The 57,671-nt window shown below is 44.7% G+C and carries 40 protein-coding genes (1 of these 40 running past the window's edge); 9 read left to right on the forward strand and 31 right to left on the reverse strand.

Annotation, left to right across the window (positions count from 1 at the left end):
* Positions 1-1,163: 1,163 nt before the first annotated feature.
* From CHB62_RS04800 to CHB62_RS04825, 6 genes are all read right to left on the reverse strand, one after another.
* A complete protein-coding gene (locus CHB62_RS04800; RefSeq protein WP_089365912.1) occupies positions 1,164-2,777 on the reverse strand; it encodes a RagB/SusD family nutrient uptake outer membrane protein in 1,614 nt (537 codons plus the stop codon).
* A gap of 22 nt (positions 2,778-2,799) precedes the next feature.
* Positions 2,800-5,928 carry a SusC/RagA family TonB-linked outer membrane protein gene (locus CHB62_RS04805; protein ID WP_089365975.1) on the reverse strand — a complete coding sequence of 1,043 codons (3,129 nt, stop codon included), beginning with the start codon at positions 5,926-5,928 and terminating at the stop codon, positions 2,800-2,802.
* A gap of 958 nt (positions 5,929-6,886) precedes the next feature.
* Complete coding sequence (locus tag CHB62_RS14820; protein WP_158296857.1) at positions 6,887-7,057, reverse strand: hypothetical protein; 171 nt, start codon at positions 7,055-7,057, stop codon at positions 6,887-6,889.
* 94 nt (positions 7,058-7,151) lie between these two features.
* A complete protein-coding gene (locus tag CHB62_RS14825) occupies positions 7,152-7,322 on the reverse strand; it encodes a hypothetical protein (RefSeq protein ID WP_158296856.1) in 171 nt (56 codons plus the stop codon).
* Between the two features lie 1,200 nt (positions 7,323-8,522).
* Positions 8,523-10,829, reverse strand: a complete 2,307-nt coding sequence (locus tag CHB62_RS04820) for a GEVED domain-containing protein (protein WP_240616279.1) — start codon at positions 10,827-10,829, stop codon at positions 8,523-8,525.
* A 21-nt stretch (positions 10,830-10,850) separates the two neighbouring features.
* A complete protein-coding gene (locus CHB62_RS04825; protein WP_089365914.1) occupies positions 10,851-12,380 on the reverse strand; it encodes an alpha-L-fucosidase in 1,530 nt (509 codons plus the stop codon).
* A gap of 1,010 nt (positions 12,381-13,390) precedes the next feature.
* Between CHB62_RS04825 and CHB62_RS14830 the strand changes: the two genes are divergently transcribed.
* A complete protein-coding gene (locus CHB62_RS14830; RefSeq protein WP_176414840.1) occupies positions 13,391-13,531 on the forward strand; it encodes a hypothetical protein in 141 nt (46 codons plus the stop codon).
* A 488-nt stretch (positions 13,532-14,019) separates the two neighbouring features.
* On the opposite strand, the gene CHB62_RS04830 is transcribed toward CHB62_RS14830, so the two are convergent.
* The 6 genes from CHB62_RS04830 to proS all read right to left on the reverse strand — a co-directional run bounded on the left by CHB62_RS04830 (position 14,020) and on the right by proS (position 24,525).
* Positions 14,020-15,099 carry a DUF4876 domain-containing protein gene (locus tag CHB62_RS04830; RefSeq protein WP_089365915.1) on the reverse strand — a complete coding sequence of 360 codons (1,080 nt, stop codon included), beginning with the start codon at positions 15,097-15,099 and terminating at the stop codon, positions 14,020-14,022.
* Between the two features lie 132 nt (positions 15,100-15,231).
* A complete protein-coding gene (locus CHB62_RS04835; protein ID WP_009010396.1) occupies positions 15,232-16,638 on the reverse strand; it encodes a hypothetical protein in 1,407 nt (468 codons plus the stop codon).
* A gap of 15 nt (positions 16,639-16,653) precedes the next feature.
* Complete coding sequence (locus CHB62_RS04840; protein ID WP_089365916.1) at positions 16,654-18,111, reverse strand: hypothetical protein; 1,458 nt, start codon at positions 18,109-18,111, stop codon at positions 16,654-16,656.
* 16 nt (positions 18,112-18,127) lie between these two features.
* Entirely contained in the window at positions 18,128-20,551 is a 2,424-nt protein-coding gene (locus tag CHB62_RS04845) for a TonB-dependent receptor (protein WP_176414841.1), read from the reverse strand.
* Between the two features lie 1,420 nt (positions 20,552-21,971).
* On the reverse strand, positions 21,972-22,907 hold the full coding sequence (locus tag CHB62_RS04850) for a hypothetical protein (protein WP_089365917.1): 936 nt from the start codon (positions 22,905-22,907) through the stop codon (positions 21,972-21,974).
* Between the two features lie 136 nt (positions 22,908-23,043).
* Positions 23,044-24,525, reverse strand: coding sequence for a proline--tRNA ligase (proS, locus tag CHB62_RS04855; protein ID WP_009010400.1), 1,482 nt, complete (start codon positions 24,523-24,525; stop codon positions 23,044-23,046).
* Between the two features lie 377 nt (positions 24,526-24,902).
* On the opposite strand from proS, the gene CHB62_RS04860 reads away from it, so the two are divergent.
* Positions 24,903-25,580, forward strand: a complete 678-nt coding sequence (locus CHB62_RS04860) for an OmpA family protein (RefSeq protein ID WP_089365918.1) — start codon at positions 24,903-24,905, stop codon at positions 25,578-25,580.
* Positions 25,581-26,853: 1,273 nt separating this feature from the next.
* On the opposite strand, the gene ettA is transcribed toward CHB62_RS04860, so the two are convergent.
* The 5 genes from ettA to CHB62_RS04905 form a co-directional block, all read right to left on the reverse strand.
* Complete coding sequence (gene ettA, locus CHB62_RS04870) at positions 26,854-28,551, reverse strand: energy-dependent translational throttle protein EttA (RefSeq protein ID WP_089365920.1); 1,698 nt, start codon at positions 28,549-28,551, stop codon at positions 26,854-26,856.
* 385 nt (positions 28,552-28,936) lie between these two features.
* Positions 28,937-29,191 (reverse strand): protein NO VEIN domain-containing protein, encoded by a 255-nt coding sequence (locus CHB62_RS04875; RefSeq protein ID WP_089365921.1) that lies wholly within the window; start codon positions 29,189-29,191, stop codon positions 28,937-28,939.
* Positions 29,192-29,429: 238 nt separating this feature from the next.
* On the reverse strand, positions 29,430-29,711 hold the full coding sequence (locus CHB62_RS04885) for a KilA-N domain-containing protein (RefSeq protein ID WP_089365923.1): 282 nt from the start codon (positions 29,709-29,711) through the stop codon (positions 29,430-29,432).
* A 1,737-nt stretch (positions 29,712-31,448) separates the two neighbouring features.
* Entirely contained in the window at positions 31,449-34,310 is a 2,862-nt protein-coding gene (locus CHB62_RS04900) for a hypothetical protein (protein WP_089365925.1), read from the reverse strand.
* Positions 34,311-34,334: 24 nt separating this feature from the next.
* Entirely contained in the window at positions 34,335-34,526 is a 192-nt protein-coding gene (locus CHB62_RS04905) for a hypothetical protein (RefSeq protein ID WP_089365926.1), read from the reverse strand.
* Between the two features lie 256 nt (positions 34,527-34,782).
* Here CHB62_RS04905 and CHB62_RS04910 point away from each other — a divergent pair, with 256 nt between their 5' ends.
* Positions 34,783-35,022, forward strand: coding sequence for a hypothetical protein (locus CHB62_RS04910; RefSeq protein ID WP_089365927.1), 240 nt, complete (start codon positions 34,783-34,785; stop codon positions 35,020-35,022).
* A gap of 58 nt (positions 35,023-35,080) precedes the next feature.
* On the opposite strand, the gene CHB62_RS04915 is transcribed toward CHB62_RS04910, so the two are convergent.
* The gene (locus tag CHB62_RS04915; RefSeq protein ID WP_089365928.1) at positions 35,081-35,563 is read right to left on the reverse strand and encodes a methylated-DNA--[protein]-cysteine S-methyltransferase; all 483 of its coding nucleotides are present in this window, start codon (positions 35,561-35,563) and stop codon (positions 35,081-35,083) included.
* A 3-nt stretch (positions 35,564-35,566) separates the two neighbouring features.
* The gene (locus CHB62_RS04920) at positions 35,567-36,235 is read right to left on the reverse strand and encodes a DUF308 domain-containing protein (protein WP_089365929.1); all 669 of its coding nucleotides are present in this window, start codon (positions 36,233-36,235) and stop codon (positions 35,567-35,569) included.
* An 84-nt stretch (positions 36,236-36,319) separates the two neighbouring features.
* Here CHB62_RS04920 and CHB62_RS04925 point away from each other — a divergent pair, with 84 nt between their 5' ends.
* A complete protein-coding gene (locus tag CHB62_RS04925; RefSeq protein WP_089365930.1) occupies positions 36,320-36,838 on the forward strand; it encodes a histidine phosphatase family protein in 519 nt (172 codons plus the stop codon).
* A gap of 287 nt (positions 36,839-37,125) precedes the next feature.
* On the opposite strand, the gene CHB62_RS04930 is transcribed toward CHB62_RS04925, so the two are convergent.
* Both CHB62_RS04930 and CHB62_RS04940 read right to left on the reverse strand, forming a co-directional pair.
* Positions 37,126-37,989 carry a hypothetical protein gene (locus CHB62_RS04930; RefSeq protein ID WP_089365931.1) on the reverse strand — a complete coding sequence of 288 codons (864 nt, stop codon included), beginning with the start codon at positions 37,987-37,989 and terminating at the stop codon, positions 37,126-37,128.
* A 410-nt stretch (positions 37,990-38,399) separates the two neighbouring features.
* A complete protein-coding gene (locus CHB62_RS04940; RefSeq protein ID WP_042855817.1) occupies positions 38,400-38,603 on the reverse strand; it encodes a helix-turn-helix transcriptional regulator in 204 nt (67 codons plus the stop codon).
* Between the two features lie 620 nt (positions 38,604-39,223).
* On the opposite strand from CHB62_RS04940, the gene CHB62_RS04945 reads away from it, so the two are divergent.
* Together CHB62_RS04945 and CHB62_RS04950 are read left to right on the forward strand one after the other, a co-directional pair.
* Positions 39,224-40,819 carry a capsule assembly Wzi family protein gene (locus CHB62_RS04945; RefSeq protein WP_089365977.1) on the forward strand — a complete coding sequence of 532 codons (1,596 nt, stop codon included), beginning with the start codon at positions 39,224-39,226 and terminating at the stop codon, positions 40,817-40,819.
* Positions 40,820-40,853: 34 nt separating this feature from the next.
* The gene (locus CHB62_RS04950; protein WP_089365932.1) at positions 40,854-41,303 is read left to right on the forward strand and encodes a lipocalin-like domain-containing protein; all 450 of its coding nucleotides are present in this window, start codon (positions 40,854-40,856) and stop codon (positions 41,301-41,303) included.
* A 401-nt stretch (positions 41,304-41,704) separates the two neighbouring features.
* On the opposite strand, the gene CHB62_RS04955 is transcribed toward CHB62_RS04950, so the two are convergent.
* On the reverse strand, positions 41,705-42,811 hold the full coding sequence (locus tag CHB62_RS04955) for an MraY family glycosyltransferase (RefSeq protein ID WP_089365933.1): 1,107 nt from the start codon (positions 42,809-42,811) through the stop codon (positions 41,705-41,707).
* 311 nt (positions 42,812-43,122) lie between these two features.
* Here CHB62_RS04955 and CHB62_RS04960 point away from each other — a divergent pair, with 311 nt between their 5' ends.
* A complete protein-coding gene (locus CHB62_RS04960; RefSeq protein WP_089365934.1) occupies positions 43,123-43,881 on the forward strand; it encodes a glycosyltransferase family 2 protein in 759 nt (252 codons plus the stop codon).
* Positions 43,882-43,959: 78 nt separating this feature from the next.
* Here CHB62_RS04960 and CHB62_RS04965 read toward each other — a convergent pair whose 3' ends face one another.
* The 9 genes from CHB62_RS04965 to CHB62_RS05005 all read right to left on the reverse strand — a co-directional run bounded on the left by CHB62_RS04965 (position 43,960) and on the right by CHB62_RS05005 (position 55,365).
* Positions 43,960-45,186: a glycosyltransferase gene (locus CHB62_RS04965; RefSeq protein ID WP_089365935.1), complete on the reverse strand. Its 1,227-nt coding sequence runs from the start codon at positions 45,184-45,186 to the stop codon at positions 43,960-43,962.
* A gap of 286 nt (positions 45,187-45,472) precedes the next feature.
* Positions 45,473-46,264 (reverse strand): polysaccharide deacetylase family protein, encoded by a 792-nt coding sequence (locus tag CHB62_RS04970; protein WP_089365936.1) that lies wholly within the window; start codon positions 46,262-46,264, stop codon positions 45,473-45,475.
* A gap of 51 nt (positions 46,265-46,315) precedes the next feature.
* Positions 46,316-47,449, reverse strand: coding sequence for a glycosyltransferase (locus CHB62_RS04975; protein ID WP_089365937.1), 1,134 nt, complete (start codon positions 47,447-47,449; stop codon positions 46,316-46,318).
* Positions 47,439-48,788 carry a hypothetical protein gene (locus CHB62_RS04980; protein ID WP_089365938.1) on the reverse strand — a complete coding sequence of 450 codons (1,350 nt, stop codon included), beginning with the start codon at positions 48,786-48,788 and terminating at the stop codon, positions 47,439-47,441. The genes CHB62_RS04975 and CHB62_RS04980 overlap by 11 nt, the downstream gene beginning before the upstream one ends.
* Positions 48,785-50,131 carry an oligosaccharide flippase family protein gene (locus tag CHB62_RS04985; protein WP_254919366.1) on the reverse strand — a complete coding sequence of 449 codons (1,347 nt, stop codon included), beginning with the start codon at positions 50,129-50,131 and terminating at the stop codon, positions 48,785-48,787. The genes CHB62_RS04980 and CHB62_RS04985 overlap by 4 nt, the downstream gene beginning before the upstream one ends.
* On the reverse strand, positions 50,115-51,029 hold the full coding sequence (locus tag CHB62_RS04990) for an AAC(3) family N-acetyltransferase (RefSeq protein ID WP_089365939.1): 915 nt from the start codon (positions 51,027-51,029) through the stop codon (positions 50,115-50,117). Before CHB62_RS04990 ends, CHB62_RS04985 begins: the two co-directional genes overlap by 17 nt.
* 4 nt (positions 51,030-51,033) lie before the next feature.
* Positions 51,034-52,056, reverse strand: coding sequence for a Wzz/FepE/Etk N-terminal domain-containing protein (locus CHB62_RS04995; RefSeq protein WP_089365940.1), 1,023 nt, complete (start codon positions 52,054-52,056; stop codon positions 51,034-51,036).
* A 58-nt stretch (positions 52,057-52,114) separates the two neighbouring features.
* The gene (locus CHB62_RS05000; protein WP_089365941.1) at positions 52,115-54,736 is read right to left on the reverse strand and encodes an SLBB domain-containing protein; all 2,622 of its coding nucleotides are present in this window, start codon (positions 54,734-54,736) and stop codon (positions 52,115-52,117) included.
* Positions 54,737-54,744: 8 nt separating this feature from the next.
* Entirely contained in the window at positions 54,745-55,365 is a 621-nt protein-coding gene (locus CHB62_RS05005) for a sugar transferase (RefSeq protein WP_089365942.1), read from the reverse strand.
* A 149-nt stretch (positions 55,366-55,514) separates the two neighbouring features.
* On the opposite strand from CHB62_RS05005, the gene dinB reads away from it, so the two are divergent.
* A complete protein-coding gene (gene dinB / locus CHB62_RS05010; RefSeq protein ID WP_089365943.1) occupies positions 55,515-56,615 on the forward strand; it encodes a DNA polymerase IV in 1,101 nt (366 codons plus the stop codon).
* Positions 56,616-56,952: 337 nt separating this feature from the next.
* A protein-coding gene (locus tag CHB62_RS05015) for a hypothetical protein (RefSeq protein ID WP_089365944.1) crosses the window boundary here: on the forward strand, positions 56,953-57,671 show its 5' portion. 25 nt of this gene lie beyond the right edge of the window; only the first 719 of its 744 coding nucleotides appear in the window; its start codon is at positions 56,953-56,955; the stop codon falls past the right edge of the window.

Below are 57,671 nucleotides of genomic sequence, written 5' to 3' on the forward strand. Positions count from 1 at the left end.
CCGAGAGATGCAGACAACCTCTCGCTACGCGTCGAGAACGTCTGCATCTCTCGGAGAGGGACACTCTTTTATTGCACTTCGTTTTGGAACTTGCACCGTCAGTCTGCTTGTTAATAAGAGGTACGGAGCGTGAGGGGGTATTGTTAAGCAAAAGAAATGGCGATATAAACGTCTTATAATCAGCTGGTAACGCATTCAGAAGACGTGAGAAAGTCGGGATGTAGGGCTTGATGAACAACATCGTTCAGCCTGTTTATGTGCTCATTCTCACCATCGGTATCAGATAGACAATCGTCTTTTTGAGCCCATAAGATAGTGGCCCCTCCCCCTTCCCCTCCCCCGCAGGGAGGGGCGTAATATGTGAGGTTACCCCTATAGGCCTGCTTGCATACTTTGTAGAGGGTTTTCTCTCACAGAACTCACAGATGTAACAGAACCTTTTGGCGCACAGTTTCGATCTCACAGAAGGCCTCCGGCATACAGAATTCACAGAGCGTTACAGCCATTGTAAATATGAATAAGGAACAACAAAAAGCCTATATCCACTCTATAGGGGTATCTCGGTGATCACTCCCCTTCCCTTCGGGGGAGGGGACGGGGGAGGGGCCTCTAACTTATAGGGGTATCTCGGTGATCACGCCCCGCCCTTTGGAGGAGGAGACGGGGGAGGGACCAGTTGGGGACGGAGGAGGGGCCTATACCTTTCCTCTGTGTTCCTCCGTGAGAAGCAGACGTTTTTCTGTTTCATACTAAGAGTTTTATAATTTGTGTAAATACTATAGTTTCATATACATAGAGTACTAAAAAAAGTAGAGTAACATGCTCATCTGTTACTCTACTCTTTCTTAGTTCATCTGTTACTCTGTCTTTCTAACATCCTTCCAGAGCACATAACTTGTCGACTTGTTACCTCGTCTACTCATCAACGGGGTACTTGTCCTCCTGTTACTCTGTCTTTCTAATACCCTGTCAGAGCACAAAACAGACTCGTCATCCACCCCCTCCTCATTCCTTCCCTTCGGTCGGCGACCATCGGAATGGAGAGGAGTTGGATGAGAAACTGCGGTAGAGAGATAGGAAACTCTCGGTGTTCACGTCCCTTCCCGTAGGAGAGGAGTTGAGGGAGAGACCCTTCGGAGGTCTATATTACATGCTCCGTTCTGTTACTTTGCATACCCAGGATTCTGCTCCAACTTAGGGTTGTCAGAGATATTCCATTGTGGTATAGGGAGGTAACGGTTGTAAGTTTGAAACGAGCGGTCCTCAACCTTGCTTGTACCACTTACTACGGCACGCATGGTTGGGTCGGTAGCTGTGTTGTCGATAGTACCTGTGACGCGGGTTAGTGGACCGTTCAATACTGTCTCAGCAACCATCTTACCGTTGCTTGTCCAGCGCAAGATGTCAGCACGACGAAGGCCTTCACCAGCGAACTCTGAGCCACGCTCGCGGCGAATTAGCTCACGAAGCTTGTCCTTAGTGTTATACTTAGACTGGTCGACAGCTGGCATTCCCACACGTGTGCGCACCTTATCGAGCATTGCATAGACGTTTGCAGAAGGACCGTTCAGCTCGTTCTCGGCCTCAGCCCACGTCAAGAGCACCTCAGCATAACGGAAGACAATAGGCGAAGCCTCCGTGTCCCATACGTCAGCATACTGTGTCTTAGGGTCTAAGTACTTACGCCATGTGAGCGCAGTCTTGGATGAGTTGGCCGCATTGGTTGGGTAGTTAGGGTTCTTCTTACCGTTGACATTCTCGTCGAGGGTATTGAAGACGGTGCCATCCCAGTCGCAACCAGGATAGAGAATAGTCATTGCCATACGTGGATCACGGCCATGGAAAGGATGCGTAGCATCGTATCCAGACCCCGCCTCGTCGATGGTCATACCATTACTCATCTCATAGTTATCGACACACTTCTGCGTAGGAACGACAGAAGACCAGCCTCCGTCACCATTGTTATAAAGCTGTCCGATAGTACTCAGAGGGCGTGTACCGCTCTTATACTGTACTGCAAGGATGATTTCCTTAGAGTCTTTACCAGCCAACTTAAACAAGTTCGTGTAGTCAGGGTCGAGTTCATAGAGACCTAAATCGATGATAGCTTGTGCGGCATCCTTGGCCTTCTGATAGTCACCCCAGTAGAGTGCAGCACGCATCTTCATAGCCAGTGCGGCGCCCTTAGCGATACGTCCGCGTGCAGCAGGGCTCGTGTTGATGTCGGCAATAGCCTCGTCAAGGTCTTTGAAAACCAAGTCCTTCACCTCTTGCTCCGTATTTCTTGGTACGCGAGCCTCCTGTGCACTGGTGAAGGGCTTGACGATTGGCACACCACCATATAGGAATCCCATACGGAAATAGTTGTAGGCACGGATGGCCTTCACCTGTGCGATGAGGTCTTTCTTAGCCGCCTCGCTACTGAAAGCACACTTATCAACATTCTCAAGGAAGGTGTTGCATCGTCCAATGATGGTATAGTCGTAGAACGACCAACCCGGAGAAGAAGGCGAGAGCGAGCCATTACCTATATTAGTAAAGCCCTCCCAAGGGAAGTTATTATACGCAAAGTCAGAGCCAGCGTCCCAATACAACAATGCTCCACCGTCTTCCCAACCATCGTAACAACCCACGAGGAACTTCTCAGCATCGTCACTTGTCTTCCAAGTAGTTGATGGTGACATAGCGTCCTTAGGTACGGTAGTGAGGTAGTCATTACAAGATGTGAGTGCAAAAGCAGCCACACCAGCCAATATATATGTTCTTACTGTTTTCATAATGTATATCGGGTATTTACGGTTAGAATGTGATATTGATACCGATAGAGTGTGAACGGAGCAGCGGATAAGATGATCCACGCTCGCTGGTTACCTCTGGGTCAATATTAAATGGCAATGCATCGAAGGTAAGGAGGTTCTCTCCAGCATAGTAGATACGCACCTTCTCGAGTCCAATCGCTTTGAGTGTGCTCTTAGGAAGGGTGTAACCTATCTGCAAGGTCTTCAATCTCAAGTATGCTGTATTCCACAACCAGAAGGTCGACATAGCACGTGTCATGTCGCTTGGACTGTTTCCTGTCTCGAAGACACGAGGGAGTTTAGCATTGTGATTGTCGTCTGTCCATGAGTCTTTCCACAGTGTTGATGGGTGGCTGGCATCGCCAGAGAACTCGCCAAGAACCTCACGGTTGTAGATATGAGATACTGCTCCAACACCCTGCCAAATCATAGATAAGTCTATATTCTTCCATGTTGCGCCAAGGTTGAAACCGTAGGTAATAGCAGGGATGTCCGTATGCTTGGTATAAATACGGTCGTTTGAGTCGAGCTTACCATCGCCGTTAGCATCCTCATAGATAAGGTCGCCCGCCATGAACTTACGTCCGAATGGGTTGCCATACTTGGCTGTGTAGTCGTCAGCCTCCTGTTGAGAGTTGAAGAACTTACCCGTTGCCTTGTACATATAATAACTCTTGTACTGCTGACCAATAGCTGTACGGCGGTTGCGGTTATCCTTATCTACAACATATTCGGTTCCCTCACCCAAGTAGAGAATCTTATTCTTGTTGTAAGAGAAGTTCGCACCAACATTGATTGTCCAATCCTTGTTCAACTGCTTTGCATAAGCCAATGAGAGCTCAACACCCTGATTGCGCAATGCACCGATATTATCCTTGTAAGCACCGAGGGCAAACTCTGCTGGAGCAGATACGTCCATGATGATACCAGTAGTCTTGCGGTTGTAGTAATCCAACGAACCTGTCAAACCACCGAAGAGGGTAAAGTCAAGACCAACGCCCCATGTGGTTGAACGCTCCCAAGAGATTGTCTCAAGGTGATAGCTACCCTGATAGTAACCCGGAGTGAGCTGACCACCAAATGGATACTTCGCATTGAGGTTGTAAGTGTTCATCCAAGGATAGTAATCGTTCAGAGCGTCCTGATTACCAAGCTGACCCCATGATGCACGCAGCTTCAAGTTGTTCAACCATGACTTTGAACCCTCCATGAATGGTTCCTCAGAGACCCTCCATGCAGCCGAGAAGGATGGGAAGAAGCCCCAACGATGACCATCGGCAAAGCGTGAAGAAGCGTCAGAACGGAAGTTAGCCTCAAAGAGGTAACGACCCGCATAGTCGTAGTTCAATCTTCCAAAATATGACACCATCGCCAGCTCACGAGTGTTACCAGCATTCTGTTGGGTCGATGCGTCACCAGCGTTCATATCGGTCAAGTCGTTGTTAGGGAAGCTCTTTCGATACATCCAGTCAGGTAGATACTTATAGCGTTCAGTATGCCATCCAAGCATAGCCTTGATGTTGTGCTTCGCAAAAGACTTGTCATAGTTAAGGAAAGCATCAAAGGTTGTACGATGCCAGTCGTAGTGAGCGATCTCTAACTTATTAGGGTCAGAAGCCTTGTTAGGGTTATACTGAATGAATTTCTGGAAATAAGAGTAACGCTGTGAAGCGTCAACGTAAGCACCTTGGAGCGTCAGCTTCAAGTCTTTTAGTATCTGATAGTCAAGCCCAATCATACCTGTAAAGTTGCGATTGTTGCGGTTCACGGTCATACCCGACTCCAACCACGCCATTGGGTTACCATCAGAAACAGTGCCGTAAGTGCCATCCTCATACTTATAAACTATCCATGGAGCAATGATATTAAGCTGTCTAATAATCTGATCACTACTTCCTCCGGCGTAAGCACTACTTGCGTCGCGGTAGTTGTTTTGGATATAAGCGAGGTTGAGATGGGCAGTGATGCGCTTAGATAACACCATGTCGATATTTGCACGACCATTAAACTGCTCACGACCAGCATTAGGAAGGATACTGCTCTGCTTTAGATAGCCTGCAGAAGCAAGGTATTTTACAAACTCATTACCGCCAGTGATGTTCACACTATGGCGGTTTTGCCATGCTGTCTTGAATGCAAGACCATACCAGTCGGTGTTTGGATAGTTGTAAGGATCCGACCCATCACGGAACTTCTGAATAGCTTCTTCAGAGAAGCGGGGCGCCTTACCGCTGCGTTCCAATGCCTTATTATAATAGTAAGCGGCATCGGCTGAGTTCATTCTATCCATCAGAGCAGTTGCATTCTGAATACCGAAATAACCTGAATAACTAACCTTTGGCGCACCGTTCTGCCCTCGTTTTGTAGTTACCAGTATCACACCATTAGATGCTTTAGAACCATAGATGGCTGCTGAAGAAGCATCTTTCAGAACAGAAATACTTGCGATATCCTCCGGATCAAGCGAGTTTAACGTTCCAGCCTCAACACCATCAATCAAGATATAAGGTGATGCAGAGTTCAAAGTTCCCACACCACGCACAAGAATAGAGCCATTGTCAAGACCTGGCGCACCGTCGGCTCCAGTCACCGTGATACCTGGCAATAAGCCCTGCAAGCCTGAAGACACATTAGAGATAGGGCGGTTTTCGAGCGTCTTACCGTCGAGTTGTGCTACAGAACCAGACAGATTGGCCTTCTTCTGAGTACCATAACCGACAACAACAACCTCGCTCAGCGCGCTGTTCTCGTCCTTCAGTGTAATGTTATAGCTTGTCACGCCACTTCTCACCGTCAGACTCTGAGTAGCGAAACCAACATAACTAATCTTCAACTCCGTTCCGGGAGCGACAGAGATTGAGAAGCGACCATCCACATCGGTCACTCCTACGGGAGTACCATTGGCAAGTACGGATGCACCAATGACTGGTTCGCCATTCACATCTTTAACTACACCATTAATACTCTGCTTTTGCTGCTGAACACTCATACTCGTGTTCGCATCCACATTGGCTAATACTGGGGACGGAGCAACGGCCATCAACCCAAGAGCAAAGGAGAAAGCGACGCTACCCGTTACAAAGGGAGGGTGCTTCCTACGGTTCTTACTAACTTTCATAAAATTAGACATATATTCTTCTGATTTAGGTTTTGTGCTACAAATATAGTTGTTTATACAATAATAAACAAGCATTTAGTTCTTTTTTTTTGGTTAGAAGTGTTGTTCTCGCACACAAGTAAGAATCTTCCTCCGCCTCCTCTCCGAAAGTATCGTTCATTGGCTTGCTTAGTTCTCTCGCTCTTCTCCTTTCTCATCTTACCCTTTCTCGTCGCCAACCTCTCCTTTCCTTGTCGCCAACCTCTCCCTTTCTTGTCGCTTTCCTCTCCCCATTAATCGAAGAATATCTCCTCTTCATTGTGCTATCTTAGTAATCTCTCCGCCCTTCAAAAGTATTAGTAATTCTGCGAAAAAACCTTACATCTTATCAACCTAAACGTCCTCATAATTAGGAATAGGATACCTTCTATAACCGATACTATAACCCTCACAGTGTCAATACGTTATATATAGCGTTTGAGAACATGCCTTTCTTGCATGCAGAACATGCCCTTCTTGCCCCAAGAAAGGCCTCTTCTCGAATGAAGAAGAGCGTGTTCTTGGAGCTTGAAGGGCGTCTCGCCGAATGGAGAGTGGATTGGTCACTGAAAACTCTTGACATTTTCTATGAGTAAGTTCAGTGTTCTATCTCGCAAACGCACATTCTATCTCTCACGCTGGTGAGGTTTTTCTCTCACAGAGCGCACAGAGTTCACGGAGCTTTTTGGCGCACAGTTTCGAGCCCACAGAACGCCTCCGGCATACAGAGTTCACAGAGCGTTACTGCTAAAGGTGGCTGTAAGGTTCTGTGTTATTGGTTGACTTAATGTCTCTGTGAAGCTTTATGTGTTCTGTTCATCTGTGTTATTCTGTGAGAAAAAGAACATTGTATGTGTGTGTGGATAGGTTTTTCTCTCACAGAGCGCACAGAGTTCACGGAGCTTTTTGGCGCACAGTTTCGAGCCCACAGAACGCCTCCGGCATACAGAGTTCACAGAGCGTTACTGCTAAAGGTGGCTGTAAGGTTCTGTGTTATCGGTTGACTTAATGTCTCTGTGGAATGCTGTGTGTTCTGTTCATCTGTGTTCTTCTGTGAGAAATAGAACGCACCCTCTGGATGAGATAATAACCACGAAAGTAGCTGGAGAGTTCCTTCTCTCACAAAGGGTATTTCTTTCTCTCACAGAACTCACAGATTTAACAGAACATTTTTGCGCACAGTTTCGAACTCACAGAACGCCTCCGGCATACAGAGTTCACAGAGCGTTACTGCTAAAGGTGGCTGTAAGGTTCTGTGTTATCGGTTGACTTAATGTCTCTGTGGAATGCTGTGTGTTCTGTTCATCTGTGTTCTTCTGTGAGAAATAGAACGCACCCTCTGGATGAGATAATAACCACGAAAGTCGCTGGAGAGTTCCTTCTCTCACAAAGGGTATTTCTTTCTCTCACAGAACTCACAGATTTAACAGAACATTTTTGCGCACAGTTTCGAACTCACAGAACGCCTTCGGCATACAGAACTCACAGAACGTTTCAGCTAACGTTGGCTGTAACGTTCTGTGAAATCGGTTGACTTAATGTCTCTGTGAAATGCTGTGTGTTCTGTTATTCTGTGTTATTCTGTGAGAAATAGAACGCACCCACTCTATGAGATAATGCCTATGAGATTTGCTGGGGAGTTTTTTCTCTCACAGAGCACACAGATCTAACAGAATATTTTGCGCACAGTTTCGAGCCCATAAGATAGTGGCCCCTCCCCCAACCCCTCCCCCGCAGGGAGGGGTGTAATATGTGAGGTTACCCCTACAAGATTGCCAATAAGAGGTATCACGAAGCCAACATCCACTCTATAGGGGTATCTCGGTGATTACGCCCCTCCCTTTTGGGGAGGGGACGGGGGAGGGGCCATCATCTTTCTGAACCCTGTGTGTTCTGTTATTCTGTGTTATTCTGTGAGAAAAAGAACATAGTAGGTGTGTGTGGATAGGTTTTTCTCTCACAGAGCGCACAGAGTTCACGGAGTTTTTGGTGCACAGTTTCGAGCCCACAGAACGCCTCCGGCATACAGAGAACACAGAGGCCTCACCCCCAGCCCCTCTCCGAATGGAGAGGGGAGTGGTATGTGAGGTTACCCCTATAGGACTGCTGATAATAGGAGATGGGCTGCTAAACATACAGAGGACACGTAGGGGTATCTCGGTAATCACTCCCCTCTCCATTCGGAGAGGGGCTGGGGGTGAGGCTTCTGTTGGCTGTAAGGTTCTGTGTTATCGGTTGACTTAATGTCTCTGTGAACCTTTGTGTGTTCTGTTATTCTGTGTTCCTCCGTGAGAAGCAGACGTTTTTCTGTTTCGTAGTAAGAGTTTTATAACTTGTGTAAATACTATAGTTTCATATACATAGAGTACTAAAAAAAGTAGAGTAACACGCTCATCTGTTACTCTACTCTTTCTTAGTTCATCTGTTACTCTGTCTTTCTAATACCCTGCCAGAGCACATAACTTGTCGACTTGTTACCTCGTCTACTCATCAACTGGATACTTGTTCATCTGTTACTCTGTCTTTCTATACCCTGTCTGAGCACGTATCTTGTCGGCAGGCCACCCCTGTCCCCCTCTTACTCTGTCTTATTTAATGAGCAACTTCTTACCATTACGGATGACAATACCTCTGTGGTTTTTGCCAACAGAGCGACCTGTTAGGTCGTAAGTGGTAGTGGCGTCTTGTTGAAGAGTCAGACTACTAATACCCGTAGAAGTCTTTTTAACTTCTGTCGGAACGAAGGTTGAGCCACCATCCTTACCCCCTGTCCAATAAGCGAGGTTGTTATTAGCACGATAGTTGAGGCCGTAGCCCTCTGGATTACAGATGTAGAAACCTGCCTCATCATTAGGACTAACATTCAAGAACCAGCCACTTGTGTAGCCTATAGGAAGTTCGCTTGCTGACTCAAGGGTAGCGAAGGTGAAGCCACCAGCATTACCCGAGCCCTTTGGAGACGCCGACGCAAGCACATGTGTAGGTCCTACTGCCTTATTAATAAGGTGGAATCCGCTGTAAGGGTCACCTGTCAATGCCCAGAGCGCAGCATCCTTGTCAGTGTCAGACTGGTCTATGAAGTAGACATTCGGAGCGTAGGTTCGTGAAGAGACCCACTTTGGCTGTGAGCTAACCTTTAGGTTATACCAAGTCGTGTCAGTAGCTGTTGCAACCTTCATCGGACCCGTCCACATGGCGTTAATACGTACGGTGGCAGGGAGAGAGGTAACGGTCTGTGTATCAGAAGATAGTTCTACAAAGTCTCTGTTGAGGCTTTCGGGAATCGTCACCGCCCCCGTCTTGGCACCATTGACAGCCGTTGAATAAACAAACTTATTGTTGAAATAAACCTCGTAGGTCAAGGTTGTCTTCGCATCTATGAATATTCCTTCAAGCGAAACATCCCCATCAATCATCTCAGCAGGCAGGGTGAAGGTGCCATCTTCATTGAAACGCTCACGTGGAACGAGCTCGTCAACATACTGATAGGTGCCGTGGCTGAGGCTGTCGCCTGTGAGGTTGTAGCCATGACGTACCCTTAAGCCATTGAAGTTGAACCCGTGTTCGGGCTTCATCTTGATGGTGAAGGGTTGTCCGAATGGTATGCTGAGGTTGTTGAGTTCGGTGTCATCGGCCGCAACAACCTTTCCGTTGAGTGCACCTTGGGTAATCGTCACATTGTCACCATGCACATTAAGGCGAATGTCCATGGCTCCTCCGCCATTATTAATAATGTGGTTATTAGTCTCGATACTACCTCCTGCATCCGAAGAGTTCCAATCCACCTTGTAACGCATGCGGTAGAAACCATGCTGAAGGGTGTCGGGAAGGGTGAAGGCCGGCATGGAGAGTGTGTTACGACCATTGCCTGAAATCTCCGTACCAGCACTGTTAAAGCCGCTGTTCTCGTCAGATGCGGATAGGAAAGAGTAGGCCATCAGCTCGTTACCAGCGTCAGGAACAATCTGTCCTGCCTCCACCTTCGGTTCAAAGCGCCCGTTGTTGTTCAGGTCGACATATACATAGCTGTGCATCCAGATGCCCTTGTACTGAACAGCCGGGGTGAGTGTCTCGCCCGGTTTGGCCCAGAAAGCCCGCTTGCTGAGGTAGGTGTAGGCTGGAGTAGACGACGAGATGTCGCCGTAGACAGCTATGCTTTGGTTGCCGAGGCTGATACCCTTGAGTCCACGATCAGTTCTTGTGCACTTCTGATCTTTGTTATAATTCATCGGATAGTCCTCACGGTTGGTTGTTGTGAAGGCCTCGTTGTTCACGACGATATTATCGATATAAGCAAGGAAATCATCTTTAAGACCGTTGGAGTCCTCACAGTCGACTACAACTACAAGACTATGGATGTCAATACCACCTGCCCCTTTGACCGGGAAGACCGCATCTACCCACTTGTTAGGCTCTATCTCCTTTGTAGAGAACTCCCAGAACTGCTCTGTATCAGCACTCTGACCAGGGCGGTCGGTACGTTTTCCGAGTCCGATGAGCATGGTGCGCCCCGCTTTCGGCTTGTGTATCATCACATGAACATACTTAGTTTCCTTGGTCAAAGCGAAGGGCTGCTTAAGATCTATGCGTGCACCGAATGTGTTTGAACCGTAGCGTGAACGCTGGAAGCCCAACACCTTGTCTGAAGCATTCGGTGTTGACTTCAATACATCATCATAGTTTTTATCGATGTTGCTCACCACCTGCACGTTACCTTGCAGTGTTGCGGGCTGTCCGTCATGGCTACGGAAAGGCGACTTCAGCCATGTGTCGTAGACACCAATAGCCTGATAGTCTTGGTTCTCGAAGTCTATTCTAACTTCATCTGTGGTCTGTGCGTGAAGTAATGAGCTGCAGAACAATAGGCCACAAGCTGCTAATATATTCTTTTTCATACTGTTTCTCATGTCAAAGGATTAATAAATGGCAATCTCACTCATAACAGGACAAGCCTTGGCGTCCTTGATGTGTATGCGAATAGCACGTGCTTCATAGCCCGAGCCATAGCTGTTTGCGGTGCTCCCATTGAGCGGAATGATGCGCTTATAGCCTATGGTGGTCTGCTTCACCTTATTGGCAAGTGGCTTCCATGTGCTGCCATCGGTGGTGTACTCAACTGAGAAGCTCTTGACACGTTGCCCAAGTCTGACATACTCTTGTAGTGTCACGTAGCGAACAGTCTGTGGGTTGTTCCATTTCAAGGTAAGGGTAACATCCTTTACGTCGTCTTCTGCGGCCCAGTAAGTGTCTGGGTTCTCGTCAATAAGGTTGTTTGCTGCGTAGGAACGGGTTGCGCCATGTGCACGAGTACTGCTTGCCTCGATAGTAGCCGACTTGGCAAGGTTGGTCTGGAAACGGCTCTTTAGCATCTTACCGAACTCTTTCAATCGGCTTACTTGGTCTTGTGGGAGTTTACCACTCCTGTCGGGAGGACAGTTAAGGATGAGTGTTGAGTTGCGACCCACTGTCTCTAAATACATCTGGAACGTGCGTTCTGCCGTCATCGGCTTGCTTTTTTGACTCCAAAACCAGCCAGGGTTCGTAAACTTAGCATCGCTCTCACCAGGCAACCAGAACCATCCGTTCTCCGTACCATACATACCATTGCGCTCAGGAGCAACGCCGCGATTCTCGTTACACCAGTTGGTCTCGCCTGCCCATCCGTCTTCGTTACCAATCCAACGGGCCTCACCACCGACACCCCAAAGGATGATGTTCGGGCTAAGCTTGTGTATTGAGTCACGGAGGTTAGGCACGTCATAGTAGGTGGAACGGTCTATGTGGATGGTTGTGTTCTTACCTCCATAGTAGCCATCACCGCCGTTAGCACCGTCAAACCACATCTCGAACTGGTCTGACCCATACTTTGCCAACTCAGCACACTGCTTTAAGAAGACGTCCTTCACATAGCTGTCAGTACCGTACTGACCGTTGTTTCTATCCCAAGGCGACACGTAGAAGCCATATTTCATGTGTAGTTCTTGTGCTGCTTTGGCAAAGAGTTCGGCAATGTTAACGCCTTGTGCGTTAGGACTCGACGAATGTGATATATTATAATCGGTAGACGCTGTGGGCCATAAACAGAAGCCATCATGATGCTTAACGACTGCAATACCACCCTTCATGCCAGCTGCCTGCACAGCCTCCAACCATTGTCTCGGGTCTGGTTTCTCAGTCGGAGCAAAGCTGTTAGGGCTCTCGTTGCCCTTTCCCCACTCCTCATTAACGTAGGTATTCATGCCATAATGGAAGAAAGCATAGAACTCTGTCTGCTGCCACTGCCATTGTCTGTCAGAAGGAACAGGGAATACTGGACGCGGCTCGTTCTCTGGGTTCGGAGCAACTTGCGTCTGAAGCGTCATAACGGTAGGGTTCTGAGCAAAGCTCGTAGCCGTCGCCGTTAGTGCAAGTGCGGTTAGCACACCGTGTAGAAATCGGTTGTTCATATTAGGTTTATTAGTTATGCAGCACCTTGAATGTTACATTTTTATAAGTATTTGATTGACAATGTATAGTTTAGGTAATATCGTCATTGGGAGTAGCTTACATGCCCCCGTGCTGCTGTATGAAAACATTAAGCCACTCAAAAGATGTCCGCAAATATACAAATTAATTCTTATATTCGTGTCATTAGGACCATAATTTGTTCAAGGGGACAGCAGCCTTGCTCCTAACTTAGGCGGCCCCTCCCCCAACCCCTCCCCCGTAGGGAGGGGCGTAGTATGTGAGGTTACCCCTACAAGACTGCCATCAAAGAACATAATGAAGCCTACATCCTTTTTATAGGGGTATCTCGGTGATTACGCCCCTCCCTTCGGGGGAGGGGACGGGGGAGGGGCCTCTAACTTATAGGGGTATCTCGGTGATCACGCCCCTCCCTTTGGGGGAGGGGACGGGGGAGGGGCCACTACTTGCTTTGAATGCTGTGTGTTCTGTTCTTCTGTGTTTTTCTGTGAGAAATAGAACGCACCCTCTGTGAGAAATAATGCTGATTATATCTTCAGAAACTGTAAGGATATTTCGCTAATCACTCTCTTCTCTTTTCGAGGAAACGCTGTTCATGGTTGGAGAAGACGCCCTTCAAGGGTCGAGAACATGCCTTTCAAGGGGCAAGAAGACGCCCTTCTTGATGCTTGAAGAGGCCTTTCTTTAATGCTGTTTATAACCTTTTGATTTCGTGTGGGTTATAAGCTTGCTTCTTGTCGGTGTGGCGGTGGTTTGTAGGTGGACTTTTATAAGGATGGTGTAAAGAAATTTCCAAACTTCTAAAGACTGCTAATTTGTCGAAAGACTACGAATTACTCGAATGGCACTAATGCTGGATGGGACGTAAGAATACAACCTTTAATGTACGAGACTACGAATTACACGAATGGCACTAATGCTGGATGGGACGAAAGAATACAACCTTTAATGTACGAGACTACGAATTACTCGAATGGTACTAATGTTGGGTATGAGGAAAGAATATAGTCTTGAAAATGGAAGACTACGAATTACTCGAATGGTACTAATGCTGGGTATGAAGAAAGAACATAGTCTTGAAAATGGAAGACTACGAATTACTCGAATGGCACTAATGCTGGATGGGACGTAAACACATAGTCTTGAAAATAGAAGACTACGAATTACTCGAATGGCACGAATGCTGGATGGGACGAAAGCACATAGTCTTGAAAATAGAAGACTACGAATTACACGAATGGAGCGAATATGAGTTACGAGGATACTTGTGTGGGGGTATCTCGGTGATTACGCCCCTCCCTGCGGGGGAGGGGACGAGGGAGGGGCCAGCTGGGGAGGGGGGAGGGGCCAGCTGTTGTTTGTTGAGGGCCAGCTGGTTATACGCTTTCTTGGCAGTACTTAGCCTCCTTTTCATTATATATACACAATGGGAAAGGCTGCAGCAAGATAGGGTGGACCTAAGATGCTGCAGCCTTATTATCCTTTTTGTGTGTTGTTCTTTTACCTTGTTGACTATTTACTCATGTTGTTATCACTTTATTGCGTTGCCCTTCTCATCCTTTCTTGATAGCGAGGCAACCTTGACTTCAAAGTCGGCAGTGGTGTTTACTCACCTTGTTATCACTTTATTGGGTTGCCTTTTTCATCCTTTCTTGATAGCGAGGCAACCTTGACTTCAAAGTCGGCAGTGGTGTTGTTGTCGTCAACAAACTTCTTTCCATCCCACTTTCTCACCAGGGCTAAGCCTGAAGAGATAGGGTAGTCGCTTTGTTTAAGGCCAGAGAATGAGTTGTCGGTAACGGCATTGTAGCCCCTGTCTAACTTGCTTGGACGCATTTGGAACATACGACGTGGACAGATGGTGATGCAGTCGATGACGCACTCTAAGGGTACTTCTATGGCATAGAAATCGCCGTGAGCACTACTGGTGACAGTGATATAATGCAGATAACCTTTACTATCCTTTGTTTCGGCATAGTTCTTCTTGAATTCCTCTGGTGTCCAAGGGAGTTTTATCAAGGCTATACCGTTGCTTTCAGACACACGAGAGAAGTCATAAGAAGGTCCGATATTACCGCTGGCGTCGGTAGATGTGAGGATAGCACACATATCAGGTACGTTCGGATTGTTCTTCTGTCCGGGGTCATAGTTGATGTTTGTCCATTCAAAGTCGGCTTTGCTCAAATCTAAGAAGGCATTTAGACCGCCATACATGCTTAAGTCCTCACCCTCTAACTCGGCTTCGAAGCTAGCTTTATGGTCGATGGCATACTTTGCGACGATGATGGTCTGGCCCGGTTTGACAGGATAGTCATTGCCCTTGCCAGGGAAGTAAGAGATACCAGAAGCACCATAGTAGCGATTGACGAAATCGTCTTTTGGTGCGAACTGAATGGCTTTGCTTGGGTCGATAGCATTGACACACAAGGCCAGACCGTCAAGATATTTCACCTCATCCGTAGGGTTGAAGATGGTAATATACTGGTCGTCATTGTACATCTGGTTCATATTCTTCATTCCCCAAGCACGTACATCACGATACCAATAGTGGCCTACATAGAACACTTCCTTTATGATTAAGTGGTCTAACTTAGTCTTAGATGTTGATTGCTTGACGGGCATCTCGTTACGTGTACAGCTACTCATCGCTAAAAGCATTAGGCCGATGAGCAGGCACGCAGCTATCTTCTTTTGTATCATTTGTTTTCTTCTTTATATGTTTATATAATTGTGAGCAGTGGGAGGGACGGTTGTCACGAAGGGAAAAGATTGTGAGTTACAGACGTCGTGTTACTTCCTTATCGTCGAGACCACCCACTCCCGCTGTCTATGTTACAGGAACCAGTTGCCGAAACCAGAGCCACCACCAATGCCGTGGGTCTGTACATTCTGCGAAGCCTCCAATGCATCTAATGGTGACAGGCCTATCTCATGTCCTAAATAGAAATAGAGAGGGTCGTTCGGGTCGATGGTTGTTGGGTCAGTATCAAAGCTACTGCAGAAGACTTTGATAGGAATATTAAAGCGGAAGAGCTCCTTCCATTCGGAGTCAGCGCCATACTCCTTCGGTTCATCGGGATTGTAAGCCTCTGAACAGATGTAGGGACTACGGAAGACGTAGGTGGAGTGGCGGCTAAGATACTCATCCTTCGGTATCAGTGCCTTCTTTCCTTTCGGACACTTCATCACCCTAACCGATAGATAAAACTTAGGTAAGAGATAAGACGGACGTGTGTAATGACCCGTCTCACCCGTAGCTGGGTCCAAGCGACGTGTTATCTCTAATGGCCACTCCTCATGGAGAGCATCGTTCTCGTCGGCTTCAATGTCGAAATTAAAGTGCCCCTTCAGTCCAACACGGTCCTGGTCGTAGGGAGCAACAGCCCAGTCAGCATCCTCACGGGTCAACGGCGGCAGTAGACGTTGGTTGAATAACTCACGCGCACCATCGGCCATTGCGTTATGAATCCACGTGTCTCGGTAGGTATATTCAAATATCTTCGGTGTGCGTTCGGCTCTTTCTTTCCACGTAGTCGTATTTGCGAAGAATGGTGAAGGTACTGGTGTTGTGTCTATCGTACCGCCTTTCTTCCAGTCACCAAACTTGTTCTTCTTCGGTTTCCACGTACCACGGCAGTCCATCACCTCGTAAGGATTACCCTTGTCGTCGACCTCGCTCACCGTAAAGAATATCTGATACTCATCAGAGTGGTCGAGGATATCATCGTTCATCAGCTTTCCCTCCTTATTAAAGAAGTAGAGGCAGAGTCCCCAACGCTTTAGTTTTCCACCGATGATGCGGATGTAGTCGGGGCCAGTCTTGCCATCGCTCTGTTCAAGATACGTCACTGTGCTCTGGCGTTGCACCTCAACAGTAGGCCACTTAGCCGTGTTGTTGCGAATGATAACGAACTCCTCCTGCTTCCAAGGGGCGTTATGGTAAACGAAATTACCGTGCATCATACCGTCACCGTGGGAGTGTCCCTCCTTAAACATAGCCAGACACGTAGCCCAACCATTGAAGGCTCCGTCTGGATCAGGGTTGTTTACCTGCTCAGAGACCTTTATCTTCGACAGACTATCTACATATCTGTCAGCGCCACTACGTGCTAATCCCTTACTCTCTAAGGGGTTCTCGTTATAATCAACATGTACATTGCCAAAGACAAAGTCGTCGCATGAGGCGAAGACAACGGCAAGGCATGATAATAAAAGGATATTTTTAACTATCTTATTCATGTTTCCAATTCGTTATTACATCAATACTACGTTCTGTCTGTACTGTGTGAAGAAGTCTTGTGGACGTGTTAGCATACGCCAGAGCTGTGCCTTGTTGGCAGCAGGATAGAATCGCTTAACATCCTCAAAACACTTGTCTTCACCGTCCTTGGTATTGGCTATCACACGAACAGACAGTGGATAGTCGATATCGAAGCTGTCCCAACCGGGTTGTAACTGGTTGAAGTCCCATAGGAAACTATGCTCGCTATTGTTTGTATTGCAGTACTTTGCAGGCTTTTCCGACTCTCCTACGTGCTGCTGTCCTTTGTTGAGAATATGACAGATGCGCACCTGCAGTTGGAAAGCAATGTCTGACTTGTGGAACTGCATGACGCCCTTAAAGCCCAAGCGGTCTAAGTCTGAGCCAACGTCTAAGCTGCGTTTCTGATGCAGCAGACCCACAGTATGACCATAACGCTGGCGTGGTGCCTCGGTATCTGGGTCGGTGAAGTCATCGTTATAAGCCTCTGTAAAGAGTTTTCCGAGTTCCTCCTCCACTGGATCAGTGTCTCTATACTCGTATGTAAAGACCTCAGGTGTAATCTTATTCAGCTCCATTGGATCAATAGTCTTGTAGAGATGATAAGTCTTCCCACCAAAGGTAAAAGGCTGCAAAGCCTCTGGCTTACCCGATACCTCAATCGCTCTCCAAGCCAGTTCACTGTTAAATGGCACCTGGTTAAGGCCGAACGTGTAGCCGTCAGGCACATAGATGTTAGATGTAGAGAACTTTGTAGCTGCTTCCATAGCTCCCCCTTGCTCCTTGAAGGTGTATCGGTCATAATAAGTAGGTATTGAAGCCAATGAGCGAGGATAGGCCATTTGCATCCCTTGAACCGCTTTCTCGTGTCCAGAGGAGGTACTATCAGCCACCAACTTGTCTAAGGAAGCGTTGCCAATACCGAAGAAGTGTTGGTGAACAAGGAGTGTTGCGTTGTCTTCATCAGGCACGTTATACCCTTCCTTGTCCTTCATGAAGGGATAACCAGAGAACTGATGATTGATGAGCATACCGTTCTGATCGTAGTACTTCAGCTCCAATCCATAGTAAATATCATCTGATGCAATCACGTCAAAGCAGTCGCGTTCGGTCGTGATGGTCATCTGTCCGTCGTCATCCTTGGCTATATCAATCTCTTGCATGACTGGTATAGAGGTCGAACTACTGACGAGGTGATAGGTGTTATAGGCTTGAATAGAGTCGTTTCCATCAGGTCCTACACCAATCATCCCGCCCTTATAGCCCATTCTCAAGATGGCATGAACGGCATAGATCTGCTCATGTCCCTTCACATCTCGCTCTATAGAGGAAGGAGGGGCTTGTATTATCTTCTTGAAGAAATCGTCAACTTGGTCGTTAGAGCAACTCCCGAAGACGAGTCCTACCGCTGCTGTGGCAAGTATGAGGCGTATGTCTTTATATAGTTTCATATTCTTTTTCAGCTAATTAGAACTTAAACAATGTACGTAAAGAGAAGTTTGCACCACGCTCATGGGCGTAGTATCTGAAGCGGTCGGTGTACTCCTTATAGAGTGCATTGAGTATGTTATCACCGACAATCATAAACTTCAACTCCTTATTCTGCGGCAGTCCGATACGCAGTTCAGCTGTCCCGTTCAGTAGGAAATAGGCTGGTGGCGAGTCTGGAACGAGGTCTTTATCAGGGTCAAAGCGGGTCTGCTTGGTCACATAGATACCTGAGAGCGACAGCGACGAACGATACTTCTGAGGCTTCTTCAGCGGTAGCTCGTAGGTAGCAGAGAGTCCGTAACGGTCTGAAGGCATGAAGGGTAGCCAGTCATTGTGGGTTAGGTTGCGTGCAAACATCCATTCTCCCTTACCGACAAAGGTAAGTCCACGTACAGGCTTCACGGTTGCCTCGATATCACCACCATAGAGTTTCACATCGTCTTGGTCGTAGATAAACTTCGGATACTTACCACTTGGGTGGTTATGGAAGCGGTCCTTACCTTCTCCGATATGGTCGTATATATAGCTGTTGATACGTTGGAAGAAGAAGCTGGGCTCTACCGAGAACCAAGTATTCCTATATTTCGTACCTAACACGAGCTTATATCCACGCTCACTGGCAAGGTTCTTATTGCCTACTACCCAATAGGAACCGTCTTGAAGACCAATGGCATAGAGCTCATTGATATCTGGTGGGCGCCATGACCAACCGATATTCGCACGTGCATCCCACTTGTCACTGAACTGATAGTGGGTAGCCAGGCTCATTGTGAAGTTACTATAGAGTTTGAAGTCGTCGTAGTAGGTGTAGTTGCTGAGGCTGCTATAGCCATTAACCGACAGTACACGGAAATCATAACGCATACCGAGTGCACACTGCAACCTGCCGAACTCGGCTTTATGAAGGAAATATCCGCCCATCGAAAGGGCTGCGAAGTTAGGGACGAAAGCCGGCTGCTTCGTACCGGGATAGTTGAAGTTCGTTTGGTAAGTATTTGAGAGACCAGCGTCAGTGGTCATCTTCCATAGTTTCCATTTAGCTTGCCAAAGTACGTCAAACTTATAGGTTTTCAGTATCAAGTCCTGCATTGGGATCCAACTCCACTGTGTCTTCTTTCGGTTCTCGAACTCTTGACGGAGGTTCTCTTGGAACGACAGCGTGAGATTTAGGTGATGGTTGGGGTTAAGCTCCCACTTGAGTTCACCCTTCAACGTCACGTGTTGCGACTGTTGGAACGGTGGTTTGATATCGTAAGAGAAGGGTTTAACAGTCTCTGGGTCGGGTCGTCCGTACTCAAAGCGCTTTATCAACTGTGATAAGTCAGATATCTTACTGGCGTAATAGATGCCGCTTCGCTGATAGTAGATACTTGAGAAGAGCGTTGCTGTCAGTTTTCTTCCTTGCCAACCAGCTAAGGCTGAGAAACTGATGGTGTTATATCCCGTGTTATTCAACACGTAGTCGGCGGTATGATAGTCGCCTCCTTTCGTGTACATACCGTGTAGGCGCAGGCCAAACTGCTTATAACCAGTCTCAACAGTACCCGATCCACTGAAGCCACGGGCATTGGTATCGTAGCCTACATTGACGTTTCCATTGACCTTAATCTTCTTGTTTTCGTAGGGTAGGGGCGCATCGTTCAAGAGTACTACACCACCCATCGCACCAAAGCCATAGCGAATACACTCGGCTCCCTTCACCACTTCTACCATGCTCGAACCTGTATAGTCAAGCTCTGGTGCATGGTCGGCACCCCAGCTTTGGCTTTCCAGACGTACACCATTGTTCATCAAGAGGATACGACTACTGTGCATACCTTGAATAACAGGCTTTGCTATCGTGTTTCCCGTACTGATAGAACTAACGCCGGGAATGGTTTCAAGGAGTTTTGCCAAGGAGGTTGCACCACCTTTCTCTAAGGCTTCTTGACTGATGGCAGACGACTGCTGCAACACTGTTGTGTGCCGTTTCAGGGCGGTAACAGTGACATTATCCAACTGCTTGGAGTCGTCCTTTAACTGTAAGGTTATCATGCGACTGTCAGGAACATTAACGACACGGGTCACAGACTTATACCCTACGTAGGTTACCGTCAGTTTTATGCGGTCGGCAGCACGCTTGAGTTTAATCGTACACTTACCATCGATGTCTGTCACCGAGGGATTTGAAACACCTTCGCAACGTACGACAGCACCGATGAGCGGCTCCTGCGACTGTTCAGAAACAACCCGAACGGTTACAGATGTTTTGACATCTTTGTCCTCATCCTCAACTGTTTCCTGCCCATGCACAGACGTGGCATGGACGTAGGTGGGCGGGAATAAGAACAAAGAACTTAAGAGAGTGGCGGACAGATAGTATCTGGCACGCCTTTCATAGTTCACTTTTAATTTGTTCATATATACTCAGATTACAAATAGGTTTTTAATGAGTAGACATCAATCTCTCCCTACTTTCGCAGCAAGAGAACCGAGTCCATATAGTTTACCCAGGCTTAAGACTAAGTCACAGGTGTCTGCAAATGAAGTCAGCCTTGTATCTTCTTTTTTTACGATAAGCGTCTGCAAAGGTATAGAAAATATATATATCGTCCAATACTTACTTTTAATGAATTTGCAAAATCATCATTTTTAGGTAGGTGAAGGGGTAATAGAGACCTCACCCCCAGCCCCTCTCCGAGTGGAGAGGGGAGTGATTAGCGAGGTTACCCCTCCCCCTTCCCCCAGCTGGCCCCTCCCCCTTCCCCCAGCTGGCCCCTCCCCCTTCCCCTCCCCCAAAGGGAGGGGCGTAATCACCGAGATACCCCTATAAGAAGGATATAGGCTACTTGTTGTCCCTTATTCGTGCCAACATTAGCAGTAACGCTCTGTGAACTCTGTATGCCGGAGGCCTTCTGTGGACTCGAAATGTGCGCCAAAAAACTCCGTGAACTCTGTGTGCTCTGTGAGAGATAAACCTATCCAGCGTGAGAGAAAGACCTCACCACGCCCCATGCAAGCAGCCCAATAGGGGTAACCTCACATACTACGCCCCTCCCTACGGGGGAGGGGTTGGGGGAGGGGCCGTAGTTTGCTCTATGAGAGAAAGAACAGTTCTATGTGAAAAAGGAAAGGTATTCAAGTAAACAGGAAATGTCAGGATATTTCACAATTCATATCCGTCTCTTTTCGAAGAAACGCTCTTCTTGAACGAAGAAGACGCCCTTCAACATTCGAGAACATGCCTTTCATGGAACAAGAACATGCCCTTCTTGATGCAAGAAGGGCATGTTCTTAAACGCTGTTTATAACGTACTGATTTATTGAAGGTTATAGAGTAGGTGATAGAAGAGGCTACGCCTACTTCATGGGGATGATTAACACTATTCGATGTAATGATTTTTTACGGCTCAGTTAGCTCACCGAAGAAAGGGGACAATTACCTTTCTGCATTCATCAACAGCTCATAAAGGAGAATAGAAAACACCACTAATGAGTGGTAGGAACTAAGAATAAGAGTACTAAAAAAGCCCATATACCACTCCGCTCATCTATCCTCTTAATGGAAAGGAGCGAAGGGAGGTGTAACAAAAAGGGCATACACCACACCCACACACCTATCCTTGTAATGGAAAGGAGCGAAGGAAGGTGTGTCTAAAAAAGGTACATACTACTCCCGACAGATATCCTCTTAATGGAAAGGAGTTAAGGAACATGTAGTAAAAAGCTCACACACCACTCCCACACACCTATCCACATAATAGAAAGGAGCGAAGGGGAGGTGGTGATGAAACAGCCCTCACCACCTTATTATATTATATATACTGTCTGACGAAGCCGATTACTTCCAGTTATGTCCTACTAATTTAGACACGGAGTTAGTAGTCATTACGGCGCCCATCACCTTTGACTTGATAGAAGAACTATACTCTGTGGCCCAGCCAGAAGGGAGGAGACGGGTCGTAATCGTACCGGCACCGTCCATTTTCGTTAGTCCCATCTTCTTCATCATCAACCATCCTTGCTCGAACTTAGCTATCATCGACTCGTCAGAACCCATCAGTTTCATCTTGTCAATGAGGAAACCTTTCACGTCGTCTTCGCTCATGTTGTTCTGTGTCTTACCTATGATGACGAGCTCGTTAGGCTCCTTAGTCACCTCGTATGTGACGATTGACTTTATTCCTTGCTGATTGACATCCTCTTTATCACCTGTCTTTAGCGTCTTACCAAAGAGGTTGAAGAAGGTTGAATGTTCCATTATTTCAATGAAAGTCTGCTTGGTTAGCATGTTGTTGAGCGACATCGCCATCTTATATTTAGGCAGGCTCTGCTCTAACTGAGGCTTTTCTTTATAGATAGAGTCGATGAACGCCATCACAAGCTTGCTCACACTGGCCTGCACCTCCTCAAAGTTTAGGATGTCGGTCACCTTTCCGTTGGCATCAGTCTTTACTCGCATAGGAACATTACCAAAGTATTGACTCACTATGGTCTGCGTCTGCAAGGCAGTTGACTGGTCGCCTTCAGTCTTAACGTCCTTGGTTTTCAATTCGATAACATATCCATCCGCATTGGCCTCCTTCACGGTAATGACGGTGTTACTACTCGTCTTGAGCGACTGGTCGCCACCGCCCATAGGTGTTGAGAGCTTCGCTTCCGACACAGTCGAATAAGTAGCTTGTTCGCCTTTCTGAAACTTAGCCTTGATGAGTGTCTGAGCGTTTAATGCTGTCAGAGCAAGGAGGAAAACAAAAGTAAGAAGTGACTTTTTCATAATTGATAATGTTTAAGTTAGTTGCTATGAATGTAAGGGCTGATAGGCTCGATAGGCCTTCCTGCCATCCTCTCAAAAGCAAAAACCAGCATTACCGAGGGCTATAAAGACCCTCGACAATGCCAGTTTTCGTTTATTAATATGACCTTGCGATGATGACACGATACTTAGCAGGCTTGCCGCTAACCATGTCGACGCCTGGAGTCTGCTCGAACATATAAGGGACACAACGGATGGTTGCCTGCGTGTCTTCCTTTATCTTCGCTTCAGTCTCCTCTGTTCCGTCCCAGTGACAGAGGAAGAAACCACCATCCTTTACTCTCTCCTTGAACTCATCATAGTTCTCACACTCATAGATATGAGCGTCGCGGAAGTCCTTGGCCTTCTTGAAGATATTAGCTTGAATGTCGTCGAGAAGGTTCTTGATGTGCTCTACGATGCCATCAAAACTTAGGCTTTCCTTCTCAAGCGTATCACGGCGCATCACCTCAATGGTGTTGTTCTCTAAGTCACGACCACCCATAGCAAGACGTACAGGTACACCCTTAAGCTCATAGTCAGCGAACTTGAAGCCTGGACGCTTATTATCGGTATCGTCATACTTGACGGTGATTCCCAACTCACGGAGCTGGTCGATGACTGGTTGTAGCTTGGCTGTCAGTTCCTTCAACTGCTCTTCACCCTTGAAGATAGGTACGATAACCACCTGAATAGGCGCAATCTTTGGAGGGAGAACGAGACCGTTATCGTCAGAGTGGGTCATGATGAGCGCACCAATCAATCGAGTACTAACACCCCATGAAGTGGCCCATACATACTCTGGCTTGTTCTCCTTATTAAGGAAGGTGACGTCGAAAGACTTTGCAAAGTTCTGTCCCAAGAAGTGAGAAGTACCACTTTGAAGGGCCTTACCATCCTGCATCATGGCCTCGATGGTATAGGTATCCAATGCACCCGCAAAGCGTTCTGTCTCGCTCTTAACGCCCTGTACGACAGGAACAGCGAGCCATTTCTCAGCAAAGTCAGCATAGACACGCAACATTGTCTGTGCCTCCTTCTCAGCCTCCTCACGTGTTGCGTGAGCGGTGTGACCCTCCTGCCAGAGGAACTCAGACGTGCGAAGGAATGGACGAGTGCGCATCTCCCAACGCATCACATTACACCACTGGTTGCACATCAACGGCAGATCGCGCCATGAATGTATCCAGTTTTTATAGGTGTTCCAGATGATTGTCTCACTTGTAGGGCGTATGATCAGTTCTTCCTCGAGCTTCGCATTAGGGTCGACCTGTACGGCGTTGCCATCTTCAGTAGCCTTCAAGCGATAGTGAGTAACCACGGCACACTCCTTGGCAAAGCCCTTCACGTGTTCAGCCTCACGTGAGAGAAAGCTCTTAGGGATTAACATTGGGAAGTAAGCATTCTGTACTCCGGTCTCCTTAAACATCTTATCAAGCTGCGCTTGTATCTTCTCCCAGATAGCATAACCGTATGGTTTGATAACCATACAACCACGTACAGCAGACTGTTCAATCAAGTCTGCCTTTATTACTAAGTCATTGTACCATTGAGAGTAGTTGTCGGCTCTCTTGGTAAGTTCTTTCAGTTCTTTTGCCATAAATACTTTATTCTATTCTTTTACTTTACTCTTTTAGGGGATTTCCCACGTTGTTATAGGTGTTTCCCTTTTGCCATTATGGCGTGAAACACTAACTTTGCACACAGATACAACTGGGATAAGCGAGCCTACGGGAGTCTTTCTCCCACCTACTTCGGCCAGTCTATCTATTGCGAAAATAATGCAAATGAGTGCAAACGAAGCTTGTCTCTATTTGCCGAGTTGGCTTATTTTCTGCAAAAATACAAAAAAATGTTGGCAATAAGGGCCCTATGGCGTATATTTGTTTAACTTTGCATGAATTAAAATGAATTAAGGCACGGTCGTTGACCATGCTGAATAAGGTAAAAGATAATAGTCATTTAATACGTTTGATTATGAAGAATATGAAGATGATGGCAGCAGGAATGTGTCTCCTCACTGTCGTAAGTTGTCAGACAAAACAAGGTACAGGATCATTAATCGGAGGCGGTGCTGGTGCAGCATTGGGCGGCATCGTTGGTCAAATAATAGGTCATAACGGTAAGAGTACAGCTATTGGTGCAGCCATTGGTGGCGCTGTTGGTGCAGGAGCGGGAGCCCTCATCGGTCGTCACATGGACAAGGTAGCACGCGAGGCATCGCAGCAGTTGCCTAATGCACGTGTCGATAAGGTGACAGATGCGAACGGTTTAGACTGCGTGAAGGTGACCTTCGACTCAGGTATCCTCTTCCCTCTGAATGGTTCAAACCTAAGTGCTTCGGCCAAGAACGACCTCACGAAGTTTGCTTCCCTCATGCAACGCAACTCTAACTGTGACGTTGCTATACAGGGCTACACCGACGCTTCAGGTAATGACAACATTAATGTCCCATTGTCACAGCGTCGTGCTGAAGCCGTGTCATCCTATCTGAAAGGTCGCGGAGTAAGCAGTCGTCAGATCCGTTCAGTACAGGGCTTCGGTAGTGCGAACCCTATTGAGAACAAGACTATCAGCCAGGCTAACCGCCGTGTAGAGGTCTACCTCTATGCATCCTCTGAGATGGTACGTCAGGCAAACAATGGTTCTTTATAAGTAATCAATAGATACAACGGGACAGTCGTCTCTCGTCTGTCCCAATAAACTTTGCTAATAAAATCTTTTCTAAGGGATATTGCCGAGGCAGTATCCCTTTTTCTTTGGAAAAGAAGAGGCGACACTCCATGCTTATTCCCCACGAATATGTAAAGAGTTTTCGCCATACTCGAATCCAGTATATGCCCTTCATGCTTCAAGAACATGCCCTTCAACGTTCGAGAACATGCCCTTCTTGCCCCTTGAAGACGCCCTTCTTGATGCTTGATAAGGCCCTTCTTGCTTCGAGTCTATAAGTGATTGATTTCTTGTTAGTTGCGATTTAGATTTTTAATTATATCATTCTATATCCGTAAGGGATTTCTTATGCGTTTTTGTCAGGTTTTTTCAAGAACGCAGGAAATCTATTGGGTGCTTTATTTCTCACAGATTTTCACAGATGAACAGAAGCCTTTCAGCGAACAGGGAGAGCACGCAGAGAAATGGTGGCCCCTCCCCGTCCCCAGCTGGCCCCTCCCCCTTCCCCTCCCCAAAAGGGAGGGGCGTGATCACCGAGATACCCCTATTGAGTGGATGTAGGCTTCGTGTTGTCCCTTGTTAGTATCTACGATAGCTGAAACGCTCTGTGTTCTCTGTATGCCGAAGGCGTTCTGTGGGCTCGAAACGTGCGCCAAAAGGCTCAGTGAACTCTGTGCGCTCTGTGAGAGAAAAAAATATCTAACATGAGAGAATGAAATGTCTTCTGTGAGAGAAAAAACTGCCCAGCAAGTCTCAAGCGTCCCTTTTTTCATTGAGGGTGCATTCTATTTCTCACAGATTTACACAGATGAGCAGAACACACAAAGTTTCACAGAGACGTTAAGTCAACCGATATCACAGAACGTTACAGCCAACAGAAGCCTCACCCCCTGCCCCTCTCCGATTGGAGAGGGAGTGATTACCGAGATACCCCTACATGTCCTCCAGATGTTCAGCGGCCCATCTCCTATCATTAGCAGGCCAAAAGGGGTAACCTCACATACTACTCCCCTCTCCATTCGGAGAGGGGCTGGGGGTGAGGCCTCTGTGAACTCTGTATGCCGGAGGCCTTCTGTGGGTTAGAAACTGTGCGCAAAAATGCTCTGTAAGATCTGTGGGCTCTGTGAGAGAAAGAATTACCTAAGAACCATGTTAGCAGCCCGATAGGGGTAACCTCACATACTACTCCCCTCTCCATTCGGAGAGGGGTTGGGGGTGAGGCCGCTTGTTTAGAGATGTTCCCACAGCTCCAATCCTACTCTTCCATCAGTTTTCTGTAGCGTCCCTTCTTAATCTCCTCGTTACCAAGGCGGCGTGCTTTATTGATTTCATAATCGGAGAAACCACCCTCGAAGAATACTACCTCACCATTACCCTCAAATGCAAGGATATGCGTACAGATACGGTCAAGGAACCAGCGGTCGTGGCTGATGACTACTGCACAGCCTGCGAAGGCCTCAAGACCCTCCTCCAAAGCACGCAACGTGTTCACGTCGATGTCGTTAGTTGGCTCATCGAGAAGGAGGACGTTACCCTCTTGTTTCAATGCCATAGCCAACTGCAAGCGGTTGCGCTCACCTCCTGAGAGGACTGAACAAAGCTTACTTTGGTCGGTTCCAGAGAAGTTGAAGCGTGAGAGATAGGCACGTGAGTTGATGTCACGACCACCCATACGGATGGTGTCGTTGCCCTGTGACACTACGTCATACACCGTCTTGTTAGGGTCGATATCCTTATGCTGCTGGTCGACGTATGCCAATTTAACTGTTTCGCCCACCTCGAACGTACCGCCATCGGCCTGTTCCAAACCCATGATAAGGCGGAAGAGCGTTGTCTTACCAGCTCCGTTAGGGCCGATAACACCCACGATACCGTTAGGAGGAAGCATGAAATTGAGGTCGTTGAAGAGCACCTTCTCACCAAAAGCCTTCTTCACATGCTGCGCCTCGATGACCTTGTTGCCCAGGCGAGGACCGTTAGGGATGAAGATCTCGAGCTTCTCTTCGCGCTGCTTCTGCTCCTCGTTGAGCATCTGCTCGTATGAGTTCAGACGGGCCTTACCCTTGGCTTGACGCGCCTTCGGGGCCATGCGCACCCATTCCAACTCACGTTCTAAGGTCTTACGACGCTTCGAAGCCGACTTCTCCTCCTGCTCCATGCGCTTTGTCTTCTGGTCGAGCCATGATGAGTAGTTGCCCTTCCATGGGATACCCTCACCTCTGTCGAGCTCAAGAATCCACTCGCTAACATCGTCTAAGAAGTATCGGTCGTGCGTTACAGCAATGACTGTTCCCTCATACTGCTGCAGGTGTTGCTCCAACCAGTCGATACTCTCGGCATCAAGGTGGTTGGTTGGCTCATCGAGCAATAGCACGTCTGGCTTCTGAAGGAGCAAGCGGCAGAGTGCAACACGGCGTCGCTCGCCGCCAGAAAGGTTCGTTACAGGGAGGTCACCCTTAGGACATCGCAGCGCATCCATGGCCCTCTCGAGGCGAGAGTCTATGTTCCAAGCGTCTGTAGCATCGATGATATCCTGCAACTCAGCCTGTCGCTGCATCAGTTTGTCCATCTTGTCAGCATCAGAGTAATACTCCTCCATACCGAACTTCACATTGATGTCGTCGTATTCCTTTAGTGCATCATAGATATGCTGCACCCCTTCCATGACATTCTCTTTGACGGTCTTGGCCTCATCAAGCGGTGGGTCCTGTGGCAGATAACCTACGGTATAACCCGGACTCCACACTACCTCGCCCTGAGTAGGCTCTACCAAGCCTGCTATAATCTTCATTAGCGTAGACTTACCTGCGCCGTTAAGACCGATGATACCTATCTTTGCGCCATAAAAGAACGATAGGTAAATGTTCTTCAGAATCTGTTTTTGGTTCTGTGGGATAATCTTTGAGACCCCAACCATTGAGAAGATAATCTTCTTGTCGTCTACTGTTGCCATTATGTCTTACGTTTGTTTTGTAGGCAAAGATAACTAAAATAATTCATATTGGCAAATAGAGACAGAATAAGAAAAGGATAAAGTAGATGGGTGGGTGGGGCGGTTTAAGACAGAGTAACAGGTGGACAGGGAGAACGGGTGGGGTGATGAAAGACAGAGTAACAGGTGGACAGGGTGGACGGGTGGGGTGATGTAAGACAGAGTAACAGGTGGACAGAGAGGACAGGTGGGGACGGTTTAGGACAGAGTAACAGGTGGACAGAGAGGACAGGTGGGGTGATGTAAGACAGAGTAACAGGTGGACAGAGAGGACAGGTGGGGTGATGAAAGACAGAGTAACAGGTGGACAGGGAGAGACAGAATGACAGAATGACATACTAAGGGATTATAGCTCGACCTTAGCCTGGTAACAGGTGGGGTCAGCACTAAGCCCTTCTAAACTGCCATGCAGTAATGTAACATCTGCTTGTTGGCCTGATTGCTTTAAGATATAAACACGATATAAGTAGTAATGTTCCTTATGCTCCCTACTAAAACGCATCTCTGTAGCACTGAAGTAGAATGGGGTATCCATGCTACCCGTCGTTGTCTTCACTTCTATATACCTTGGTGTCTTCCCGTCATCTTCGATGGAAAGTATATCTTAACCTATGCCATCGCCTTCAAGAACGGACGAGTGTTTAACGTTAAAGTTAATACCCAACTTTCCCAAACGGTCTTTTTCGTATGCCATAACCCAAGATTCTCTTTGCAAGCCAAGGCTGTTGTTCAATTGTTTTAACCTAAAACAATCTACGCCTTTTACTCCCTTAAAAGAGTTGTTTGGCCTACCAATGCCCTTCATGACATCATAAAGTAAACTAAAACACCTACTTTACTTACTCCACGCACCTACTTGGACTCATCGTAAAGGAGTTGCTGCCAGCCTCTGACAATAAGGGGTTGAATTCGACCCCTTTGAAGTTTGGGTTATTAAGCTTCTCCCACAAGCCTAAATACTCAAGTGTGTTCTTTTGTCGCATCCAGTTTTTAACGACATCTTTAGGCTCTACGGCGTTCTTCTGTCGGGCTATGTCCGTAATACAAATATAGTCAATTCCGTCCTTCGTCATCGTCCTAATGACCGCTTCTTTGACGTAGATTTCACCTTTCTTTACCATAGTATTGTTATTTAACAAATATATCTGCAAAGATAGTATAAATTCTGCAAGACGAAAGAAGAAAAGGGGAAAGAATTACTCGGAGGCTCTTTACGTGGCCTTTTGATAATTCTATAGCATCTTGACGAGTAATATATCTATTGTTGTAGAGATAGTGAAAGATGTCATAAAAGATAACAAAAGGATAACGAATTGTCGTTATTCGGTGTCTTAACTGATTGATATTCTGATTATTATTAGCCTCTTTTGAGAAACTCAGAACCGGTTGGACACATGGTGGGAGAACTCAAAAGTGTGCATGCTAAGCATTAGATAGGAAAGTGTTGGGCATCCTTATAATGCGGAGATGGGCTGCTGAACATACGGAAATCGTGTAGGGGTATCTCGGTGATCACTCGTCTCTTCATTCGGAGAGGGGCCGGGGGTGAGGCCCCTGTTGGCTGTAACGTTCTGTGAATTCGGTTGACTTAATGTCTCTGTGGAATGCTGTGTGTTCTGTTCTTCTGTGTTTTTCTGTGAGAAAAAGAACAATTGCGAGGCTTGCTGAGGAGTTTTTTCTCTCACAGATCTCACAGATTTAACAGAACCTTTTGGCGCACAGTTCGAACCCATGAGGAGGTGGCCCCTCCCCCAACCCCTCCCCCGCAGGGAGGGGCGTAATATGTGAGGTTACCCCTACAAGACAGCCATTAAGGGACATAACGAAGCCTACATCCTTTTTATAGGGGTATCTCGGTGATCACTCCCCTTCCCTTCGGGGGAGGGGAAGGGGGAGGGGCCACTACTTGCTTTGAACCCTGTGTGTTCTGTTCTTCTGTGTTTTTCTGTGAGAAATAGAACGCACCCACTGTATGATACAACACACAAACAACACGCTTGGGAGTTTTTTCTCTCACAGAGCTCACAGAGTTAACAGAGCCTTTTTGCGCACGTTTCGAGCCCACAGAAGGCCTCCGGCATACAGAGGTCACAGAGGCCTCACCCCCAACCCCTCTCCGAATGGAGAGGGGAGTAGTATGTGAGGTTACCCCTATTGGTCTGGTGATAGGAGGAGATGGGCTGCTAAACATTTGGAGGACATGTAAGGGTATCTCGGTGATCACTCCCCTCTCCATTCGGAGAGGGGTTGGGGGGGAGGCCCCTGTTGGCTGTAAGGTTCTGTGAAATCGGTTGACTTAATGTCTCTGTGAAGCTTTGTGTGTTCTGTTCATCTGTGTTATTCTGTGAGAAATAGAACGCAACCTCTGTGAGAAAAGAACGCACTTCTTGAGAAATAGAATACATTTCTGTGAGAAAAAGAATACTGGCTCTGTTTTTAGAGATTGTCAGGATATTTCGCTAATCATTCTCCTCTCTTTTAGAGGAAAGGCCCAACTTGAAGCAAGAAGACGCCCTTCACCATTCGAGAACATGCCCTTCAAGGGTCAAGAAGACGTCCTTCTTGATGCTTGAAAAGGCCCTTCTTTTGTCTATCTTATAACACCTTGATTTACTGATGGTTATTATGACCTGTCTCAGCTCTCATATTCATCCCCCAAGAACGAATATAACAAGATTCTATGTAAAGACTTTTCATAACCAATAAGAGCTAATATCTCTTTCCTAACCTTTATGGTCTGTGAAGTAGAGCGTACGAAAAAAGCTGCATCAAAATAGGGCTCAACCTAATTTGATACAGCTTATTCAAGTAAACTATAGCAAGTACAGCATTAGACTGCTTGCTCTGTAACCTTCATGTTATTCCTCTGCAACAGGGCGAACAGCAAAGCCGTAGGTACGAGTGTTGCGGTAAAGTGGATGAACAGAGTTGACATCGAAGCCCATAACACAGCCATTGTGATCGGTATTAGGAGTCGCTGTCCAATAATCACCAAACTCTCCATAACGACTCAATGTGCCGCCATCCGTAGCTTCTCTAAATCCAGCAGCAGGGAAGAAGATAGTTTCAGTCTTGTCGTTATTGGTCCAGAAGTTATGACCGAAGTTATTCTTATAGGTCTGTGTATTACCTGTACCATTCACGTTCATGGTTCCTCCATTCAAACCAGTCTGTGTGAAGCCTGTGAAAGCATCATTAGCTGGTACGCTAAACCCAACAGGACATGGATCGTAAATAGTCTTGACAACGGGCTTGCTGTTTGCTGTATTTTCTGCATACACAGCTGTATTATTCATTGACCACAAATTGTAAGAGGTATAATATGTGGCAAAGGCTGTATTTGCATTCAGTGAGCCGTCACCATTATACCCTGCTGTATAATAGTTTTGTGGGTTCTGGAGGATAGTCTGTATGTACATATCGCTTCCAGCATTCCAGTTAATTGTTCCTTGAGCAGGCTGTCCGCTCTTACCAGGGAAAGCGTCCTTACGACCCCACTGATACTGGGTTGTATATCCTGTTCTTGATGATGTACCAGGCAACTGAGTAATTGTTATTACTGCTTCTTTCTTCTTACCTATAGTCTGCTTTACCTTTACTTTTATGGTACGTGGACTTTGGTAAGGGGTTCCTTGCCAAGCTGTTGGCTTCCAACCTAAAGCCTCATTAGTAAACTTATAAGTATTTCCTTGCTTGTTGGTAACAGCAATCTTGTCAAGTGCATTCTTCGGTGCAAACCACAGATGCCATGACCAAAGGGTTTGATAATGTGTCGTAGTAACGGTAACCCATTCTGTTCTACGTCCTCTTCGTTGTTGTACTCGCTCTTGTGTCTGGTAAGTTCTTCTAACAGCTATAACTGCATTACCACTCTTGATATTTTCTTTTGTCACCTCAAACTTTATATAGAGGTTGCCATCAGAAGCACGTTCGAGTCCATTACCATCAACTTTAATAAGATTACTCTCGTCAGACCATAGGACCCAAGCCTTATCAATAGTTTTATTCGCACCATTATTTGTCTTTTCAATCCATGGGTTAGTAATAGGATTACCATCTTGATCTCTTAGCTCTGCAAGGGTATTACTATTACCTTGAACAGTCATCTTGTATGCACTACTATTAGTAGCACCATCCTTAATGGCGTTACCATACACCAACGGAATCTTATAATATCCTGGAGCAGATATAACATAGCAGTTAGCAGTGTTCTCTACTGCTGCCCCACCAGTCTTGTTTGAGAGGTTATAAGGTGCAGTAGCTGTACCCAATGGGGATGCAGTCTGTAACTCTTTATTGCGTGCATCAAGCAAGTTGATAGTCTGAGCAGGGATGAGGGTAGCAGTACCTTGCTCTGGTACAACGCTTCCATTGCTACGTTCCTTACTAAGACTACGTAGCCATGAAGGCTTATTAGTAGTCCATGTATTACCGTTATCTTCGCTGTATCCTACAACCTCCCATGGAATAGGTACGTTCTGGCTACCATTTGCGTGGCGGTAGCTATGTATGGTGAAGGCATCAGTCTGTGTGTCAGAGAAGCCAGCAGCAGAAGGACCATCAGCGGTAAGTACATACTCCCAATTGGAGTTTTTGTCGCTCAACTTGTATGTGCGTGTTGTGCCTGCAGCCCATGAACCTTTGAGAGTGACATGAATAGTTGTGTTATCAGTAAAATAGATATCAGCAGTCACGTTGTTACCATCAAGTTTCTGTGGTATCATATAGAAAGTGTAACCATCATTTAACTTTGTGAGGTCACGCTCATCAGCATTCTTATATGTCGTTTGATTTCTGATAATACTATTAGGGTTCTCATTAGTCTTATAGTTTAGTCCGTCAAGCGTTACCGTATGGCGCTCGTTAGGGAACGCTGTATTGTCCCATCCTGCAGTGTTATCTCCTGGCTCATAAGGGAGCTTGTACTTACTCTTCGTCAGTACATTGTTGATAGAAATCTTCTTAATCGTTTTATTGAACGAAAGGTCTTGACCAACAGCAAAGCGTATGGCTGTTAACGCATGATGGAACTTAAGGTCGCTTCTTGGAGCCTGATATTGTGTAGCGTATGTTACTTTGCCTGTACAAGCAGTCATAAGATCTACCTGCTGAGCCACATCAGGATTTACTTCAAACTCTATGATGGGTGCAGAGGTAGCTGTTGGCTGGGATGAAACAGTGATTTTATTGTTTCTGTCCGTCGTCTCTGGATAGACAGCATAGAACCGAGCGTAGCGTTGCAACCATGACCAAGGGATAGAAGGTGTGATAGTACCATCCTTAGCAGTAGTCTTTTCAGCGAACCAACTACTACCAATTGTATTCTCATTGTTGCTGCGAAGGCCCGTAGATGAGAAATTACCAAGGTTCGACATGGTGGTAATATTAGCACGAGTGCTTGGTTCTGTCTTTACAGGGTTAACACCCTCTACAGTCGTCTCAATCAAACATACGTTGAGGTTTCCATTGCCTTGTACGTCTAACTTATGACTGTCAAGGTCTTTGTTAGTCAGGTTTGGGGTGATAGCTCCACGTGTCATTGCTCCTCCATGAGTTAGTGCTTCTTCCTGTGCATCACCTACGTTAAATTGTACAACAGCACCCTTGTCACCATTGTTAGTGTTTTCTCCTAAGTCATCGTCTGCACAAGAGACAGCTGACAAGGTCATACCGCCAACGAACAAAGCAGAGAGTGCATGATAAAAAAATATCTTCTTCATTATTCTTAGTTAATTTTCTTTTGTTTATTCTCCAACTAATTCATCATCATTATCGCCTGTTGCTGGCTTTAGAGGTTCTATTGTGATGTTTTGACCAGTATTCCCTCCAAGGCGTACATTAGGGCTTGTGGCCAAGATATAGCTTTCCTCCATGACATTACATACCGATACAGTCGGTTTAAGATAGTTTTGTTTTTTCGTTTTTATTGTTCTCATTTTTTGATAAAATAATCTTGACCCACAGAGATGTGGGCTTTGAAAATAATAAGACAGAAAGTAGTGGTCATGTGTTTATCGCCTTATTCCTAATAAGATAAGACTCAACACGTCGTTACTCAATGCTATTCAATCTTTTTACCTATGATATTTATAATTGTTGCAAAATTATAAAGAATATTGTAATTAATACTCTTTTATCTTGCTTATTTAACTTTTTTTTAGTGCAGCATCAGTGAGAGTAACGTACACGAGGATGTTGAGGCATCGAAAGAAAACCGTTGTCAAAGAAGCTGTTAAGTCTGATGTAGGCTCAAAAGCGCATTGGATAAAGAAGATGGGAAGGGTCTGTTTGGGTTGCAAGTGTCACATGGTTATGGGTGGAAAGGGAATGGTACTTGCAGAAAAAGCGTCAGTTGGCAATGAAGGCGATAGTAAACACCTTAGGAAGACACCTACTTGTAATGGTCTTACTAAGCTGCTAAAAGTTTATTGAAGATTAGGGGTTATGGGAGAAGTATGCGCTAATAAATTTCTTGACAGATAAGGGGTGGTTACTTGTTCAGCTTTTCTTTTTCTAATAACCAGGCTTTTCGGGCCGTTCCACCAGCGTAACCACCTATCTCTCCGTTACTTGCAATGACCCTATGGCAGGGGATGATGAGCATTAAGGGGTTGTGGTGATTGGCATTGCCAATGGCACGTACGGCCTTGGGACGGCCTGTTAGTTTTGCTAAATCAGCGTAAGAGAGGGTCTCACCGTAGGGGATCTGTTGTAGCCCCAACCATGTAAGACGCTGAAAGGGAGTACCGTTTAGGCGCAAGGGAAGACGGAACACCTTGCGAGTACCAGCAAAGTATTCTGTTAGTTGGCGGCAGGTCTCAGTCAGCGCAGTGCTTTTCTCCGACTTATCCTCCTCCCATGTAGCCATCATTCGTTCGTCAATTGTATCTTCCCAGAGGCAATAGACGACAACATCCTCCGCCCCAGCAATCAACAGATTGCCGAGGGGTGATGAGTAGCGGCAGTAGTACATGGATTATTCCTCTACTACCTCAGCATCCTCTATGCCGTCAGTAACCATCTTGTCGCCTGTCACAACCTTTGCAGCCTCAGCCTTATCGTAGGCTTTGCGGACAAGATACATGCGGATAATCAGTACGAACTCTAAGACGCCATAGTACATAAAGGCCCACCCAATAACCTTTAGTGTGAAGAAGAGAGCGTCAGTTTCTATCGGTCTACTGATTAGTAAGATGGCAACAACCATACTGATAGTAGGGAAGATCCACATGTACACGGGGACACGGGCGTACTGGCGCGAGCGAGCAAGGTTCATAAACTGGTTGACAGCACCAAGGATAAGCAGTGCAGAGAGGATATACACCATCCAAGTAGTGAATGTGTTGGGCATGACAGCAAGGATAATACCCAAGACGATACTACCTACGCCCGCAATAGGGAAGGAGGGTGACTTGAGGTCTTCTTCCTCTTGCTGACCCTCTTGGAGTGCAGCCTTGGCAGTCTTCTTGGCCACTTTCTCCTTTTCAAAGTAGTAGACCATACATGCAACGAGTCCTGAGATGAGGAAGAGCACACCCACGGTGATGGTCATCCAAGTCATAGTATCTTCGCGATACTTGACGAGGAGGAAGCCAGTCACTAATACGATAATAGCCCTTACGGCTGAGATTTGAAGTACTTTCATGGTTACAAAAATACAAAATAATCCCTATTTCAAGGGTTAACTACCTGACTTTTTTATTATTTTTGCAGTAAGAATGAAGATGTTATGACGATATTGTATCTTGTTAGACATGGTGAGACGGTAGATAATGCCAATCATATTATGCAGGGTCAGACGCCTGGCGAGCTGAATGAGAAGGGTGTTCAACAGGCGAAAGAGCTTGCAGAGCAATTGAAGGATGAGCCGATTGATGCTTTTGTATCAAGCGACTTACGGCGAAGTATCCATACTTGTGAACTGATAGCGGCACCGCATGGGCAGGTAGTTGCGACTACTCCGCTGTTGCGAGAGCGTGATTGGGGGTCGTTTACAGGCAAGTATATTCCCGAGTTGGCTAATCTCAATGACCCCTCTCAATGGCCCGATGACATTGAGAGCTTGGACGCCTTGAAGGCTCGTGCTAAGGAGTTCCTTGCATGGGTAGGGCAGGAATATGCAGGAAAGAGGGTGGTTGCCGTGGGACATGGTATCATCAATAAGGCTATCCAAAGCGTTTATTATGACAAGCCGATGAATGAGTTGAGGCCAATGGGCAATGCTGAGGTGAGGATGATTGAATTATAAGGCTTATTAGCCTAATTAGTCTTATAGGGCTGATGGGCCATATAAGGCTGATAGGGCTAATATCCCAAAAGCGAAAAGGAGCTTCACATCACGTGAAACTCCTCTTCTTCTTCATTTAAATAACTCTCTTTTTTGTTACATCTCTAATTTGGTCTGAATGCAGTCTATACTCATTGGTTTGCTAACTGCTTTACAATCTTAATACCTTAAAACGTCTAACCTTAAACCTTTTATCTTAGTGCTTAGTATTTAAACCTGATTAAATCAATGTCTATTTATTATTATCTTTATCTATGTCCACCGAAAGAACTACCTCCATTTGATATGTTTCCGCCATTTGAACGGCTTCCACCGAAGGAAGGACTTCCGCCACCAAAGCTGTTGCTTGGCGCACTGAATGATCGACTTGGCTCAGTGCTTCTTGTTGCACCACCAAAGCTTCTGTTCCCGCCGAAGCTGTTACCGTAGTTAGGTTGTGTCACCGTCGTACGTGTCGAACTCCCTCGTGGGGCATAGTACTCGTTGTTTCGAGGTCCATCAAAGTTCCATCGTTGTTGATTACCGAAACTTCTTGGACGGTCATTCTGGTAGGTTGGGCCATTATTATAGTAGTAGTTACCTCCTCTATAGTAGTCGCCACGTAAGTAGTTGTCCCTCATTCCGAATCGACTATCACGTCCGTAGAAGATTTCTCTACCGTTATACCAGCTTTGTCCGCCGTTCATACGCCAGCTATGTGCGCCATTGTAAACGTTATAGAACGCTGGTCGTCCGAAATAGTAGTAGTCGCGTCTTGGATAGCGAGCGTAGACTCCGAATCTCCAGTAGCCTCCGTCCCATCTCAAAGGACGGTAGAAATAAGGTGCATCGATGAATGCCCGATATTGCCAATCATAGAGTATATAGCTCAAGTCGACGTTGCGATGCGACCAGTAAATGCCGTAGAGGTCGTCAACAGTATTAACACTCATGAGGTAGTCGAGGTTTATCTCGTAGGCAGCCTCATATTGTGCCTCTGTCAGATTTAGCTCGTAAGCCATCTTATCTGTTAGAAAGAGTGCTTGTATTCGAGCCTGCTCATAACTCATTGCACTTGTTGTTGCAATGCTGACTATGAACGATGCGATGAGGGTTAGTACTATCTTTCTCATAATCGTTACCTTTATTAAGTTCTTATTCAAGTCTTAGAGTGCTCCGAGAAGCGTCCCCTAACTTTCATGATGCAAAGGAACAAATAAAAAAACGACTATGAAAAGGATTTCCCCTACATGGTGGGGGATTTTCCCTAAACATGTGTTTAGGGCGATAGAAAGGTGTTATTTCTCTACCTTTATTATAGTGTTTAGTTTTAATATAAAGCTGCCGTCATCTTTCACTACCCCGTTTAATCGCATGTAAACAAGTTAGCTGTTTGCCTATGAAAGATGTCGGCAATGAAAGGGAGGTTAGTTTTAATGGAGTCACTTTACGAACGCTATCTCATCATAACAGAATCGGTATTCACCGTCATCTTCTGTCAGAATACCAGCAAAGAGGCCTTTTCGGTAGATTTCTGCTTGTTTCATTGTTTCTTGGTTGGCGTAAGTTCGTAGTTAAACAAATCGAGGAGCTGGTTCACCTTATCCATCTTTAGCGTTTGTTTTCCTTGCTCTAAATTGCGAACAAAGCACAGTCCTACACCAGACTTCATGGCAAGGTCTTCTTGTGTAAGTCCATATTCTTTACGCAAGGCCTTGACAACCATCGATAATTTAGTTCGTTCCATATTAATTATATTACTTCGGATGTAAAGGTACAAGTTTTTCCTTAAATTATATCATAACGAATATAAAAAAGCAAGATAATAATGTTTTTATATGCTTTCGACTATAAAAAGGGGCGTAAAACAGCGTGGTTACGGGTCTTGTAAGTGGCTTTTTGGATGCTAAAGGAGGGCGAACAGATAGTGTGGTCATGGGCGGCAGTATTCGGAAGGGGCCGTTTTGGAATTTCTTTTCATGAAGAAAAATATTTTTTTTCATGATAATAAATAATTATTTTCATGAAAATAATTCGACGACAACGGCGTCTTTGGTGAAGGAGAAAACGCTGAGAGCTGTTGTGGACTGTGTTTTTTGCACTCGGAAAGTTTATTATCTACGGTGTAGAACTTTGCTTTTTACGTTCGGAAAGCTTATTATCTACGTTGCAGTATTTTATTAAAAACATTCTAATACATTGCTATTCAGAATACACGAGAGAATGGTATACGGGATAATAGCTAATTATTTACATTCAGCGGGCGTGTTGTCTATAATATAATAATGTGTATTCACTTACAGAGAATTAAGTTGGTTAATCGTCTTTTTTTTCTTATCTTTGTGGCTGATATTAACTTTTATAATGATGAAGAAGTTACTTTCAACCTTGATAGGTGTGTTGATAGCATCGACAATGCAGGCTCAGTATCAAGAGCCCGTACGTCGTGACACGTCAAGGTTGCAGCCATTAAAGGGCTTAGAATATAAGGTGGAGATGCAGGGGAGCCTTGCCAAAGGGCGAACACCCCTCTGGCTCAATGCCAATAAATACGGACTGAGTTCGCTGGAGACGGCGAATGGCTATGTGCGGGGCGGTATAGAGCGACCTTTGACGACGGATGAGGGGCGGAAATTCGGTTTAGGCTATGGCTTAGACGTTGTACTGCCTATCAACTATACGAGTAAGGCTATTATTCAGCAAGCATACGTCGAGGGACGATGGTGGCACGGAACACTGACCATTGGAGCGAAGGAAGAGCCGATGGAACTTAAGAATAATGAACTGAGTTCGGGCTCGCAAACGTTGGGAATCAATGCCCGCCCAGTCCCACAGGTGCGTTTGGCACTGGCAGACTATTGGACACTACCGTTTGCGAATGGCTGGTTGCACATGAAAGGACACGTCGCCTACGGAATGACAACCGACCAGAATTGGCAGCACGACTTCACCGCTAAGCAGTCGAAATATACCGACCGAGTGCTCTATCATTCAAAGGCAGGCTATCTGAAGATAGGTAACGAAGAGGTGTTCTGTCCGTGGTCATTAGAGATGGGATTGGAGATGGTGAGCCTTTTCGGTGGTACCTCTTATCTCTCAGATGGGCATGGTGGTATGCAGAAGATAGAGAATGGGAAAGGACTACGAGCCTATTGGCATGCCTTTCTGCCAGGTGGAGCCGACAATGGTGAGACCACCTATCAGAATGTGCAGGGCGACCAGTTAGGCAGTTGGGTGATGCGTCTGAACTATGATGGCGACTGGAGCGGTTTTTCCCTCTATGCCGATAAGTTCTTCGAAGACCATTCAGCCATGCTTCAGCTCGACTATGACGGCTATGGCGAGGGTAGCGAGTGGATGGAGAAGAAGCAGCGTCGCTATTTGCTCTACGATTTCAAAGATTGGATGTTAGGCTTTGAATATCGTTATAAACCCGATAACTGGCTGAACAACATCGTCGTTGAGTATCTTTACTCAAAGTATCAGAGTGGACCGATATACCATGATCACACCATAACGGTGGCCGACCATATCGGAGGAAAGGACAACTACTATAACCATTATATCCTTCCTGGCTATCAGCATTGGGGCCAAGCGATGGGAAACCCGCTCTATCGGTCGCCTATCTACAATGAGGATGGGACCATCTACTTTAAGGATAACCGCTTTGTGGGCTTCCATGTAGGAATGAGCGGGCACCCTTCTGAGTGCTTCAAGTGGCGTTTCCTCGGTACATGGCAGGAGGGCTTGGGTACTTACGAACAGCCTTACACGAAGAGACGACACAACGTCAGTCTGATGGGAGAGGCTACTTACACGCTACGAGGGCAACGACTGCCAGCATGGATGCGCAACACTGATGTGCGGATGGGTGTTGGGGCCGACTTTGGGTCAATCCTCCATGGGAATAACTACGGACTGCAATTGACCATTGCGAAGCGTGGCCTCTTGGGAAAGCGGTAGTCTGCTGATTATGAATAAAGTAAGAAAAAAGAACATGAAAAGAATAAAGATATTATCCTTTGTCTTGCCTCTATTAACGTTGCTACTCTCCTCTTGTTCGTTAGAGACCGATAACGACGCAGGTAGATTAGAGGGTATGTGGCATTTAGTCAGTGTCGAGACAATCAGTACAGGAGTAACGGAAGACTTGAGTGAACAGGTTGTCTTCTGGTCGTTTCAGGCCAAACTCTTACAGATGGAGGATAAGACAGGACAGGTCAACAGTTATCTCTATCGTTTTCGCATTGATAACGACCAACTGAGACTGTCGTCTCCTTACCTCTTCGACCGTGAGAATGGCGACCATCCTTTGACTGCTTACGAAGCGACATTGGGTCGTTATGGCATTAAGAGTCTTACTCCCACGTTTCGTATTGAGAGGGTTGACAGGCGTAAGTTGGTGATAAATGACGGTACGGTAAGGCTCTACTTCGATAAATTCTAAGGGATAGTCGATGGCTAAATACGGTAGATAATCGGCGAAGCGATAGTAGTCTGCGATGCTCGTAACCCATACTCATAGCGTTTCCTCGTTCTCTTCTTTCTGTCTGAGGAGGGCTGGTGGATAATGTGTTGAGGCTTGATACAGAATGTGTTAAGGATTGATACCTATTGTGTTAAGGCTCGATACAGAATGTGTGGAGGTTTAACATGCGGGCTGCGGAGAGCGGTTATGTCGTAAGATGTTGCAGTCATAGGAGTAAGCAGACGGATAGTAATCGAAAGAGACGAGTTTTTTAACGGTCATGAGAATAAAACGAGAAAAGGTAGGCCTGCGCCTACCTTTCTGCGTATAGAGAATAATGTCCTGTTCTGATTACCATCGTTTCTTTCCATCCTCCGCATTTACTCCGTAAACGGCAGAGCTCCCCTCCTTCTGATAAAGGAGTCGAGTGTGTAATGGAAGGCGATGTAGATAACGACATCTATCGCAATAATCCATGTCACAAGCAAGTGATTGAAGAGCGAGAGATTGATGATGATAAAGAGAAAGGACAGTGCAATAACACTAATCAACGTCTGATGCTGAGTTAGTCCTGCACGTATCAACTTATGGTGGATATGGTTCTTATCTGCCCTGAAAATCGGCTTGTGATGCAATAATCGTACGATGATAACCCTGAAAACATCAAAGGTTGGTACGATAAGTAAGGTGACGGAGAGGAGTGTAGCCCCCTTCTGATAAGGCATGACATGAGGGTTATACATACAGAACTTAATCAGTAGTACGCCAAGGATATAGCCAAGCGTCAAGCTACCAGAGTCGCCCATGAATATCTTTTGGTTCTTCTCCTGCTTTCCCCAGATGTTATGATAGAGGAAAGGCACCAAGACTCCCATCAAACCAGCGATGAGGATGCAGTAAACCCATATATGTTCGCGATGGAAAACATAGAAAAGCCCCGACAAGGCAATGAGCGTTAAGCTGGCAGAAAGGCCGTCAATGCCATCAATCAGATTGATAGCATTCATGATAAAGACCAGAACTCCAACGGTAATCACCATCCCCACGAACGTTGGTATCTCATAGATGCCCAAGAAACCATAGAGGTTATTAATGTAAAGATAGGACATCGGCAACAGACTGGCAACCACTATCTGTACAAGAAGTTTCAGTTTAGCCCTCACACCAAAGATGTCGTCCAAGACACCTGTTATGTAAATAATCGTGATACCCACGCCAAAGAAGACACTCCAAGGACTAATCCCAATCTTACTCCCTTTACTCGTATAGACCCACGTCAGCAGGGCCACGAGTGTAGCCACCAGCATACTCGGCATGAACGAGACGCCCCCTAAGCGTGGAATAGCATTCTTGTGTATTTTTCTGGCATCTGGTGTGTCATATAACTTCCGCTTTTTACAAAACGAGAGAATCTGTGGTATCATAACGAAACCACAGGTCGCACTCATGGCAAAAGCAAAGAAGCTGATTAAAGTGTATGTCGACATATTCTAAAGTATTCTCTTCTTTCTATAAACTCTTTTTATGTAATTATATTGTATTGTAGTGTTAGAAAGTTTTAATTATTGTTTTGCCTTTAGTCGAGACTTTTATCTTTCAGAATAGTCTTGTATGTCATTTTCTTTTTGTACTTTTGTTGGCAATTGAGCTTTATGTGTTTATACAGCAACATCAGAGATGTAATCAAATTGTTAAAGTAGGAAGTACTAATAATTAAATGGTTTCATTCAGTAGTAGTATTCATTTAAGAGTAGGCTTTTGATGAGGAACTATGTAAACATATCTAATATTTGATAGAATGAAAATATCTATTATTACAGTAACTTTTAATAGTGAGAAAACGCTACAAGACACCTTAGATTCTGTCTTGCGACAGGATTATCGCAATATTGAACACATTATAATAGATGGTGGTTCGACGGACTCAACAGTAGATCTTATACGAGCATACGCCTCAAAGACAACCTCTCATTCAGTGAAATGGGTATCTGAGAAAGATCGGGGTATATATGATGCTATGAACAAAGGGATAGCAATGGCTACGGGAGAGGTTATTGGAATCCTTAATTCTGATGATTATTTTACATCGGACGATATAGTTTCTAAGTTAGTAAGACCATTCGAAGATGAGGCTTTAGAAGCTGTGTATGGCGATATACACTTCATTCATGACGGTGAACCTGATAAGGTTACGCGCTATTACTCATCAAAAATCTTCTCCCCTTTCTGGGTTCGTTTTGGTTTTATGCCAGCCCATCCCTCATTGTATGTACGGCGTGAGGTCTATCAAAAGATAGGTCCTTACAAACTTGATTATAAGATTGGTGCCGACTTCGAGATAGTTGTTCGCATGTTTTGTGTTCATAAGATTAAGTCGAAATATCTTAATCTTGATTTTGTTACAATGCGCAATGGCGGTGCAAGTACGAATGGATTTCATAGCCATCGCTTGCTTTTGCAGGAAGATACTCGTGCCTGTCGGGAGAATGGAATATATAGTAATCAATTCTTGATAGCGCTCAAATATCTCTATAAACTCTTTGAGTTTAGGATTTAAAGGATAGACCTTTATAGAAAGTTCACGGACTATTTCAAGGTTGTTTGCAAACAAAATGGCGTGTGTCTTAGTAGCGTGTTACTTCAATAGTTGATTGTACAGCTTAAAGTATTCCATGTATTGTGTGTCCATATTGAAATATGTCTTTACTCGTTTGCGGCATTCTTTGGTGTATTTGTCCTTACCTTCCACACATACTCTCTTTATGATGTTAGCAGCTTCTTGTATATCACCTTGTTGGACAACAAACCCTGTATGCTCATCAATGGCTTCTGGACTTCCTCCTGTTTTGTAGGTGATGACAGGTGTCCCACATGCCATTGCTTCTAAGTTGGTAGTGGGGAAATTGTCTTCCCATGTCGGGTTTAGGAGTATATTTGCAGCAGAATATAATGCTATGAGCTCTTTTATGTTTTGTGTGCGTGGAATACCGATGACGCCTTGTGGTATTTTTTTCTGTTCTTGGCTGTTTAGCCCGACAAGAACTATTTGAAACTGATTGTCTAATAACCTTCTTAGTTGTATGAAATCGTTTAATCCCTTATGATACCAATTGGAGGCAATGCCCAGTATGATGGGCTTTGTCTCGTTTATTTTATATTTTCGTAGTACTGGTAAGAAGTTTTCTGTGGGCTTGAAAATCTGTGTATCAATACCATTGTGTATGGTAATTATGTTTTGTTCTTTTAAGAACGATTGTTTTAACTGGTTTTGTAACCAAGTACTTACAGGTATTAGTGTTATATTATCCAAGGAAGTGAAAGCCTTCCTCTTGTCTTCAAAGTTCTGATAGGAACGGTCACAGAGCCAGCTTTTAGGGTAAGTTCTGAGGTTAGGACATTTTTCGCAGTGCAGCTTCCACTTCTCACAGTTGATAAACATATAGTGTGCACAATGTCCTGTAAAAGCCCAGCAGTCATGTAGAGTCCAGACAACAGGTGCATTATATTGCTTGAGAAATTCAAACAATAATTGGTAATTGAGGTAGTATCCATGAATGTTATGTAGGTGGATAATATCTGGCTGTATGCTTTGTATGTATTGAATGAGCTTGCGGGTAACATTCTTTGAGTTCAGTCCGTGGTTATCAAAGAACCGACTAATGACTCCATGCCTTGCTTCATCCCATTTGCTTCCGATGTGATAGAGTGTAGACTGGCTTGGATTCATCCATCTTCCGTATGCAATGTAGCTTTCCCAACCATGGTTGAGAACTATCTTACCTATGCCTTCCGCAATCTTTCCATGTGAACCCCAGTTAGCGGTAATGTTGATTTGCAGTATCTTTTTGTGTTGACTTCTCATTTAAATACAATTTAGAAATTCATTGTCAGAGTGTTGCTTGTTGTTGACGGTCTCCCCAACTAATCTGTTAATTTCAACAAAGTACCCATTCTTTTGAGAGCGTTGACCCTTTGTGTTAAAAGGGTTGACGGTTTTCGCAAAAAAGGTCTACCTTTTTGATTAAAAAGGTAGACCTTTTTCAAGAAATAGGTCAACCTTTTTTCTGTGAAGTGTCAATACGTACTACATTCGTTACTTAATCATTGGTAGCTCCCATAATCAGGGAGACGTTGGGAAATATCTTATATTATCTCTTCTTTGCACTAAGAAAGTATTTTAGATGTTGTTTCGGCCAGAATGGTTCAAAGTGGCGGCGATTGATAACTTTTCCGCTGAATGAGAAATAATGTTTGTAATCTGATTGTGAAAAGACATATTCATAAGTTTCACATGCAATGTTTATTGACAGTTCGTTGGCTTCCGTTAGTTTACCATAGGGGAAAGCAAAGTATTGGCATGGCTTACCGAGCTTCTCCTCAATGATGCCTTTGCATGTAATGATTTGATAACGTAGGATGTCCTCGTTATCGTCATTTATCATGTAGTGATCCATAGTGTGTGCTCCGATAATGAAACCTCTATCAGAGAGTTCCTTTATCTGATTCCATCTCATAGGCTGCTTGTGGTGAGTCATGACGATGTGCTCATTGAAGTTGTCTATATATTTCTGATCTCCTTCAACATAGTTCGGATTAATAAAGAAACAGGCATTCACACCGTATTCTTCTATTACTGGAGCAAAACAATCGTAACACTCACTGAATCCATCATCGAATGTAAAAGCGACAAGTGGCTCTAAAGGTTGTTGCTGCGTCGTAATGAGCTTTACGGCTTCTTCAAAGCGTATGAACTTGACGTATTTAGACAGTTCTTTCAATAAAGACCTAAATGTTTCAGGTTCTGTTTCGTCCAATATTCTGTGTCCGTTCAGAATGTGTATCCCTGGTTGTGGTTTACTAAATGTTCCGAGAATATTTAGTATAATATTCCTAATATAGGATCTTATTTTGAAATATGTAGAGTCTGTATTTGTCGGCATAATGTTGAAGTTGTTTGTTGCTGAAAGTATATCCTCTTTGGATAGAGAAGATTATCCCTTAGTGAGTCTAATCTTTGGCTTGTTTGATATCACTTCTTTTATGATTTTTATTTGGTAGTGGATATTCCATTTACTATCAATCTTGTTGAAGGCAGCCGTTCTGGTCTGCTCCCGTTCTTCTTGTGTTTGTGATGTCCATTTCTTTATGTATTCTGTCATACTTAAGAGGTTATCTTTCTCGAAGAAGTCACCTGTTATTCCGGGTTTGATTGCTTCAAATTCTGGGTTTTGATATGGAAACTGGTTATGAGTTATAACAGGGCAACCGAACGACAAGGCATGAATGGCAGTTAGCCCTACATTGCCAGGTGATACACATACGGATGCATTATAAAAGAACTCACCAATGATTTGGTCATCGTAGCAAGGACCATAAGTCCAGACATTATTTGCCAGGCCTTTGGAGGCAGCATAAGATTTTAGGTCTACATTCTCAATGTCCTGCCCTATGAAGATGGCATTAATTGGATTCCCTTCTCTCGCAAGAATCTCCATGCTATCAATAATCATGTCTAATTTTTTCCACTTCTGAATGCGACCACAATAGATGACAGTGGGATAGTTGTTGTGAAAGTATTCTTGGTAAAGCGTACTTGGTTTTAATGATGTACGTAATTCTTTTTCCTTGTCAGAATCCATGGAGTTGGCTATACAATACATGTGTGCAGGATTAAAACCTTGTTCAGTCATGAGTTTGATAGCATATTCGTTATAAAGCATCAGTTCGCTAAAAAGACTAAAGAAGAATCTTTTGATTAATCCTTTGAAATATCCCTCACGTCCATACCACCCGTGTGACCATGATATAGTCTTTTTCCCCATGAGCTTGCATAGAATGAGAATAATCCATGAAGAAAGACAAAATGGCTCTCCGTCAAGAATATAGTATTTATAATCTTTGAAGACGAGGCTTACGCTATTTGTCTGCCAGTAGAATGGGCCAAGAAACTGATTTTTCAGTGTTCTCTTATAACCATCAAGCCTTTCATAATCGAAAGTCTTTAATTTCTGCTTCACCTTGTCGCCCAGGAAGAAGTCGCAGCCAATTTCTCTGCTAATGAGTGAGAAGATGGGGTATCTGTAGTGTGCCCCTATATTGGTGATGATACAAAGATTATTGTTCATTATTATTGTTATTTAAACGGATATCAATTGGATTCTCTGTACATCCAAGAAGCAAAATTAAGATTAATAGGCCATTGGAAAGTAATGTTGTGAATAATGAGGTATTCAAGATGTAAGAGAGAGTTGGAAGAAAGATTACTAAAAGGTCTGAAAGCCTATATCGATAGGATATAGAATTGAGGATGTGCAAGAGAACATAGAAAACTAACCCTATTAAAAGCAATCCAAATATTCCTGCAGCTGCAATACCATCGGTTAAAAGGAAGTTTGCATTTGCATTTTGTGAACCATAGGCAACAGTCTTACCTAAAGAATCAGCATACGGGTAATAGTCTGTAAGGAGGTTGATTATATTTATGTGAGAATAAAGTGTATAAGGCTTGTCGTTGACAGAGAAGAAACGTAGATAATATTGTGTTAACCATCCTGCTACGGCTGTGGTACGGAGAATAACAATGAATCCTGCCCCCAGTTGTATAACTTCATCTTTCATATTGATAATGCCAATGCTTGCAGCTGAGAATAAATACATAACAGTAGAATGTAATCTCATATTGAAAGCATTTCTTTGTCTTTTGATAAAGAAACATAAGGCAATGAGTGCGAACGGCATGAAGAACGTAAGTTTCTGCATGTCTATCATGAAAAGTAAAAAGTAGGCCGCTGTTATGAGAGCAGTTTTAAGCCATTTCTTTTCACCAAGATAATTAATTAAGAGGAATGGATAGAATGCTCCAAATAGTGCTCCCTTAATATATGCAAGGATAGTTGAACTACCTTCTGCGTTTTCTGCATTTTGGGCTCTTAGTTCATACATTAAATCAGATTGAGTGAATATATTAACAAAATGCATAGAGCCTATATTGGTGATAACAAGAATAGCAGTTAACAGAATGGTGAAGAATTCAACCCATTTGAATGGTATCTGTGGAGCAATGATAATGTTTTTGAATATGGTATTGCTTGTCCCTATACAGAAGTACAGGGAGAAGAGGAAGGCCATGAGTAAACTATAAGTAAATTTCGTGAAGGTATCAATTCCCCACATTGTAAAAATCGCATGAATAAAAGGAATATACACCATGATATATAGAAAGATGGTGAAAAAAGAAGATAATACTTTTATTCCTTTATAAAACAAGATGGGGAAGATTGATATTACAGCCCATATCATATAAGTCGTTGCTGGCATTGGGATATAATCTATTCCCATATAATGAAAGAGCTTAAATACAAAACCATTGAATGCCAAGTCATATACAACTATATAGACAAGGCTACAGATGATTCGTGAGAATACATTGTCAGCATTAAAGATGAATCCTATAATCTTCTTCATATAAATATAATTCTAAGGATTAAAATAGTAGAAGATAGAATCCAGAAAGGAATGTATCTTTTGAATACAAATGGAGATATGTTAGCTAACCTTAGTATGTGGAAAAACATAGCCAGATTAACTAACGAGCATGTGAAAGTATATAAGGTTAGAATGTGATAGATATTGTTGCTCATATTGCAGGCTATGATGATAGAGCCTATAGAGATGGTAGCATATATGCTGTTATAATAAAATAGAATACGTTGTTTATTGAGGTAGCGAAACAACGGAATCAATGGCTGTGTAAGAATAGTTGGGAATGACCAAAAGGCAAGACATAAGGCTATTCCTCCTGATATTGTCCATTTAGGTCCAAGAAATAGTATGATGATTTTATCTCCTCCGCATGCAAGGAAAAGCATAGGTAGGAAAGATATTAATGAAACTACTTTCCCCACCTGTATAGTGCGCTGCTGTATTCTCAGTCTGTTATTTTCTGTATTATCGGAACATAATTGTTCATAATATATACGCCCAATGGCTGAGCCGATTATTGTCATTGGTAAGAGAAGAAGTTGTAGGATGATGGAATAGCTTCCAATTGTCGCTTTGTTGAAATGAGCAACAAGAACCAGTAACGGTATGTTGAATCCTGCGAAACATAGAATACTTGATGGTGCATCATAGACTACAAAGTTCTTGTATTTTATGATGATGGCTTTCATTTTCTGTAGGTCGAAAGCCCAAAGTTGTTTGTATTTCTTGATATAGAGGAGATATATAAAAAGAAATATGGCGGTTGCCATTTGTGCAAGTGTCGTTCCTAAGATAAGTCCATTAATATTGAAAAGCACTAAGATTCCAAATAAAATTCGGAAACCAGCTTGTGAACTTCCTAAAATAATATTTTCTATAGCTATACCAGAATATCTGCCATATCTGTTACACAAATTACTGAACACTGTATGCAAGGAGTATGCTATCAGATAAAAGAATAGTAATCCAATAGAAGGAAAGTTCTTGGAAAATTTTATCTGTTCTGTGTAGCTGAAATAAAATGCCAGTGTAGTAGCAATTGTAATCAATAAGCTGATGATGATACAGAGTGTTGCAGTATAAGAAATTTCTTCTTCTGTTACCTTTACAAGCGCATTTTCATATCCAGCAAAGAGAGCTAAAGTATAGATAGATACAAATGAAGAGAATACTCCCCAATCTCCAAAATCAGATGGAAGATATAAGCGCGACAAAATTGGAGTTACAACTATCGGAAGTAGTAACATAATAATATTACTCATGGACATTTTTAATGTGTTGAGTAATAATGTACTGGATTTTATCTTGTTAATAATCTGTATCAAATTTATATCCTTTAGTTGATGGGACGTAATACATTGTGATTCCTTTGCGTCCAAGTTCTAACATCTTTTCAAGGCAAAGTTTAGAATTAAAGACTTTTATAAGAAGATTGGAAATTCTTTTTTTACGGTACATTTCAGATGTGAAATGTTTTATGAGTCTTTGCTCGCGAGTCCTTCTTTCCAAGTCGCCTTCTATGCAAGTGTAATCCTTTATAGTCCCGTCATTATCATAATACTTATATGTTTTCTGTAGAGTAAAGAACTGTCCCCAATACTCATAGTCTTTATATAGTAAAGCTTCTACACAATGGTCAAATGTTCCGATGTAATGAGCATCAAGTCCTATTGTAAAGACCAGAGCTCCCAACGTAGTCATTTTGTACCATGGAGACTTTTCATCCCAGCAGTTTTTACATGCAGAGTGTTCCTCTACGAGCCATTTCGCATATTTTCCCCATGCACAAACTGAGTGTTGTACATTAATGCTACGAACAACATTTGGACTTTTCCTAAAAACTTCTGCAAGGTGACCTGCAAATGTTGGATCGGTCTTTGGGTTGAAGATATAACTTGGTTCTTTTTGGTAACGTGGGTTTGGGTACGATGGCATTATCAAAGTGCCCTCAGTAGTGATGATAGTTTGAATTTTTTTTATCAGTTCTTCGGCTGTACCTTGGTAGTTATAAAATTCTTTCATGGAAGCATGAATGCATATAACACTTCCCTTCTTCATCCCAAGGTTACACATGGTTTCCACAATCTCATCAGCTGTATATTTCTGATGATATAGTAATTTCCCTATACGTTTATGAATATCCTTTCGTAATAAAGAAATATCTTGTACACCTGTAACCTTCTTGAATAGGATTCCTAAGGTAGTTGGAATACTTTGTTTCATGCCATTATATGAAAATCTTCTTTATATCTTTTCTAAGTGATATAAGTACTAATATCATGTTCGTAATGATGAATACAACAATCACAAATATCATTCTTTTTGGTCCTGCAGGTTTTATAGGAACCTGAGCCCCTTTAATTATAGTAAAGACTGGTATTGTCTCTTGTAATTTTGCTTTCGCTGCATCATATTGGTTTTTTGCAGCTGAGTAAGTATTATACTTCAATTGCATATCATTTTCCAAGTCTTCTGTTTTAGATTGGATAGATTGTAGTATGACATCTTGATTAGCATCAGAGAATTCTGCATATCGCTTTCGTGCATCTTCGTAGCTGCTTAAAGCTTCCTGGGTAAGCTTTTTATAGTAAGCAACATCTTTTCGTGCTTTGTCAGTTCTGTAAGCTGTTATGAATTCTTTTAATTTCGTTCTTAAAGAGTCTGCTATAGTCTTACTGATTAGTGGGTCTTGGGAAGTTGCGGTGATAGTGATTACCCCATCTTTCGTGTCAACCTTGAGTGATATATCTTTGCGAATAGTTTCTGCCACATCTGCTTGCTCTTTGGTTAAGTGATATGGGGATACGGTATCTAATGTTATGTTCTTTTGTTTCTTACTTAATAGTCCTGTAATCCACGAAATCTTTTGATGGTTTGCAAGATAATCAAAGTAGGTGTACTGATTCCCATTACTGGTTGTAATGGGAATATTGAATAATTCTACTACAAACTTGTTATCTTCCATAAGATCTGGATACAACATTGGTGTAATAGCATCTGAACTTTTTAGCTGGGACATATCAAGTCCTAAAGATGATGCAAGTGAACCGATTGTTCCAGAATTCCCTGAATTGTTGATTTCTGGAGCTAACTTAGTGTCTGTTGTATAATAGCGAGGTTCATTCCAAATATATAGAATGGAGAGGAGCATCACTAAAGGTATTGTTATCAAGAAAAGAAGTTTTTCTTTGATGATACGCTTAACAATTAAGCGTAAGTCAATCGTAACAACTTTGTTATTATTAGTCATTTTTCTTTTTAATGAGAGTAAGTCTTATTATAATAACGTATTTATTCTTTTTTCTTACTTACTTTATCAAGTTCGCAATCGTAGCAATGACGGCTGCGATGCTGGCAGCACTTGAGCCGACACTGAGGGTTTCAGCAAGGCTCATGCGGCTTTGTATCTTTGTAGGAACAATGATCTCGCAGCCAGGACGTACCTTGGCATTGTGGCCAACCTTTGCTAACATACCGTTCATGTATAGGATATAGGTGTTACTCTTCTTGGCATCGCTGGCAAAACCACCGGCTTGATCGATATAGTAAGCAACGCTCTTACCCTCAACATAGCCGACAGAGTTAGGGAACATAACGGCACCATTGATCTTAACCGTACCATTGTATTGTGGAATAACAATGCGGTCGCCCTCACGAAGGACGATATCTGCATCGCTTCCAGGCTCTGCAATCGCTTTATCTAACTCTATACCAACAGGGTAGACATCAGGTACTTGGAATTTCTCCTCTAACTTCTTGTTGTTATCTTGTATCGCTTGAAGCACACCAGCATCCTTTGTTCTGATGGCTAAGTCCATCATGTTCTTGCGTTGTTGGTCTAATTGCATCTTATAAGCACTCTCCATTCGTAGGCGTTCGGATGGGGTAGGACGTCGTTCTAAGCGTGCTCCTTTGATATAACCCAGCTCTGTTGCACCGCCTGCAGCCTTATAGATGTCGCTAAGGCGCATCTTTCTTGAGGTCAGTGTGTAGTTTCCTGCGAACACCACCTCGCCTTCTATGCTCACATTCTGTTGGTCGGTCGTACCCGGACTCTTGCGTACATAGACCTCATCGTAGGGTTCAAGAACGAAGCCCGGAGCACCATCAATGACGAAGCCATCGCGCAATGAGAAGGAGTAAGTGCGTGCGATGATAGAGTCAGGGGTAAGTGCTTGCGGATTGGTGATACGTCGTGACACATCCACCTTAACTGTGGAAGCAGTCTGTTTCAGGCCACCTGCCTGCAAGATAAAGTCTTCTAACGACTCATTATCAGCATATTGATAGATACCCGGATAGAGTACCTCGCCATGAATAGTTATCGTTCGCTGCTCTTGTGCATCGGTGCGAGTAGGAATAAACAGTACATCCTCGTTTTGTAACGGTATGTCAGCAACACGTCCGGTGAGGATACCATCTACGTCGACAGAGATAACCTCGAGTGTGCGGTCGGCCTTTCTACGGTGTAAGACGGCGTGTGGAGCAAAGGCCACCTCGGTCAGTCCGTCTGCAGCCTCAATCAGTCCACGCACGCTATTGATGCGTCCTCCAACCTCATACATACCCGGACGGAACACAGCACCCTTGATTTCGACCATGTTCTCATACCTTGGAATGACGGAGTCAACGCTGATGGAGTCCTCATCGGCCACTCGGAAGCTACGCATATCAAACTCGTTGACATTAAAGATAGAGTATTGACGACCCGTCTTCCTGCGTACACGGACCGAACGGGTGTAGGCATCGCCTGCGAAACCACCTGCATAACTAATCAAGGTACCCAAGCTCTCGCCTCGTTTCATCTCATAGAACATTGGTCGTTTGACCTTTCCACTCACCTGAGCGAGCATCTCGTAAGGTCCAACGACGATGACGTCATTGTCTGCTAAGCGTACGTTACCACTCAGATGACCTCGACGAAGGAAGTCGTAGACGTCGACTGTGCTAATCAGCGTTCCTCCTCTATACACCTTAATATTACGTAGTGTACCCAAGTCTCCGATACCTCCCGCCATATAAAGGGCGTTGAAGACAGTGGCAAAGGCTGATAGTGTATAGGTACCAGGGGTCTTCACCTCACCAACCACGTTGACCATGATGGTATGGGTCTGCCCAACAGAGAGGCGGATGTTCGAACTGCTGTATCGTTTACCTATCTTTTCACGGATGCGATTATTAGCTTGAGCGACCGTCAATCCGCTTACCTGAATAGGTCCGAAGCCTTCCAAGGTGACGTAACCATCTGGGGCTACGGTCGTCTGGTAGGATTTCTGCGATGCACCATACACGTCGATAAACACAGCATCACCCGGTCCTATGCGATAGTTACGTGGCAGTGCCATGTTCATATTAGGTTCGAAGGACAGACTCTTATTGTTGAAGATGTCACGCCCCCACACCTTCTTGCGGTTCCTACTGAGTTGTTTCAGAAGGTTCTCATACATTGCTGCGGTGTCTTGCGGCATCCAGTCGTTCATCTCGGATTGCATCTTCAGATACTCACCATCGTTCTCATCGTAAGTGTTTGTCCATGAGCGGTTAGGAGAGATGCGTCCTTCAGAATATCGACCCACCTCCTGTTCGTTGGCGTCATAGTCGTTGAGCGTTGCATCAGCTATCTGTCGCTTACTCTTTCCAGGCGTTGTTTGTCCGTTGTTCGTACGACTGCGGTCGGCTGTTGTCCCTTCCTTTGTTGCCCCGAAAGCAGCATTTCCTTTCTGCATCTTCTCGTATAAGTTCCTGACACGGCGTATCTGCGAGATGTCAACACCACTCTGCATGAGCTTGGTGACAATCTGCGACTGTGGAGTACCTTTCTTATGCTCTTTCTGCACAAAGTCCATAACCTGCGTATCGGTCATTGACGACTGTGCAAACCCATTGAGGGAACATAATGCGAGTAATACAAATAGAATATATTTCTTCATTGTCTTGTTTAGAATTTCTTACCTGTAAGGATATTGACGACCGTTTTAACGATGATTGTAAAGTCGAGCCATAGCGTCCGATGTTCTAAGTAATGGATGTCCATCTCCATACGTTTGAGCATCTTCTCCATCGTGTCTGTATAGCCATTATAGAGTGTTGCCTCCGACGTTAAACCTGGTTTCATCTCATAGATGAGCTGATAGCGGTCGGTATGTCTTAGTATTTTGTCGATAAAATACTTACGTTCAGGACGCGGCCCCACGAATGACATGTCGCCTCTCAGCACATTCCATAGCTGTGGCAGTTCGTCTAAGTGATGGCCACGTAGGAACTGTTCCAATCGAGTAGAGTTCGAACTGTCGCATTTAGCAACCAGTTGTGGGCCCTCTTCCTCCACGATGCTGCTCATAGTTCGGAACTTAAAGATAGCAAACGGACGACCTTTATATCCAATGCGTATCTGTCGGAAGAAGATTGGTCCGTTGCTTTGATAAGTAATCAGAATACTGATGACGAGAAATAAGGGCGAACAGAGGGCCAGGCCGATGAGGGCACCAATAATGTCAAAGGCCCGCTTCATACTGTGTTGAAGCTTCCCCATGGCATCAAGACTCCCTTTCTCTCTCATTGTTTCTTCCTACTTTTAGTCCTTTATTGTTATAATAACTCTATTTTTGTAATTTTGTTGCAAAGGTACAGTATTTTATTTATTTTTCACTTAGAAATGCTTATCTTTCCCCTTGTCGTCGTAACTTTGTAAGGGAAAACGAGCTGAATATGCGTAAAATAATCCATATTGACATGGATGCTTTCTTTGCTTCTGTGGAGCAGAGGGACAATCCAGAATTGCGAGGCAAGCCTATTGCGGTTGGCTTCGACGGACCGCGTGGCGTGGTGTCTACGGCCAGCTATGAGGCACGCCCATACGGTGTACACTCGGCTATGTCTATGGCACAGGCGAAGCGGAGGTGCCCACAGCTCATTGTTGTGCCTACTCATTTCGAGAAATATAAGGAGGTTTCACAACAGATCCACGCTGTCTTCCATGAATACACAGACTTAGTAGAGCCGATATCACTTGATGAAGCGTTCTTGGATGTGACCGACAACAAAAAGGGGATTGAACTGGCGGTTGATATCGCTAAGGAGATTAAGCAGAAAATACTTGAGCGTACGTCGTTGACGGCTTCTGCAGGGATTAGTTTCAACAAGCTTTTGGCGAAGATAGCGTCTGATATGCGCAAGCCGAACGGTATCTTTACAGTGCATCCCGACCGTGCGCTCGATTTCATTGGGAGCTTACCAGTGGAGAAGCTATGGGGTGTCGGACCGAAGACTGCTGACAGGATGCATGAGATGGGGGTGTTCACGGGTGCACAGCTGCGGCGCATCTCGTTCGAACATCTCGTACAGGTGTTTGGTAAGATGGGGCGTGTTTATTACGACTTCTCACGGGGTATTGACAATCGACCAGTCGTTGTTGCCTACGAACGTAAGTCAGTAGGCTGCGAGCGCACGTTCCTTGAGGATTTACACATTGATACGAAGATTATCATCGAACTCTATCATATCGTCTTGGAACTGGTTGAACGCATTGAACGAAAGGATTTTAGGGGGAGGACACTCACCTTGAAACTGAAATGGGATGCGACGACTCAGATAACACGAAGCCTTACACAAGAGAAGGTGTTACGGACGAAAGACGACATTCTGCCGCTTGCCAAACGACTACTGAAGGACACGGAGTATCATGATCGACCCATCCGTCTGATGGGACTCTCGGTCTCTTCGCCTGAAACTAACGATAAAGAGGGACAAAACCGACCGCAATGGGTGGAGGGTTTCCTGCCTTTCAGTGATGATAAACACAAGAGATAACAGGTGGATGAAAGTCATTGACAAACAAGGCAGAACTATCCTTGCCGAATTATTATCATGAAAAAAAAGAATTATTATCATGAAAAAAAATATTTATTGTCGTGAAAAGAAATATTTTTCTTCATGAAAAGAAATTAAGACGGTCGGTCTTCTGTCATGGAATACTAAGTTAGATGCTAATCGAAAGTTCGTTAACTTGCCCTTAGAATAATGCTTAAAACATTTCCAAATATCAAAGAAAAGTATTAAATTTGCACTTGATAATCTGGCGTATAACGCCAAGGATATATTTTGTCCTTTGTTCTCTTCAATCATTATTATTAAGAAGTCATAGCGTATGCAATATAATGTAACGTGTAATAAATGCAATCGCACATTTACAATTACGGCTGATGGTGGCGAGAGTTTACAGTGTACTTGTCCTTATTGTGGGCAGTCGTTGTTTGTTAACTTGCCTTCACAGGTAAGCCCTGTGTCCCCTGTTGCACAGCAACCTATCAATGATCAGCATGACAGCGGGAACCAAAATTCAACGCAAAAAATACTTCTTACGATTCTGATTGTACTTATCGTAGGTGGCTTGGCCGTCTTTGGTTTTATCTACTGGCAGAACGAGAAGGAGGCAGCCCAGATGGAGTTGCAGGCGCAAAGGAAGGCTCATTCAGACTCGTTGATGCAGGTGCGTGCACAGATGGAGGCTCAGGAGGAAGCCGTACAAAAGCAGAATGAGAAGCGGAAGGGGATATGTAGTTTCCTAACATCGTTCTATCAGAAGGCCGTTCTGGTTGATGATGCGGACGCAAACTTCTATAGTCGTTACCTTACCGACTACTGTCGTCGAATCGTCTTCGGCGTGCCTGATGGTTATGATGCGGATGTTGATGAGTCGACGATGTGGTGGGGAGCCTTCGGAAACACTGCTACCGAGCCCGACCTCTCACAGCTTTTGCGCAATCTGACAGTGGTTCCTATAGATGACAACTGGTATAAGGTAAGACTGTCACAAGATGGAGAAACGGAGTATCGTCAGGTGAAGGTGCTATCGCAAGATGGTCA

Origin of the sequence: Prevotella jejuni (assembly GCF_900187995.1) — a bacterium.
GTDB lineage: Bacteria > Bacteroidota > Bacteroidia > Bacteroidales > Bacteroidaceae > Prevotella > Prevotella jejuni.

Excerpts from the sequence above, each read along its gene's own strand:
- CHB62_RS04940 (WP_042855817.1), bottom strand. The coding sequence starts at position 38,603 with ATGGAACGAACTAAATTATCGATGGTTGTCAAGGCCTTGCGTAAAGAA.
- CHB62_RS04945 (WP_089365977.1), top strand. The coding sequence starts at position 39,224 with ATGAAGAAGTTACTTTCAACCTTGATAGGTGTGTTGATAGCATCGACA.
- CHB62_RS04995 (WP_089365940.1), bottom strand. The coding sequence starts at position 52,056 with ATGACTAATAATAACAAAGTTGTTACGATTGACTTACGCTTAATTGTT.
- CHB62_RS04845 (WP_176414841.1), bottom strand. The coding sequence starts at position 20,551 with ATGAACAAATTAAAAGTGAACTATGAAAGGCGTGCCAGATACTATCTG.
- CHB62_RS04930 (WP_089365931.1), bottom strand. The coding sequence starts at position 37,989 with ATGAGAAAGATAGTACTAACCCTCATCGCATCGTTCATAGTCAGCATT.
- CHB62_RS04850 (WP_089365917.1), bottom strand. The coding sequence starts at position 22,907 with ATGAAAAAGTCACTTCTTACTTTTGTTTTCCTCCTTGCTCTGACAGCA.
- CHB62_RS04840 (WP_089365916.1), bottom strand. The coding sequence starts at position 18,111 with ATGAAACTATATAAAGACATACGCCTCATACTTGCCACAGCAGCGGTA.
- CHB62_RS04905 (WP_089365926.1), bottom strand. The coding sequence starts at position 34,526 with ATGAGAACAATAAAAACGAAAAAACAAAACTATCTTAAACCGACTGTA.
- CHB62_RS04960 (WP_089365934.1), top strand. The coding sequence starts at position 43,123 with ATGAAAATATCTATTATTACAGTAACTTTTAATAGTGAGAAAACGCTA.
- CHB62_RS04965 (WP_089365935.1), bottom strand. The coding sequence starts at position 45,186 with ATGAGAAGTCAACACAAAAAGATACTGCAAATCAACATTACCGCTAAC.
- CHB62_RS04820 (WP_240616279.1), bottom strand. The coding sequence starts at position 10,829 with ATGAAAAAGAATATATTAGCAGCTTGTGGCCTATTGTTCTGCAGCTCA.
- CHB62_RS04830 (WP_089365915.1), bottom strand. The coding sequence starts at position 15,099 with ATGATACAAAAGAAGATAGCTGCGTGCCTGCTCATCGGCCTAATGCTT.
- CHB62_RS04920 (WP_089365929.1), bottom strand. The coding sequence starts at position 36,235 with ATGAAAGTACTTCAAATCTCAGCCGTAAGGGCTATTATCGTATTAGTG.
- CHB62_RS05005 (WP_089365942.1), bottom strand. The coding sequence starts at position 55,365 with ATGAGAGAGAAAGGGAGTCTTGATGCCATGGGGAAGCTTCAACACAGT.
- CHB62_RS04980 (WP_089365938.1), bottom strand. The coding sequence starts at position 48,788 with ATGAAGAAGATTATAGGATTCATCTTTAATGCTGACAATGTATTCTCA.
- CHB62_RS04990 (WP_089365939.1), bottom strand. The coding sequence starts at position 51,029 with ATGAAACAAAGTATTCCAACTACCTTAGGAATCCTATTCAAGAAGGTT.
- dinB (WP_089365943.1), top strand. The coding sequence starts at position 55,515 with ATGCGTAAAATAATCCATATTGACATGGATGCTTTCTTTGCTTCTGTG.
- CHB62_RS14830 (WP_176414840.1), top strand. The coding sequence starts at position 13,391 with ATGAGGAAAGAATATAGTCTTGAAAATGGAAGACTACGAATTACTCGA.
- CHB62_RS04900 (WP_089365925.1), bottom strand. The coding sequence starts at position 34,310 with ATGAAGAAGATATTTTTTTATCATGCACTCTCTGCTTTGTTCGTTGGC.
- CHB62_RS04950 (WP_089365932.1), top strand. The coding sequence starts at position 40,854 with ATGAAAAGAATAAAGATATTATCCTTTGTCTTGCCTCTATTAACGTTG.
- CHB62_RS04835 (WP_009010396.1), bottom strand. The coding sequence starts at position 16,638 with ATGAATAAGATAGTTAAAAATATCCTTTTATTATCATGCCTTGCCGTT.
- CHB62_RS04970 (WP_089365936.1), bottom strand. The coding sequence starts at position 46,264 with ATGCCGACAAATACAGACTCTACATATTTCAAAATAAGATCCTATATT.
- CHB62_RS04910 (WP_089365927.1), top strand. The coding sequence starts at position 34,783 with ATGTTGAGGCATCGAAAGAAAACCGTTGTCAAAGAAGCTGTTAAGTCT.
- CHB62_RS05000 (WP_089365941.1), bottom strand. The coding sequence starts at position 54,736 with ATGAAGAAATATATTCTATTTGTATTACTCGCATTATGTTCCCTCAAT.
- ettA (WP_089365920.1), bottom strand. The coding sequence starts at position 28,551 with ATGGCAACAGTAGACGACAAGAAGATTATCTTCTCAATGGTTGGGGTC.
- CHB62_RS04955 (WP_089365933.1), bottom strand. The coding sequence starts at position 42,811 with ATGTCGACATACACTTTAATCAGCTTCTTTGCTTTTGCCATGAGTGCG.
- CHB62_RS04825 (WP_089365914.1), bottom strand. The coding sequence starts at position 12,380 with ATGAACAACCGATTTCTACACGGTGTGCTAACCGCACTTGCACTAACG.
- CHB62_RS04885 (WP_089365923.1), bottom strand. The coding sequence starts at position 29,711 with ATGGTAAAGAAAGGTGAAATCTACGTCAAAGAAGCGGTCATTAGGACG.
- proS (WP_009010400.1), bottom strand. The coding sequence starts at position 24,525 with ATGGCAAAAGAACTGAAAGAACTTACCAAGAGAGCCGACAACTACTCT.
- CHB62_RS04975 (WP_089365937.1), bottom strand. The coding sequence starts at position 47,449 with ATGAACAATAATCTTTGTATCATCACCAATATAGGGGCACACTACAGA.
- CHB62_RS04925 (WP_089365930.1), top strand. The coding sequence starts at position 36,320 with ATGACGATATTGTATCTTGTTAGACATGGTGAGACGGTAGATAATGCC.
- CHB62_RS04860 (WP_089365918.1), top strand. The coding sequence starts at position 24,903 with ATGAAGAATATGAAGATGATGGCAGCAGGAATGTGTCTCCTCACTGTC.
- CHB62_RS04805 (WP_089365975.1), bottom strand. The coding sequence starts at position 5,928 with ATGTCTAATTTTATGAAAGTTAGTAAGAACCGTAGGAAGCACCCTCCC.
- CHB62_RS04800 (WP_089365912.1), bottom strand. The coding sequence starts at position 2,777 with ATGAAAACAGTAAGAACATATATATTGGCTGGTGTGGCTGCTTTTGCA.
- CHB62_RS04915 (WP_089365928.1), bottom strand. The coding sequence starts at position 35,563 with ATGTACTACTGCCGCTACTCATCACCCCTCGGCAATCTGTTGATTGCT.